The organism is Rhodanobacter sp. C01, assembly GCF_002001045.1.
Classification (GTDB): Bacteria; Pseudomonadota; Gammaproteobacteria; order Xanthomonadales; family Rhodanobacteraceae; genus Rhodanobacter.
The window spans coordinates 57672-112760 of the sequence record NZ_MUNR01000007.1; the positions used below are offsets into that span (position 1 = coordinate 57672).

The window sequence follows — 55089 nt, forward strand, 5'->3', positions numbered from 1 at the left end:
GCTCGAACCCGACTTCCTGGAGCCGGAGCCCGCACTGGCGCATTTCCGCGAAGCGCTGGATCAAGGCGCCAAGGCAGAGGCCGAGTGGAATGGACGTCTGGACGCCTATGCCAAGGCGTTCCCCGATCTTGCGAAAGAATTGCAGGGTCGCCTGCGTGGTGAATTGCCGGCTGGCTGGGACGCGGACATTCCGGTGTTCCCCGCCGATGCCAAGGGCCTTGCCACCCGCGTCGCCAGCGGCAAGGTGATGAATGCGCTCGCGCCGAAACTGCCCGCGCTGTTTGGCGGTTCCGCCGACCTTGACTCCTCGACGCATACCAATCTGAAAGGGTTCGGCGACTTCAATCCGGCTGTCATGCCGGGACAGGACACCCAGGGTTCCGACAGCGCCGGCTGGAGCTATGCCGGCCGCAACCTGCATTTCGGCGTACGCGAGCACGCGATGGGCGCGATCAGCAACGGGCTGGCCGTGCATGGCGGCTTCGTGCCGTACGGCTCGACCTTCCTGATCTTCTCCGACTACATGCGCCCGGCGATCCGCCTCGCCGCGCTGATGGGCGTGCACGTGGTGCACGTGTTCACCCACGACAGCATCGCGGTGGGCGAGGACGGCCCCACGCATGAACCGGTGGAGCAGTTGGCCAGCCTGCGCGCGATCCCCAACCTCACCGTGATCCGCCCCGCCGACGCGAATGAAACCGCAGAGGCGTGGAAGGTGGCGGCGCAATCGGAGAAGCACCCGGTGCTGCTGGCGCTGACCCGACAGGATCTGCCCACGCTCGACCGCACGCGCTATGCCAGCGCCGACGGCGTGCGACAGGGCGCCTATGTGCTGAGCGACGCGAAGGACGGCAAGCCATCCTTGATCCTGCTCGCCAGTGGTTCCGAAGTCGCCCTGATCCTCGCCGCCGCCGACCAGCTGCAGGCCGAGGGCATCGCGGTGCGCTGCGTGTCGATGCCGAGCTGGGAACTGTTCGACGCGCAGCCGCAGAGCTACCGCGATCAGGTGTTGCCGCCGAATGTATCCGCACGACTCGCGGTGGAACTGGGCGTCTCGCAGGGCTGGGATCGCTACGTGGGCGCCAAGGGCGACATGCTCGGCGTCAACCGCTTCGGCGCCTCCGCACCAGCCAGCGTGTTGCTGCGCGAATACGGTTTCACGGTGGACAACGTGGTGGCGCGGGCGAAGGCCCTGCTGGCGCGCTGATTCTTCGCGATCGGCGTTATGGAATCTGCGCCGACGCAGCGATTTCCTCGGCCATGACCGGAACGGCCTTCCTGTGGCGCAGCTGTTCGCGCAGTCGCAGGAACGGTCGTTCGGCGCCGTAGTACAACAAGGCGCCACCCAGCAGCGCCGCCACCGCATAGATCGCGAACGTGAGCACACCCTGCTCCAGCAGCCGTGGTGGCAGCGTGGTTTCGACCAGATGAAACATCGCCTTGTGGATGAGATACAGGCTGTAGGAAGTCAGCGCCAGCCATTCCACGCCAGGTATCCGCAAGCGGCCCAGCCAGCCTTGGGCGCCGGTGGCGGCAGCCACCAGCAGGGCCAGACCTGCCGACAACAGGGGGTAGCCGATCACGCTCGGCAGCAGACCGACCCGGTCGCGGAACAGCCACATCGCCAGCGCCGTGATCAGCAGACCTGCCGGCAACAGCACGCGGTTGGCCCGTTCCTGCATCTGCCGCCACCACGCCGGACGGAAGGCCTGGATCGCCGCCAGCACCACGCCGGCAAGCAGGCCGTCGAGCCGCGTATAGGTCGGGTAATAGATACCCTCGATGAAGCGCTGCCCGAACTCGGCGGTGTTTTGCGCCGGTGCCAGCTCATGCAGCCAGACATAACCACGGATCGCCATGCCCGCCAGCACCGTCGCCACGCATATACCAATGAATTTCGCCAGCGACGGGCGGCGCATCAACCAACAGGCCAGCAAGGGAAACAGCAGGTAAAAATGCTCTTCCACGCATAGTGACCAGACGTGCGAGAACGCCTTGTTGTGCTGATAGTCGATCAGCAGGTTGACCGTATAGGTGAGGAACTGCCACAGCGGCTGGATGCCGTCCGCCTCGCGGAAACCCGGCACGCTGAAATACAGCGCCAGCACCACCAGATACGCCGGCAGCACACGAAGCGAGCGGCGCAGGTAGAAATTGCCGAACGCCAGCGGCTCGCCACGGCTCAGCGGCTTCAGCAATTGCGAGCCGATCAGGTATCCGCTCAGCACGAAGAACAGGTCGACGCCGATCCAGCCGTAACTTTCCAGCAGGGCAAAGCGCTCGCCGATGCCGCCGACGATGTACGAATGGAACAGCATCACCCACACGATCGCGATGGCACGCAACAGATCGAGACCCGGCATCCGACTCATGCTGTTTCTGCTTCCCTGCTTGAATGCGACCCGGCTGGACCGCCGGATGTCGACATGAAGGCCACGGCGCCGACGTTCAGCGGACTCGCGGTTACCGTGGTGATATCGATCAGTTGCGCGACTGCAGCTTCGACAGCAGCCGCAGCAGTTCCAGATACAGCCACACCAGGGTCACCACCAGTGCGAACGCGCCGTACCACTCCATGTATTTCGGTGCACCGGCATTGACGCCGGACTCGATGAAGTCGAAGTCGAGGATCAGATTCAGTGCGGCGATCACCACTACCACCGCGCTGAACGCGATGCCGATGCCGCTGTGGCCGCTGATGAAACCCATCGAGTGGCCGAAGAAGCCCATCGCGAAATTGGCAAGGTACAGCAGCATGATGCCGCCAGTAGCGGCGACGATGCCGAGCTTGAATTTCTCGGTCGCGCGGATCAGTCCGCTGCGATAGGCCAGCAGCAATGCGGCCATGGTGCCGAAGGTCAGCCCCACCGCCTGGATCACGATGCCCGGATAGCGCATCTCGAAGATCGCCGACAGTGCGCCGATGAACACACCCTCCGCCAGCGCATACAGCGGCCCGGTGATCGGCGCCCAGGTCTTCTTGAACGAGGTGATCAGCCCGAGGATCAAACCACCGATCGCACCGACCATCACCAGCGGCAACATCGCCGGCATGCTGGCCGGACCGCTGAACTGGCTCCAGCTGTACATCGCGCCGATCAGCACCAGGATCAGCAGCAGGCCGGTCTTGTTGACCGTGCCGTTGATCGTCATCGCCTCGTCGCCGCGCGAAACGACCGCGCCGCTGGCCGCATCGAGGAAAGTGTTCTTGTTGAGTGCAGGGTTGCCGCTTTGCATGATCTTCTCCTATGCGTTGCCGACCATCGTAGCTGTCCGCCACGGGCTACGCACCCGCCATGCGCCAATACGCCGATGCACCCGTATGCGGAAACTACGCGACAATGCGACCTTGCCAAATGTTGCGGAGTTCCAATGAATCCCTCCACCCTGCGTATCGCCACCCGCAAGAGCGCACTCGCGCTGTGGCAGGCCGAGCATGTCGCCGCCCTGCTGCGCGCAGCGCATCCGGGACTGGCGGTGGAGCTGGTGCCGATGACCACCCGCGGCGATGAGATTCTCGACCAGCCGCTGGCGACGATCGGCGGCAAGGGGCTGTTCCTGAAGGAACTCGAGGTGGCGATGCTGGAAGGTCGTGCCGATCTGGCGGTGCATTCGCTGAAGGACGTGCCGGCGGAACTGGAACCGGGTTTCGTGTTGCCGGCGATCCTGCCGCGCGCGGATGCCGCGGATGCCTTCGTCAGCAACCACTACGCGGATCTCGCCGCGCTGCCACATGGCGCGCGGGTCGGCACCTCGTCGCTGCGGCGACAGGCACAGCTGCGAGCGCTCCGGCCGGATCTGGTGCTGCTCGACCTGCGCGGCAATGTCGGCACCCGGCTGGGCAAGCTCGACGCCGGCGATTACGACGCGATCGTGCTGGCCTGCGCCGGACTGGAGCGGCTGGGTCTGGCCGCACGCATCCGTGCCCGGCTGGCCGCGCCGGACTGGCTGCCGGCACCGGGCCAGGCAGCGATCGCGATCGAGGCACGTGAAGGGCAGACCAGCGTGCTGGCCCTGCTGGCTGCGCTGGACGACGCCGATACCCGGCTCGCCATCACCGCCGAGCGGGCGATGAACCATGCGCTCGGTGGCAGCTGCACGGTGCCGGTTGGCGGCTGGTGCGTGCTCGGCGAGCATGGCCTGCATCTGCGCGGCATGGTCGGTGATGCAACGAGCGGCCGGTTGCTGCATGCCGACGCCAGCAGCGCCGGCGATCAGGCCATTGAACTGGGCCGGCAGGTCGCTGCCGCGCTGCTGAAGCAAGGTGCGGGCGAACTGCTCGGGATTTGACCCGGTTCGGTACCCGATCCGCACAGCACCAATGAAAACGGCCCTCCCGCTTGCGCGGAAGAGCCGTCGATTTGCGGCCGGAAGTCAGGCCGGGCTCAGAAGTTGTAGACCAGGTTGGTGGTCGCCAGCGTATCGGTCTTCTTCAGGCCGACCACCACGCTGCTGTTGTGGCGCACCTGGAAACCGACCTTGATCGCGAGCTTCTTGGTCATGGTGACCGCGAGGCCGGCGTCGTTCTGCAGGTAGGTGTTCTTCGAGCCCGCTTCCATCAGGAACGTGTCCTCGAACGAGGTGTTGTCCGAGATCTTGAGCTTGTAGTTGACCAGGCCACGGGCAACCACTTCATTCTGGGTCGACTGTTGCTGCGGCACCAGCACGCCGTCCACCACGACGTCCACATTGGCCGGACGGTATTCCTTGTAACCGGGGCCGATTTCGAACGACAGCTCGTTGCGCTCGTCCTTCAGGGCGATGTAGCCGTAACCGAGCGAGATCACGCCCTGCCACAGGTTGGCGCCGAACTCGTCGTGGTCGTAGCGGGCGGCGCCGACGATGTAGCTGCGCTGGTCGAACTTGTAGCCCACCGAGGCGCCGCCGTCATAGCGGTTCGCCGTGGTGTTGTAGTCGTTGACGGTGTTGCCGGCGGCGTCGACCACCTTCAGCTGGCTTTTGGCGCGCAGGGCGTCGAGGAAGAAGTTGTTCTTCCACTGGTCGTTTTCCTGGCTCAGGCCCAGCTTGGCGTTGATGTTCTGCGAACGCGTGTTGCCGGTGGCGGAGGCAAAGCCGAATTCGCCCGAGCCGGTCCAGCCGCCCTTGTTGCTGGCTGCGTCGGTGGTGGAGGTGGTGTCCTGGGCCTGCACGGCGAAGCTCGCGAGGGCAGCCAGCAGCAGGCCGGCGATCAGGGTCTTTTTCATGAAGGTCAGTCCATTTGTTAATTATTGGTAAGTATTACCTTAACAAAAGGGGTTGAACTCCCAATGAACGGGACCCCAGCGCGGCACCCCCGGTCCGGCATCATCCTTGCGGGAAGCCGTCGCCGACGGCCGCGAATGCGCCTGCAGGGACAGGGCCGGATCAGCAGATCACCGATGACGCCGGTAACGGTCGCACCATGACTTGCGACGACCTCGGCTCGCCACCATGCTAGGCAACGCCCACTTCCCCAGCTGATGCCGCCCGAACCATGGATCGTTACGAACGCATACTGACCCTGCACCGCCTGCTGAAATCGGCGCATTACCCGGTTCCGCTGTCGCGTCTGCTCGGTGAACTGGAATGCTCGCGCGCCACGCTGTACCGCGACATCGCGTTCCTGCGCGATGCGTTGCGCGCGCCGATTGAAAGCGCCGGCGGCGATCAGGCGGCCTTCCGCTACGAGGTAGGCGAAGGCGAGCGCTTCGAGCTCCCGGGGTTGTGGCTGACCTCCGACGAACTGTCCGCGCTGCTGGCACTGAACGAGCTGATCAGCCGCTCCGGTCCCGGCGTGCTGGCGGGTGCGCTGGCGCCCTTCAAGACACGCATCGAGGCCCTGCTGTCGGACCAGGGCAGCGGCAAGGCACTGCCGATCGAGCGCATCCGGGTGATTCCATGGGGCGAACGCAAGCTGGATCAGCAGGTGTTCCGCACCGTTGCCGGCGCGGTACTGGAGCGCAAGCAGCTGCGCTTCCGCTACCGCGCACGCACCACCAATGCCGACAGCCACCGCACCGTGTCGCCGCAGCGACTGACCCATTACCGCGACAACTGGTATCTGGACGTGTGGGACCACGACCGCGAGGCACTGCGCAGTTTCGCGGTGGACCGTATCGCCGAGGCGCATGCGCTGGATGCCGTCGCGACCGATGTCGGCGAGAATGATCTCAACGAACTGCTCGCCTCCAGCTACGGCATCTTCGCCGGCAAGCCGAAGGCCTGGGCCACGATCCGGTTTTCACAGCATGCCGCGCGCTGGGTCGCCGACGAGCACTGGCATTCACAGCAAAAGGGCGAGTGGCTGCCCGATGGACGCTACGAACTGAAAGTGCCCTACTCCAATTCGAAGGAACTTCTGATGGACGTGCTCAAGTACGGCCCGGACGCGGAAGTCGTGGCGCCGCTGCCGCTGCGCGAGGAAATGAAGATCCTGCTGCAGCTGGCACTCGGCGGCTACCAGCAGTCGCCGCCCTGAGCAGAACACCGCGATGAACCATGCCGACATCGCCGATCCCGGCGCCGTACCGCCCGATGCCGCCGTGCCGCGCAAACCCAGCGTGGCACTGGCGCTCGGTGCCGGCGGCGCGAAAGGGCTGGCGCATATCGGGGTGATCGAGGAGATCGTTGCGCAGGGATTCCGGATCACCGCCATCGCGGGCACCTCGATGGGCGCGCTGATCGGCGGCGTGTATGCAATGGGCAAGCTCGACGTCTATCGCGACTGGGTGACCACGCTGGCCCGGCTCGATGTGTTCAAGCTGCTCGACTGGACGTTTTCCGGCGGCGGCCTGATCAAGGGCGAGCGGATCATCGGCACCTTGCGCGAGATGATCGGCGATGTCTGCATCGAGGAGCTGCCGCTCGCCTTTACCGCCGTCGCCACCGACCTCGATCGCGAACGCGAGGTATGGCTGACCCGTGGCTCGCTGTTTGATGCGATCCGCGCCTCGATCTCGATACCGACGGTGTTCCGCCCGCACACCGTCGATGGCCGCCGACTGCTCGACGGCGCCTTGCTCAACCCGGTACCGGTCACGCCACTGATCCGTGATCCGGCCGACTTTCTGTTCGCCGTCAGCATGGACGGCCCGGCACAGATGGCCGCACCCGAAGCCATCGAACAGGACGATCCGGATGACCGCAGCTACCGCCACCGCCTCGGCGAATTCTTCGGCCGCTTGCTGCCGCACAGCGAAGGCAAGCCGCGCGAGCCCGGCGCATGGGATCTGCTCAACCAGTCGATGGATCTGATGCAGGCGAACCTCTCGCGTCTGCGCCTGGCCGCGTACGAACCGGACCTGTTGATCCAGCTGCCGCGCAACGTGTCGACCATTTACGAGTTCTACCGCGCTCGCGAACTGATCGAACGCGGCCGCCTGCAGACGCGCGAGGCGCTGGCCCACTGGTCGAAATCGGCCTCGCCGGTGCAGCAACCCTGATCAAACCGGCCTGGTCGAAGTCATCAGCGTCCCCGGCATCAGCGCGGACCATGCGTGCGCAGCCAGTTTTCCAGGTACGCCTTCAGCGCCACCGCGTTGTTGTGTTCCTCGTCGCGCGCGCCGTAGAGCAGGGTGACGGTGTGCCGCGCCGCACGCTCGGCCAGCGGCTGCCAGTGTTCGGCCAGCGCATCCAGTTCGCTGGCGTAGCGATGACGAAAGCCGTCCCAGCGCGACGGCTCGTGCCCGAACCACTGGCGCAGCGCGGTGGAGGGCGCCAGCTCCTTCGCCCACTGATCCAGTGACACGGCGTCCTTCTTCAACCCGCGTGGCCACAGCCGGTCGATCAGCACGCGATAGCCATCGGCTTTCGCGGCCGGCTCGTAGACACGTTTGACGACGATGCTCATGGGCACTCTCCCGAACGGAAGATCCCCAGCATACGACGGCCGGATCAGTGCGGCGTGAGGCGGATCAGAGTTCCTCGACCTTGGTCACCTTGCCACGCCGCATCAGCCACGCCACGCCGCGCAGATCGGCCAGGCCCACCCACAGCCGATCGAGCATGCCGTACTTGGACACGCCGGCGGTGCGCGGGCGATGACCGACCGGCACGCTCTGGCAGGCGAAGCCGGCACGCTTGACCAGCGCCGGCAGGTAGCGGTGCATGTGGTCGAAGTAGGGCAGGCGCAGGAACACCTCGCGATCGAACAGCTTCAGGCCGCAGCCGGTGTCCGGCGTGGCGTCCCGAAGCATGCGCGAGCGCACCGCGTTGGCGATCTTCGAGGAGATGCGCTTGTTGAAGCTGTCACGGCGGGTGGTGCGCCAGCCGGCGAACAGCCGCATGTCGGCCGCCGCGCCATCGCGTGCCGCCAGCAGCTTCGGGATATCCGCCGGATCGTTCTGGCCATCGCCATCGAGCGTGGCGATCCACGGCGAGGTCGCCGCGCGCACGCCATTCCACACCGCAGTGCTCTGGCCGCTGCGGGTGACGTGATGCAGAACGCGCAATTCCGGATGGCTGGCCTTTTGCGTCGCCAGCACCGCGCGGCTGTCATCGCTGGAATCGTCATCGATGTAGATGACTTCGTAATCGATCTTGCCGCGCAGGGCAGCGGCGATCTCGGCGAGCAGCGGCGGAATGTTGTCGCGCTCGTTGAAGACGGGGACGACGACGGAGAGTTGCGGCATGGGAGGGCCTTTCAGCAATGACAAATGCTGCGCTTGGCGCAACAGGGGCGCAGTTTACTGCCAAGCGGAGCAACACGTTTTCCGTTGGGGATTCCAGGACCGGCAGTGCCCGCGGGATCTTGCCACGCGAGTGCCGAACGGCAGACAGGCCGCGCATGAGGCGATAGTCGGCGAACCTCAGCGGATCTTGCCGAGAATGCCATCCAGCTCGTCATTGCTGTGGTAGTGGATCACCAGCTTGCCACTGCCACCCCGACCCTGGGCCAGCTCGACCCGCGCAGCGAAGCGCTCGGCCAGCTCGCGTTCCAGCGCGGCGATGTTCGGATCGCGCGCCGGCGCACTCTTTGCCTTGCCCTTCGGTGCGGTCTGCGCGCGGCGTGCCGCTTCCTCCAGTTCGCGCACCGACCAGCCCAGGGTCGAGGCCTGACGCGCCAGTGGCACGGCGATGGCCTCGTCCAGGGTCAGCAGGCAGCGTGCGTGGCCCATCTCCAGCTTGCCGTCGTCCAGCAACCGCTTGATGGAATCCGGCATTTCGGTGAGCCGCAGCATGTTCGACACCGACGCGCGCGAACGACCCACCGCATCGGCGGCCTGCTGGTGGGTGAGATCGAAGTCGTCGATCAGCCGCTTCAGCGCATCGGCTTCTTCCAGCGGGGTGAGATCCTGGCGCTGGATGTTCTCGATCAGTGCCATCGCCGGCACCGCGGCGTCCGGCACGCTCTTCACCAGCGCCGGCAGCTCGCTCAGCTGCGCGCGTTGTGCCGCGCGCCAGCGGCGTTCGCCGGCGATCAGCTCGTAGCTGTTCTTGCCGATCGCACGCACCACCACCGGCTGGATCAGTCCCTGTGCCTTGATCGACGCGGCCAGTTCGTCCAGTGCCTCGTCGTTCCAGTGCCGGCGCGGCTGGTACTTGCCTGGCTGGATCTGCTGGATCGGCAGCATGTGCAGCTCGCCTTCCTGCGCCAGCACCGACGGTGCCGCCTCGCCGGTACCGCCGAGCAGGGCATCGAGCCCGCGTCCCAATCCACGTTTTTTCGCAGCTGCCATGCTTATTCCTGATGGTTGGCGGCGGGCGCCTTGAGCAGTGCGCCGCTGCCGCCATGCACTGGTGGTTCGACGTCGTCGACCTGATCGGCATGCTCGACGCGCGGCGGCAATCCGCGCTCGCGCCGGATCACTTCGCCGGCCAGGCCGATGTAGGCGATCGCGCCACGCGAGCTGCGGTCATATAGATGGATCGGCTGACCGTGGCTGGGCGCCTCGGCCAGCCGCACGTTGCGCGGGATGATCGAGCGCAGCACCTTGTCGCCGAAATGCTGGGTGAGCTGGGCGGACACTTCGTTGCCGAGGTTGTTGCGCACGTCGTACATCGTGCGCAACAGGCCTTCGATCTCGAGCTTCGGATTCAGCCGGTGACGTACTGCCTTGATCGTGTCCAGCAGGCTGGACAGGCCTTCCAGCGCGAAATACTCGCACTGCACCGGAATCAGCACGCCATCGGCGGCGGTCAGCGCATTCAGCGTCAGCAGGTTCAGCGAGGGCGGGCAGTCGATCAGGATGGTGTGGTAGTTCGCCGAGATCTTCGCCAGCAGCTCCTTCAGCCGATGCTCGCGCGCCAGCGCGTCCATCAGCTTCAGTTCCGCGGCGGTGAGATCGCCATTGCCCGGCAGCAGGTCATAGTGACCGTCGGTCGGCACGATCGCGCTGGCGATCTCGGCTTCCTCCAGCAACACTTCGCAGCCGCTTGGTTTGGCGTCGCGCTTGTTGATGCCCGAGGCCATCGTCGCGTTGCCCTGTGGATCCAGGTCGATCAGCAATACCTTGCGCTTCGCGGCAGCCAGCGCGGCAGCGAGATTGACGGCAGTGGTGGTCTTGCCGACGCCGCCCTTCTGGTTGGCGACAGCGATGATGCGGGCCATGGATGGATAGCTACCGTACGCAGGAGAGGGTTAGTGTAATGCCTCATCCCACCGAACGCTGCCCGCCTGCCAGGCCATCCGCAGCGCCGATCCGCACTCCGCTGCCCGCATCGAACAGGTGCAGCCGCTCCGCCACCAGGCCCAGCGCCAGCAGGCTGCCGGGCTCGGGCGAGGTCTGGGGGGCCACCCGTGAAACGAGTGCCTGCGCACCGAAGCGCAGATTGAGGAAGATCTCGTTGCCGACCGGTTCGAGCACTTCCAGCCGCGCACTTAGCGCGGCGCGTTCGGCGGCCTGCGGCTGCAGGTGCTCCGGGCGGATGCCCAGCACCACCTCGCGATCGCGCCATGATTGCCATATCGCGGCCTGCGGCGGCTCGCCGAGCACGATATCCCCATCTGCCGTGGCCAATACCCAGCCGCGATCGCTGCGCAGGGTGCCGCGCAACAGGTTCATCGCCGGGCTGCCGACGAAGCCGGCGACGAACAGGTTGGCCGGGCTTTCGTACAAATTCATCGGCGTGTCGATCTGCTGGATCACCCCGCCGTCCAGCACCACGATGCGCTGGCCCAGGGTCATTGCCTCGATCTGGTCATGGGTGACGTAAATCATGGTGGCCTTCAGCTGCCGGTGCAGACGGGCGATCTCCACCCGCATCGACAGCCGCAGCTTGGCGTCGAGATTGGACAGCGGCTCGTCCAGCAGGAACACCTTCGGATCGCGCACCAGCGCACGACCGAGCGCCACCCGCTGACGCTGGCCACCGGACAGTGCGCCGGGACGCGCGGCCAGCCGCGATTCCAGCTCCAGCGTGCGGGCCGCCTCGGTCACCCGGCGGTCGATCTCGGCTCTGGGCAGACCGCGCAGCTTCAGGCCGAAGCCGAGATTCTCCGCCACCGTCATGTGCGGGTACAGCGCGTAGTTCTGGAACACCATCGCGATGTCGCGATCCTTCGGCGCCATCTCGTTGACCACGCGGCCGTCGATGCTGAGCGTGCCGCCGCTGATCGATTCCAGACCGGCGATCATCCGCAGCAAGGTGGTCTTGCCGCAGCCCGAAGGCCCCACCAGCACCAGCAACTCGCCATCGGCGATGTCGAAACTGGCGCCGGCCACGCCGACATGGCCGTTCGGATAGACCTTGCGCAGTTGATCCAGCTGTACCGCGGCCATCGACATCTCCCGTGCAGTTGGCCACGATGGCCCGCCTTGATCGAAGCATGCACTGCCTGCACATCGACATGGCGTTGGGCTATTCTGCCCGCGTAATCGTTTACATCAAGCACCGAGTTGCAGGGATACGCATGGCACGCCGCAGTTTCCGTTTTCCCGAGGGCTTTCACTGGGGCGCCGCCACCTCGGCCTACCAGATCGAAGGCTCGCCGCTGGCTGACGGCGCCGGCCCCAGCATCTGGCAACGCTTCGCACATACGCCGGGGATGATGGTCAACGGCGACACCGGCGATATCGCCTGCGATCACTATCGTCGCTACAAGGGCGACGTGCAGCTGATGAAGGCACTCGGCCTGCACGGCTACCGCTTCAGCATCAACTGGGCGCGCGTGCTGCCCGAGGGTACCGGCCAGGTCAATGCGAAAGGGCTGGACTTCTATTCGCGGCTGGTCGACGAATTGCTGGAAAACGGCATCGTGCCGAACGCCACCTTGTTCCACTGGGATCTGCCCGCCGCACTGGACGACCGCGGCGGCTGGCTCAATCGCGACATCGCGCACTGGTTTGCCGACTACGCCGAAGTGATGTTCAAGGCGCTGGACGACCGCGTACCACGCTGGTCCACCCTCAACGAACCCTGGGTGGTCACCGATGGCGGCTACCTGCATGGCGCGCTGGCGCCAGGGCATCGCAACAAGTTCGAGGCACCGATCGCCGCGCACAACCTGATGCGCGCCAGCGGCGCCGGCATCCAGGCGTACCGCGCACACGGCGAGCATGAGATCGGCGTGGTGTTCAACATTGAGCCGAAGTATCCGCACTCGGACAGCATGGAGGATCTCGCCGCCACCCGCCGCGCGCATGCCTACATGAACCAGCAGTTCGCCGACCCGGCCCTGCTGGGCAGCTATCCGCCCGAACTGAAGGAGATCTTCGGCGAGGCGTGGCCGGATTTCCCGGCAGACGATTTCAAACTGACACGGCAGAAAGTCGATTTCGTCGGCATCAACTACTACACCCGCGCCGTGGTGAAGCACGACCCGGACGCTTATCCGTTGAAAGCGGTGCCGGTACGCCAATCGAACAAGACCTACACCGAGACTGGCTGGGAAGTATTCGAGCAAGGCCTCACCGATACACTGACCTGGTTCAGGGATCGCTACGGCAATATCCCGCTGTACATCACCGAGAATGGCTCTGCGTTCTACGATCCGCCGGTGGCCGAAAGCGGCGTGCTCGATGATCCGCTACGCACCAGCTATCTGCGCAAGCACCTCCAGGCACTGCACCACGCGATCGAGGCCGGGGTGAACCTGAAGGGTTATTACGCATGGTCGTTGATGGACAACCTGGAGTGGTCGCTGGGTTTCTCCAAGCGCTTCGGGCTGTATCACGTCGACTTCGCCACCCAGCAGCGCACGCCCAAGGCCACCGCGAAACTGTATGCGCAGGTGATCGAAAGCAACGGCAGCGTGCTGGACGAATAAACGCCTTCAGATCAGGCGCGGCCGATCACCAGCAGATGGCGTTCGGCCGGCAACCCCGGCACCGCCAGCTCGTGCGTGCCGTGTACGGCGAAATCCGCCGGCATGCCCGGCAACTCGTCATCCGGGCGCTTGCCCTTCATCGCCAGCCAGATGCCATTTGGCGCAAGCAGATGACCGCCCCAGCCGAGCATGTCGGCGAGACTGGCGAAGGCACGCGCAGTGATGCAGTCGTACTGGCCCTCGACGTCTTCCACGCGCGACTGCAGCGCACGCACGCCATCCAGCTTCAATGCACGGATCGCCTCGCGCAGGAAGCGCACCTTCTTGCCATTGGAATCGACCAGCAGAATCTCGCGCCCCGGCGCGGCGATCGCCAGCGGAATGCCGGGCAGGCCCGGCCCGGTACCGAGATCGGCCAGCGTGGCGCCTTGCACATACGGCAGGATCGCCAGTGAATCGAGCAGATGACGGGTGATCATCTCCGCCGGATCGCGCACGGCGGTGAGGTTATAGGCCGCGTTCCAGCGTTCCAGCAGGGCCTGATAGTCGAGCAGTCGCGCTACTGCATCGCCCGGCAGGACCAGCCCCAGTTCGGCGATGCCCTGTTCGAGCCGGGTCTGCAAGGCGTCACGCGAAGCCATGATGTTTTCCTGTGTGGCGGGGCCGGCAGTATCCGCGCCGGATGGCGACGATGCCAGCATCCTTGAGCAAGCCGACATAAGAAAACCCGCCGTAGCGGGTTCAAGGTTTACCAATCCCCTGTGGCGCGGACGCTCTCGGGCGCCCTGGCGCGATTCAAACCTCAGGCTACATCCAGCTCGACCCGGGTCACCATCATGCCGCGTTCGCGCAGTGCATTGTTCAAGGACTGCTTCAGGCGCACGCCCAGATCGCGCCGGTCGGCGCGCTCCACTTCCGGCTCATCACGCAAGGCTTCCTGCGCACCGCGACGGATCAACTGATCGACCTGCTCGAACACGGCATCGGCACGCTCCGGCTCCAGCACCTGCCAGTACACGGTGCCACGCACGTCATGGGCATCCGCGCGGGGCTGCTCGAAGTGCAGCGTCTGCCCGGCCAGGTTGATCTTGTGCGTTACCCGATCCAGCCATGGCAACACCACGTGCGTTCCCGGCTGCAGCAGGCGCACCGGCTTGCCATGGCGATACAGGCTGTGGACCTGGCCAACCGGCACGCGCTTGATTGCTGCGCCGGCAATCAGCGCGACGGGCAATACGAGCAGCAAGGTCAGCAGAGTCATCATGATGTGTAAAAACAGTAACTTGAGTATTGTTTCTTCAACTATCGCAGCAGCTTGAGGATACAGTCGATTGAGGTGACAAAGATTAACCTACATTTAACAGCAAAAATATCTTTTTAACAAGCGTCCCGAATGTGATGAAAACAACATCTCGGCGTTCATGGTCCAGGTCAATTACGGCCCCATCGGTGTCCATTCCGCCCCATCGCGTCAGTCCGAACCCGCACCAGCGGCCGATTACGTAGCTGTCACCGCCTGCCGGGTTTAGAAAGCATCAACCTTGCCAAGCTGTTTTCAGCAAGGACTGTTACGAGCCGTATCAACAGAGCCAAAGGCAAGCTCGGTTACGCCGGTCCGGCAACAGCGACAGGTCGATCCATGGTTGGTTCCGCACCATCGTTGTTGCGTTGCCATAAGCCCATTCGTCACGCATGACAGCCGGACCGCCGCACGGCTGGCGGCCTGAGTAAAGGCATCAGAATTTCGCAGGCGAAAACCTTTTGCAACGCAGCAAAAATCCTTGTTCACGAGTGCTTTACAACGCTTCATGAAAACGATTACGTTGGCGCCGCGGCAGGGTTTCGACACTTTCGGATTACCCCATGGCGACAACCACCATCAAAGACGTAGCGCGTGCGGCCGGGGTTTCCGTGGCCTCCGTTTCGCGCGCCCTGAATGGAGGCAGCGGGGTCACCATGGAAACCGGCCAGCGCATCCGCGAAGTCGCCAACCGGCTGCACTACGTACCGCACGCCGCGGCACGCAGCCTGATCACCCGGCGCACGCACACCATCGGTGCGCTGTTGCCGGATCTGTATGGCGAGTTCTTTTCCGAACTGATTCGCGGCATTGATCTGGCGGCACGGGCCCGCGGCCTGCACCTGCTGGTTTCCAGTTCGCATGACGGAGCCGAGGATGCCGCCGCCGCCCTGCGCGCAATGCAGGGCCGTGTCGACGGCATGCTGATCCTGTCGACGCGGGTGGACGAGGCCTTCCTGCACGCCAACCTGGCCGCCTCCGTACCGGCCGTGCTGCTCAACAGTGCAGTGAAGAGCAAGACCTATTCGGTCCTCAACATCGACAACTTCGGCGGTGCGCACGCGATGGTGCAGCACCTGCTGGGTGCCGGCCATATCCGCGTAGCCCACATCGCCGGACCGGCCGCCAACTTCGATGCGCAGCAGCGCGAGCAGGGTTACCGCGCGGCGATGGCAGCCGGCGCACCGGGCGAGTCACTGAGTGTCATTGCCGGCGACTTCACCGAGGAATCCGGTTACCTGGCCGGCCAGCAGCTGCTGGCGCAGAAGAAACGCCCGCACGCCGTCTTCGCCGCCAACGACATGATGGCGGTGGGCTGCCTGTACGCCTTCCGCGAAGCCGGCCTGGAGGTACCGCGGGATATCGCGCTGGCCGGGTTCGACGACATTCCCATCGCACGCTACATCACCCCGACGCTCAGCACGGTGCGCGTGCGCATTGCAGAGCTGGGCCAGCGCGCGCTCGAACATCTCGCCGGGCTGCTCGAAGGCCCCAGTCAATCGCCACCATCCGCGCAAACGCTCGGTTGCGAAATTGTCGTTCGCGAAAGCTGCGGCACGAATCTCAGCAAAGTCTCACCCGCACACGGACGTCGCTCATAAAGAAAGCCGCCACCAAATAAAACAGGTCCGTTGTTGTCTCCGGGAGGGGAACCATGAATACGCCCACGAACTTCAAGAAAAAACTGCTCGCGAATCTGATCAAGACATCGATAGCAGCGGTGGCCATCAGCACATCGGCCATCTCGATTGCCGCAAGTTCCGATGCCAACTTGCGCGGTCATGCTGCCGCTGGCGCAGTGGTGACGGCCAAGCAGATTTCCACTGGCGCGGTACGCCGCACCAAGGCCGACACCGATGGCAGCTACGCGCTGGTCGGCCTGCCACCGGGCACCTACCAGGTGGATGCGGGGGCAGGCACCGAACGGACCGTCACGCTCAGCGTGGCCTCCACCGCCACGCTCGACCTGACCGCGGCAGCGGCAGCGGCTGCCAACGCCACCAACCTCAATGCCGTGACAGTCACCGCCTCCGCGGTCGCCCTGCAGGAAGTAAAGACTTCCGAAGTAGGCACCGAGGTATCGCTGCATCAGATCAATACCACGCCGCAAGCTTCACGCAACTTCCTCGAATTCGCCGATACCGTGCCGGGCATGGTGTTCACCCGCAGCGCGGACGGCACCACCAGCCTGCGCTCCGGCGCCCAAGCAAGCAGCGGGATCAATGTCTACATCGACGGCGTCGGCCAGAAAAACTATGTGCTGTCCGGTGGTATCACCGGTCAGAACGCCAGCCAGGGCAACCCGTTCCCGCAGCTGGCGATCGGCGAGTACAAGGTCATCACCTCCAACTACAAGGCAGAGTACGACCAGATCTCCAGCGCCGCGGTGACCGCCGAAACCAAGTCAGGCACCAATGAGTTCCATGGCGATGTATTCGGCAGTTTCACCGATACCGCGATGCGTGCGGAAACACCTGCCGAGCAAGCGGCCGGCACGAAAACCCCCTCGCACGAAAAGGATTATGGCTTCGACCTGGGCGGCCCGATCTTGCAGGACATGGCGCACTTCTTCATCGCCTATGAAGGCAAGGAATTCGACACTCCAAAAACCGTCGTGCCGGGTGTCACCGGCTATGACAGCCTGTTGCCCGCTGACGTACAGTCACAGATTGGACCGGTCGGGCTACCGTTCAAGGAAAACGACTGGTTCGGCAAGATCGACTTCGAACCGTCTGACAAGGACCGTTTCGAGATCAGTGGCCACTATCGCCACGAAACTTCCATCAGTGGCATCGGCGGCGTCGACACGGCGTCGGCCGCGCTCAACACACTCAACACCGACAAGCGCTTTGATATCCGCTGGGATCACAGCACGGACAGCTGGTTCAACCGCCTGCAGGCCACCTATGAGGATGCGTTCTACACGCCAACGCCGGTGCTTGTCGGTGACGGCAATGCCTATACGCTGACCGGGGCGCAGCAGAACACCACGATCCTGCAAACCGGCAATTCGCCGCTGGCGCAGCAGAACAAGGGTCAGAAAGGTCCGGCCTTGCAGGACGACCTGACCTTCAACGACTTCGAGTGGCATGGCGACCATGTGATCAAGATGGGCGTCAAGTACAAGGCTGTGAAGTTGACCGCACAGGATGCTGGCGACTCCAACGCGCTTTACAACTATGCGGTCACTTCCGCCGGCACCGAAGCGATTCCATACCAGGTGCAATTCGGCTCGCCGACACCCGGATTGAGCCCGGTCGCCAACAGCTCGGACAAGCAATTCGGCACCTATATCCAGGACGACTGGGCGGTCGATGACCACCTGACCCTGAACCTCGGCGTGCGCTGGGATTACGAGGAGACCCCGTCGTACCTCAACTATGTCACCCCAGCCAACGTGATCGCAGCATTCAACAGCCAGGACCCGAATGCACCGGTCGGGCAGACCTATGCGCAGACGCTGGCCAAGGGCGGCGTCAACATCAACGACTACATCAGCACCGGCAACAACCGTCATGCGCCGAAGAACGAGTGGCAGCCGCGTTTCGGTTTCTCCTATGACGTCAACGGCGACGAGAACCATGTGGTCTTCGGCGGTATCGGCCGTTCCTACGACCGCGACCTGTACGAGTCGCTGCAGGTCGAACAGACCAAGTCGGTGCTGTCACAGCCCACGCTTCTGTTCAACACGCCCGACGTGCCATGCACGGTCGGTCAGAACTCCTGCTACGCGTGGGATCCGTCCTATCTGAACATTTCGACCTTGCAGGCCCTGGTGGCTGGAACCACGGCAGGCAAGGAAGTCGACATGGTCAACAACAACCTGAAGGCGCCGTACTCCGACCAGTTCAGCATCGGCATGCGCAACAAGATCGGCGACTGGAACACCAGCGTCACGTTCGCCGAAGTGCGCAGCTACGACGGCCTGGTCTATACCCTCGGCAATCGCTATCCGGACGGCAGCTTCTGGCAGAACGGCAGCCAACCGTGGAACAACGGCATCCCGGGTTTCGGCAGCCTGATCATCGGCAACAACGGCCTGAAAACCGACACCACCCAGCTGCTGTTGTACGCCGAAAAACCCTACACCAAGGAATCGCACTGGGGCACGACGATCGCCTATACCTATAGTCAATCGCGTCAGAACAACGACAACAGCGATCCGACCGACCAGTACGCGTTCGACTATGAAAAGATCGGCAACTATCCGTACACCGGCTCTGGCGTTGCCAAGCACCGCCTGGTGGTCACCGGCACACTGGATGGCCCATGGGGCTTCGTGATGGGCGCCAAGCTGACCCTGGCCACGCCGATCCCCGACCTCAACCTGGCCTGCTACGGAGCGCCAGCCACCAACCAGGACAGCAACGGCGTGGCCGGCAGCGGCTGCTACTCGGCCTCGGTCGTACCGCCGGGCGAGGGACGCTTCCTGTTCGGCCCCAAGATCTTCGGTTTCCGCGATCTCGACTTCCAGGCCACCAAGAACTTCACGATCTATGGCGGCCTGAACGCCTACGTGCGTATCGACCTGATCAATGCGTTCAACTGGAACAACTACGTCGACTACCTGGAAACCTGGGGTGCGAACGGCGTGCTGAACAAGACCCAGGTGGTCTTCAACCCGACCGGGGACATCTCCGGTTATCCGCGCACGTTGAAGGTCTCGATGGGCATAAACTTCTAGGCGCGCTTGTGAAGGCTCATGCCGGCAACGGCATACAGGCCCGAAACAAAGCCCGCACATAGCGGGCTTTGTTTTGCGGTATCTCGCCGTGACATCCACTCGCAATTCGCAGGCTTCCCATGACCGATCCTCGCATCAAGAACATCGTCATTGTCGGCGGCGGCACCGCGGGCTGGATGGCAGCGGCGGCATTCGCCAAGGTGCTCGGCCCCACGTATTCGATCCGCCTAGTGGAATCCGAGGAGATCGGCACGGTCGGTGTCGGCGAGAGCACCGTGCCGCACCTCAAGCTGTTCAACGACCTGCTCGGCATCCACGATACCGAGTTCATGAAGAACACGCAGGGCACGTTCAAGCTCGGCATCCAGTTCAACGACTGGGGTCGGGTCGGTGATTCGTATATCCACGGCTTCGGCACGATCGGCCACGACGTGAGCCTGCTGCCATTCCACCAGTTCTGGATCAAGGCCATGCAAAAGGGCATGGCTTCGGATATCGGCGCCTACTCCATCCATACGCTGGCCGCGCCACGGGGCAAATTCATGACCTCGGCCACCGACGTACCTTCCAGTTCGCCGCTGGCAGATATTGCCTACTCCTACCAGTTCGACGCGACCCTGTATGCGAAATTCCTGCGCGGCTACGCCGAGAAGCGTGGCGTACGCCGCACCGAGGGCAAGATCGCGCAAACCGTGCTGCGGCCGGATGACGGCTTCGTCGAAGCGGTGGTGCTGGAGAGTGGGGAACGCATCGAAGGCGAGCTGTTCATCGATTGCTCCGGCTTTCGCGGATTGCTGATCGAACAGGCGCTTCACACCGGCTATATCGATTTCACCCATTGGCTTCCATGCGATCGTGCGCTGGCTGTCGCCTGCGAGAAAGTCGAGCCACCCACGCCGTATACGCGCTCATCCGCACGGCTGGCCGGCTGGCAATGGCGCATCCCGTTGCAGCATCGGACCGGCAACGGCTACGTGTATTCAAGCGCGCATGTCAGCGATGACGAGGCTGCTGCGACGCTGCTCAAGCATCTTGATGGCAAGCCGATGGGCGATCCGCGCCCGCTGCGTTTCACCACCGGCGTGCGCAAGAAATCCTGGAACAAGAACGTGGTTGCGCTGGGCCTCGCCAGCGGTTTCCTTGAGCCGCTCGAATCGACCAGCATCTACATGATCCAGTCGGGCATTGCGCGGCTGCTCAATCTGTTTCCGCAGCGCGATTTCAGCGAAGTGGTGATCGATCGCTACAACGCGCAGGCAAAGTTCGAGTACGAACACATCCGCGATTTTCTGATCCTGCACTATCACGCTACCGAGCGTAACGACACGCCGTTCTGGAATCAGTGCCGCACGATGTCGATCCCGGCGCAACTGCAGGACAACATTCGCCTGTTCCGCGACAGTGGTCGTTTCTTCCGCGATGCCGAGGAAATGTTCGCGACCACGAGCTGGGTGCAGGTGATGCTCGGCCAGCACATCGTGCCGCGGGGCTATCATCCGCTGGTCGACCAGATGCCGGACCAGGAACTGGCCAGGTTCATGGCCAGTGTCAGCCAGGTGGTCGCCAGCTGTGTCGATGCGATGCCGTCGCACCAAGCGTTCATCGATCGCCATTGCGTCGCACCGAGCATGGCGGTCTGAGCGTTTTCCCCGGGCCGTCTGGCGGACAACCGTGATGACGGCACTGCAATCACCCGCCCATCGTGAGACAGAGCGCTGCACCATGCACAACAAGATTTTCCGGATTCTGCATACCACCGTACTCACTGCCCTGCTGGTACTCGGCGCCGCCTGGCAGTCGCCTGCAACAGCGCGGACAGCGGAGCATGGCTACGCCGCGTTGCCCAAGCAGCAACAGCAGCTGGTCGACGACCTGGAGCAACGCACGTTCGAATGGTTCTGGCACAGCGCCGATCCGAAGACCGGACTGGTACCCGACTCTGCGCCCGGCCATTCGTTTTCCAGCATCGCTGCGGTCGGTTTCGGCCTGACCGCCTACGGCGTCGGCGCCGAGCGCGGCTACATCACACGCGCGCAGGCAATCGAGCGCACGCTCGCGACCTTGCGCTTCTTCCGACATGCGCCGCAGAACGACAGCGAGGACGATGCCGCCGGCTATCACGGTTTCTACTACCACTTCCTCGACATGCAGACCGGCAAGCGGGCGATGCGCTCCGTCGAGCTGTCCAGCGTCGACACCACCCTGCTGCTTGGCGGCGTGCTGTTCGCCGAGTCGTACTACGACCGCGACACGCCGCAGGAGAAGGAGATCCGGCAGCTCGCCGACGCGATCTACCGCGACGTCGACTGGACCTGGATGCAGCCACGCAAGCCGCTGATCAGCATGGGCTGGACACCGGGCGGTCAGTTCATCCCGGCCGACTGGAAAGGCTACGACGAAGGCATGCTGGTCTACATCCTCGCACTCGGCTCACCGACCCACCCGGTCGGACCCGAAGCCTGGCAGGCGTGGCTGTCCACCAATCACCTGACCTGGGGCGCGTTCCAGGGCCAGACCTTTCTCAACTTCGCGCCGCTGTTCGGCCACCAGTTCACCGAGGTGTGGGTCGACTTCCGTGGCATCCGCGACGCCTGGAGTCGCAAGCACGACCTCGACTACTTCGAGAACAGCCGTCGCGCCACCTACGCGCAGCGCACGTATGCGATCGCCAATCCCGGTGGCTGGACCGGGTATGGGAAGAACGTCTGGGGCCTCACCGCCAGCAATGGTCCGGGCAGCCTCGTCGTGAAAGACACTACCGGCGAACATCACTTCGACGGGTACACCGCCCGCGGCGCGGGCCTGGATTACATTTCCGACGACGGCACCATCGCGCCAACCGCCGCCGCCGGCTCGATCGCCTTTGCGCCGGAAATCGTGATACCCGCGCTGCAGGAAATGAAACAGCGCTATGGCCAGTGGATCTACAACGAGTACGGCTTCGTCGACGCCTTCAATCCAAGCTTTCACACGAAGACCGAGTCGCGCACCGGCAAAGTGGTCCCCGGCTTCGGCTGGACCGATACCTTGCAGCTTGGTCTCGATCAGGGTCCGATCGTGCTGATGATCGAAAACTGGCGCAGCGATTTCGTGTGGAAAGTGATGAAGAAGAACCCCTACGTGCGCAAGGGACTCGAACGCGCCGGTTTCATCGGCGGCTGGCTGGAGCATCCGATGGCGTCGCCGTGAGATGTCGCCACCGGCGAGCACATACTTCGCGGTGGCGACGTGCGCCGCTGGCGCTGCTGCTCGCTGGCATGTTGGCCGGCGTTACCGGCTGCGGCCGGCACGATGATGCACGCCAGACGCTGACTTTCTGGGGCATGGGCCGCGAAGGCGAGGCGGTGGCGCAGCTGATCCCGGCGTTCGAGCGCGAACATCCGGATATCCACGTGGAGGTGCAGGAACTGCCGTGGAAGGCCGCACACCAGAAATTGCTTACGGCTTTCGCCGGCGATACCACGCCGGACGTCGCCCAGCTCGGCAACACCTGGATTGCCGAGCTGCAGGCACTGGATGCGCTGCAGCCGCTGCAGCCGTTCGTCGAGCGCTCGCGCGTGGTGCAGCCGGCCGATTATTTCGCCGGCATCTGGGCCACCAACCTCATTGATGGCCGGTTGTACGGAATTCCGTGGTACGTCGACACCCGCCTGCTGTTCTATCGCAAGGATCTGCTCAAGGCAGCCGGCTTCGATGCGCCGCCGCACGACTGGGCCGAATGGTCGCGTCAGATGGCGGCGCTGAAGACGCATGCCGGGCCGGATCATTACGCGATCCTGCTGCCGACCAATGAGTTCGAGCAGCTGCTCTCGCTGGCGCTGCAGCAGAACGATCCTCTGCTGCGTGACGGCGGTCGCTACGGCAATTTCGAAAGTACCGGTTTCAAGCAGGCGCTGACGTTCTACGTCGGCATGTTCAAGCGGCATGAAGCGCCGCTGCTGGCCAACACCGAGGTGCCCAATCCGTGGACCGAATTCGGCCGCGGGGTGTTCGCGTTCTATCTCTCCGGGCCCTGGAACATCGGCGAATTCCGCCATCGCCTGTCACCCTCGCAAGAGGACGAATGGGCGACCGCGCCACTGCCCGGGCCAGTTGGTCCGGGTGCCGGCATCGCCAGCGGCTCCAGCCTGGTGATCTTCCGCCGCTCGCTGCATCAGGCACAGGCATGGCTGTTGGTCGAGTACCTGTCGCAGCCACAGGTGCAGCAGCAGTTCTACGAGCTGCTCGGCGACATGCCGCCGCGCCGCTCGGCGTGGCAGGGCGGCAGCTTGCTCGGTGATCCCGCGGTGCAGGCGTTCCGTGATCAGCTGGAACGGGTGCGGCCAACTCCGCCCGTGCCCGAATGGGAGCGCATCGTGACCGAAATGCAACTGGTTGCCGCCCAAGCCGCGCATGGCGAATTGACCGTGGATCAGGCAGCCGCCGAGATCGACCACCGTGCCGACGCGATTCTCGAGAAGCGCCGCTGGATGCTCGATCACCAACGGGATGCGCCGCGATGAATAGCCCGCGCACCGCGTGGCTGTTCCTGGCTCCGGCGTTGCTGGTGCTGGGCGTATTCTTCGTGTTGCCGGTGATCGCTGCGCTGGCGCTCAGCCTCACCGACTACGATCTGTATGCGTTGGCGAATATCCACAATCTTCGCTTCGTCGGCCTGCACAATTACTGGCTGCTGCTGCAGCGCCCGCTGTTCTGGTCGGCGCTGGGCAACACTTTCTACTTCGTCGCGGTTGGCGTGCCGCTGTCGATCAGTGCGTCGCTGGGCACCGCGCTGCTGCTCAATTCGCCGCTTGCGCGAATGAAGCCGTTCTATCGCACCGTGTTGTTCGCTCCGGTGGTCACGACCGCGGTTGCCGTGGCGGTGATCTGGCGCTACCTGTTCAACACCAAGTACGGGCTGGTCAACTACGGTCTCGCGGAACTCGGCCTACACCCGGTCGATTGGCTCGGCGATCCGCACTGGGCGATGCCGACAATCATCGCGTTCGCGGTGTGGAAAAACTTTGGCTACAACATGATCATCTTCCTCGCTGGTCTGCAGGCAATCCCGCCTGAGCTGTACGAGGCGGCCCGCATCGATGGCGCGACGGCACCGCGCCAGTTCTGGCATATCACCCTGCCGATGCTGAAACCAACCATGGTGATGGTGATCGTGCTCACCGTGGCCGGCTACTTCCAGCTGTTTGCCGAACCTTATGTGATGACCGAGGGGGGGCCGCTGCAGAGCACGGTAAGCGTGCTGTACCTGATGTATGAAGACGGCTTCAAATGGTGGAACTTGGGCGTGGCCTCGGCCGTGGCGTTCCTGCTGTTCGGCATCATCTTCGTGATTACCATGCTGTTGTTGCGGCTGTCGCGACGGGGAGCGCCGGCATGACGCCACGGCTCGCACGCTGGCTGGTCAATGGCTCCCTGCTGGGCTGCGCTGCAATCGCACTGTTGCCGCTGCTGTGGATGCTGTCGGTCTCGTTCATGGCGCCGGGTGCCGCCAGCTCGCTGCCACCACCGTTGTTGCCGGCGCATCCCACCCTGGGCAACTACCGCGAACTGTTTGCGCATGCCGGCATGGGCGGTTATCTACTCAACAGCCTGTTGATCTCCAGTGCGATCGCACTGTTTGCGCTGGTGTGCAACCTGATGGCTGGCTACGCCTTCGCCAAATTGCGCTTTACCGGCCGCGAGCGGTTGTTCCAGGGATTGATTGGTGCGCTGGTGATCCCGGCCCAGGTGGCAATGCTGCCGCTATTCCTGCTGCTGAAATATGTCAGGTTGGTCAACAGCTACGCCGGCGTCATCGTCCCGGGCATGGCGACCATCTTCGGCATCTATCTGGTACGTCAGTACGCCCGTGGCGTGCCGGACGAATTGCTGGAAGCGGCGCGCATCGACGGTGCCGGCGAGTGGCGCATCTTCGTGCAGATCGTGCTGCCGTTGCTGAAGCCGATCATGGTCACGCTGACCGTGTTCACCTTTCTCGCTGCGTGGAACGACTTCATGTGGCCGCTGATCGTGCTGACCGGCCAGGAACACAACACCTTGCCGCTGGCGCTGGCCTCGCTGGCGCGCGAGCACAGCGAAGACAGCGAACTGATGATGGCCGGCTCCGTGGTCACCGTGCTGCCGGTGATCGCGCTGTTCCTGGCGATGCAGCGTTATTACCTGGAAGGGTTGCTGCTGGGTAGCGTGAAGGGTTGATGCACTCACCCTCTCCCCGGCGGGGAGAGGGTGGCCGTGATCAGAACTTGCCGGCGCGGAAGTCGGCAATCGCCTCGTGGATCTGCTCGGGGGTGTTCATCACGAACGGCCCGTAGCGCGCCACGCTTTCCTTCAATGGTTTGCCGGCAACGACCAGCACACGCGATGGCTTGTCGCCACCGGCCACTTGCAGTTGCTCGCCTTCGGACAACACGCCGAGCTCGCTGCGTTGCAATGACTCGCCGCCGACCAGCGCCGATTCACCCTCGAACACATAGGCGAAGCCGTGATGCCCGTTCGGCAGATCGAGCGTCAACGACGCGCCCGGTTGCAGGCTGATGTCCAGATACACCGGTGCAGTTACGATGCCTTCGACCGGGCCGGTGGCGCCGGCCAGCTCGCCGGCAATCACCTTCACCTCGACGCCTTCCGCCGGATGCACCACCGGAATCCGCTCCGGGCCGATGTCCTGGTAGCGCGGCGCGGTCATCTTGTCCTTCGCCGGCAGGTTCACCCACAACTGGAAGCCCCACATCAGGCCGTTTTCCTGCTGCGGCATTTCCGAATGCAGGATGCCGCGGCCGGCGGTCATCCACTGCACGCTGCCCGGCGTGAGGTCGCCGCGGTTGCCGTGGTTGTCGCCATGCTGCATGTGGCCGGCCAGCATGTAGGTGACCGTCTCGAAGCCGCGATGCGGATGCTCGGGGAAGCCGGCGATGTAGTCGCCCGCGTCGTCGGAACGGAATTCGTCCAGCAGCAGGAACGGATCGAGCATGTCGAGTCCAGGCTGCCCGATGATGCGCTTCAGCTTCACGCCGGCGCCGTCGGACGTGTCGGTACCGCGGATGCGGCGGGTGATGTGGCGATCGCTCATGGGTGGCTCCAGTCAGAGATGTCTGGCCGCCAAGATGGCGCTGTTGGCGTATTTATCCAAGCGCGACTACCGGAACGGATCGTTCCATCCCGGCAACGCTGCGATGGCCCATCGAACGATCAGTGCACCCAGTGTCCGCTGCGCTGACGCGGCGGCGCGTTGTCGTCATCGTCGCCCGGCCTCTGCTGATGCACCATCGCCTCCACCTCGGCTTCGGTGACGGGCTTGGCCTGCCAGTACTGGTTGACGGCGCCAAGCACGGCCGGCACCTGCGACAGGCACTCGTCGTATTCGTCATCACTGAGTTTCTCGAACTCGGTGTCGGCGCTGAGGATGCCTTCGTCCACCGCCAATGCCATCACCGGGCCGAGCAATTCCATCAGCTGTGGATCGTCAGCCAGGCGGCTTTCCCACAGGCTCGCGCGCAAGTCGATGCCGCGACTGAAACCCTCGCACCAGCCGGCAGCGGACAGCATCGGGCCGGTTTCATGCTCTACCTCGCCGAGAATCGGCTCGTACGCGTCGACGTCAAGTTCGGCACTGATCGAATCGTTGAGCTTGGCCAGCAGCGCCAGCACGCGGTTGCCTTCGTCCTCATCGGCGAACGGCTCGTGCAGCACCTCGTGCAGCCATTCGTCCGGCAACACCAGCAACGGGCCGACCGCCAGCGCACTGAGCAGGCCGTGCACGCCATCGAGCAACAGGTCGCCCTCACCGGTATGCGCACGCAGGTAGCGATCCAGCTCATCCAGTTCGTTGTCGTCCAGCGAGCTGGGCCATTCGGTTTTTGCGGTCATATATCCAGTTCCAGCGTCACCGGCGTGTGGTCGGAAGGACGTTCCCAGCGACGTGGTTCGCGGTCAATAGCGGCTGCGGTGGCGGCCGATTTCAATGCCTCGCCGATCAGGATCAGATCGATGCGCAAGCCCATGTTGCGACGGAACGCAGCTTGTCGGTAGTCCCACCAGCTGTAATGTTCGGCACCAGCTTCGAACAGCCGGAAGCTGTCGTGCAAGCCGAGGTCGATGATCGCCTTGAGTCCGGCGCGTTCCGGCGGCGAACACAGGATGTCTTCGCCCCAGGCGACCGGATCGTAGACGTCGCGCTCGTCCGGGCAGATGTTGAAGTCGCCCAGCACCACCAGGTTGGGATGGCGTTCCAGCTCGCGCGCCAGAAACTCGCGCACCTTGGCCAGCCAGTCCAGCTTGTAGGCGTATTTCTCGTCGCCAACCGCCTTGCCGTTGACCACGTAGAGATCCACCACGCGCAACTTGCCGATGCTGGCGGCAAGAATCCGCCGCTGCGGATCGTCCAGTCCGGGGATGTCGGTGACGACGTCGGTGGGTTGTTCACGGGCCAGGATCGCCACGCCGTTGTAGGTCTTCTGGCCCGAATACACCGCGCGATAACCGGCCGCAGCTAGCTCGTCGACCGGAAACTTGGCATCCTCCAGCTTGGTTTCCTGCAGCGCCACGATGTCCGGCTGCGCGTCGGCCAGCCACTGCGTCAGGTGCGGCAGGCGGACGTTGAGCGAGTTGACATTCCAGGAGGCAATCTTCATCGCGGCATTGTAAGGGATGCGCCCGCACGGACCGCTCAAACGGCTGCGCGCGGGCAAATAGCTCCCGTCGCGAGGCTCGGGAGGTGCCTGCAACCGACATCGCGGCAGCGGTCAAAACGGCGCCACACGGCGGTTCAGACGGGTAGATAGCGTCATCTTGGCGACGCCAGCCGGTGAATATCCATGAATTTCAACGAAAAACCCACCGGAACCTTGTATTCCGATGTATGCTGATGAGGCAAGAGTCCGAGAAAACTCCGAATTCCTGCTCATCTTGCGGTCAAGTGCACTACGCTCCGAGCCGCAAACCATCAATGCTTCAAAGGTAAAGTTACATGTCGGATCGTCAGAGCGGTACAGTCAAGTGGTTCAACGACGCCAAAGGTTTTGGCTTCATCACCCCGGAAAGCGGTGACGACCTGTTCGTGCATTTCCGCGCGATCCAGGGCACGGGCTTCAAGTCCCTGCAGGAAGGCCAGCGCGTCACGTTCGTCGTCACCAAGGGCCAGAAGGGCCTGCAGGCTGAGGAAGTCCAGGTTGCCTAATTCCTTCGGGAATTGAGCGATCTTGAAAAGCCCGCTTCGGCGGGCTTTTTTTCGCCTCGAGGAAACGAGCCACGCCGTCAGCGAGGACGGCGCGGCGCGACACTGAACGCTGATCTCAGGCCAGCCCGTGGCTGCGCAACAGCGCCTCCGGCTCCGGTTTCCTGCCACGGAATGCGATGAAGCTTTCCAGCGCCGGACGGCTGGCGCCGACCGCGAGAAACTCGCGGCGGAAGCGCTCACCGGTAGCGCGGTCGATCACACTGGCGCCCTGCTCGGCGGCTTCCTCGAACGCACCGAACGCATCGGCAGACAGCAGCTCGGCCCACAGGTAGCTGTAGTAACCCGCCGCATAGCCACCCGCAAAGATGTGGCTGAAGCCGTGCGGAAAACGCTGCCATGCAGGTGGATACAGCACCGCCACCTGCTTGCGCACCTGTTCCAGCACTGCAAGCGTGCGTGCGCCATCTGCCGGGTCGTATTCCAGGTGCAGCAGGAAATCGAACAAGGCGAATTCCAGCTGGCGCACCAGGAACAGGCCGGCATGGAAATGCCGTGCGGCAAGCATTCGCTGGAACAATTCATCCGGCAGTTTCTCACCGGTCTGGTAGTGCTTCGCGAACAGATCCAGTGCCTGGCGGTTCCAGCCGAAGTTCTCCATGAACTGGCTGGGCAGTTCCACCGCATCCCACTCGACCCCGTCAATACCGCCGATCGAGGGCAGGGTGATGCCGGTCAGCAGGTGATGCAGGCCGTGGCCGAACTCATGGAACAGGGTGAGCACATCGTCGTGGGTGAGCAGCGCCGGCCGGCCCTCGGTCGGCGGCGCGAAGTTGCAGGTGAGGAACGCGACCGGCAGCTGCATCTGCTCGCCGTCGTCGAAGCGTGCACGGCAGACATCCATCCATGCACCGCCACGCTTGCCGTTGCGCGCATACAGATCGACGTAAGCGCCGGCAAATACCTGGCCATCGGCATCGCGCACATCGTAGTAGCGCACGTCCGGATGCCACACATCGACGCCATCGCGGGCGGCGAGGGTGATGCCATACAGCTTCGTGGTGAGGTCGAACAGGCCGTCGATCACCGCCGGCAGCGGGAAATACGGCTTCAACTGTTCCTCGTCCAACGCGTACTGCTGCTGACGCAATTTCTCGGAGGCGTAGCCCACATCCCATGATTCGAGGTTGTCGAGCTTCAGTTCGGCATGGGCAAATTCGCGCAGCCTGGCCAGTTCCCTTTGTGCCACCGGCTTGGCACGCGCAGCCAGATCACGCAGGAATTCCAGCACCTCGGCCGGCGAGCCGGCCATCTTGGTCGCCAGCGATTCTTCCGCCGCATTGGGAAAACCTAGCAGCTGCGCGGCTTCGTGCCGCAGCGCCATGATCTTCTCGATGCGCGCACTGTTGTCGAACTTGCCCGCGTTCGGACCCTGGTCGGACGCGCGAGTCTGATAGGCCCAGTACACCCGCTCGCGCAGGCCGCGATTGTCGGCGTAGGTCAGCACGGCCTGCACGCTGGGCTGCTTCAGCGTGACCAGATAGCCATCCAGATCCAGATCCTCGGCGTACTGGCGCAGCACGGCACGGCCGGATTCGGGGATGCCGGCGAGATCGCGCTCGTCGGTGACGTGCTCGTGCCACGCCTCGCTGGCATCGAGCACGGCATTGGAGAATTCGGTGGAGAGTCTGGACAACTCCACGCCGATCTCGCGGAAGCGAGAACGCGCCGGCTCCTCCAGTGCCACGCCGGAAAGTCTGAAATCGCGCAGCGCATGTTCGACCAGCGCACGTTCGGGGCGCGGCAGTGTCGCGAAGTCCGATGCGTCCGCCAGCGCCTGCACCGCCGCGTACAGCGCCCGGTTCTGGCCCAGTTCGATTGCATGCTCGGTGAGCTTTTCCTCGGCTGGCCCGTACACTTTTCGCAATGCCTCGCTGTCTGCCACCGAATGCAGATGGGAAACCGGCGCCCATGCGCGCGCCAGCCGCTGCTCCAGCCGCTCCTGGGTCAGCATCACGGTCACGAAATCGCGTGGTGCACCAGGCGCGACCAGCGCATCGATGCCGGCACGATAGTCGGCGAGGATCGCGTCGACCGCTGGTTCGACGTGTTCGGGGCGGATCTGCGAGAACGCCGGCAGGGCCGTGTCGGCCAGCAGCGGATTGTCTTGGTTCATGGGATCTCCTTGAGGCCACCAGCGTGGCGATCGCGCCGGCCGAAATCAAGCACACGGCACGACCGGCATGGGCTCGCGACGGCACCGTGATGCCGTTTTGTCATGGATCGCACCGTAACCTTGCCGCCATGTCGCCATCGGATGTCGCCGAGCTGCTTGCGCACAGCGGAATGTTTGCGCAACTGGATGCACCTGGGCGTGAAGCACTGGCCCGTGAGCTGGTATGGGTTGGCCTGCCCGGCGGGCGGCCGTTGTTCAAACCCGGTGAATCGGCCGATTCGCTGTATCTGCTTAAAAGCGGCAGCCTGGGCGTATTCGACGACCGCTCGCCGGAAGATACCGCCGAGCTGACCCAGCTGATTGCCGCCGGCGAATGCGTCGGCGCGGCCAGCCTGCTCGGCGGCGAGCAGCGCATCCGAACCGTGCGCGCACTGCGCGACTCCGAGCTGTTGCGGCTCGATCGGGATGCCTTCGAGCGGCTGCTCGGACGTCATCCGCAGGCCATGCTGGGTGTGGCGCGAATGGCGATCGAGCGATTGCAGCGGCGTGACCACCGTGCGGATCAACTCGGCGCATCGCGCACGTTCGCCATCCTGCCGATCGATCAATCGGTGCCGGCGCGTGTGCTGGCGATGCAATTGGCGCAGGCGCTGGGAGCTTACGGCAGTTGCGGTGTGATCGATGGCGAGCTGGGCACCGGGCGCAGCGGCGACTGGTTCGCCGACCGCGAGGCGAAGTCGCGCTTCGTGATCTATCTGGATGCGAGCGGCGACCCGCTATGGCGCCAGCGCTGCCTGCGCCAGGCCGACGTGCTGCTGTTGCCGGCGCTGGCTGCGCAACCGGCATGCGCATGGCCGGAAGCCGCCCTGCTGGATCCGAAACGCACCGGCCATCGCACGCGCCATCTGGTGCTGCTGCATGCCGGCCACCAGGTCAGTCTCGGCACGGCGCAACGCTGGCGGGCCCCGTTCACCGGCGAGCTGCGGCATCACCATATCTGCCACGACAGCGACATCACACGACTGGCGCGGCTGGTCAGTGGGCAGGGCCGCGGCCTAGTGCTGGCCGGCGGCGGTGCGCGTGGTGTAGCGCATCTGGGGGTGTTGCGTGCGCTCCACGAAGCAGGCCACAGCTTTGACACGGTCGGCGGCACCAGCATCGGCGCGATCATCGGTGCCGGGCTGGCCTGCGGCTGGGAACTGCAGGCGATGACGGAAACCTTGCGCCGCGCCTTCGTGCAGGGCAAGCCGCTGTCGGACTGGACGTTGCCACTGGTAGCGATGACCCGCGGCCGACGTGCTTCGCTGATGCTGCAGCAGGCTTTCGGCGCGCTGGAGATCGAGGATCTGCCGCTGCCGTATTTCTGCGTCTCCACCCGGCTGTCCGGCGGCGGCATGGCCGTGCACCGGCGCGGTCCGCTGTGGCTGTGGTTGCGTGCCTCCAGCGCGATTCCCGGCGTGCTGCCGCCGGTGCTGCATCAGGGTCGCGTCCATGTCGATGGCGCGCTGGTCAACAATCTGCCGACCGACGTGATGGCCGCTGATGGCATCGCGCACATCACCGCGCTGGACATCCGTGCCGATATCGCGCTGCTCACCACCGCCGAGGAATCCTCGACACCACCGCTGTGGCGTCTGCTGCTGCAACGACGTCAGGACATCCGCCGGCCGGGCCTGGTCTCGACCCTGGTACGCGCCGGCATGGTCAACGGCGAGACGGCGAGCGAACAGCGGCGCGAACGCGCCGATCTGCTGATCACGCCATCGCTGGAGCACATCGGCATGCTCGACTGGAAGGATTGGCAGCGCGCGATCGATGCCGGCTACCGTCACACGATCGAACTGCTCGAAGTCCATGCCCGCGAGGGCACGGCGACGGTTACCATGCGTCCATGAATTCCCCGCGCAGCTACAAGGGCATCACGCCCACCCTCGGCGAACGTGTCTACGTCGATCCCGCCGCCACCCTCATCGGCGACGTGGTGCTCGGCGACGACGTGTCGATCTGGCCCGGCACGGTGCTGCGCGGCGACGTGAACTACATCCGCGTCGGGGCGCGCACCAGCATCCAGGACGGCAGCATCGTGCACGTCGCCCACGCCGGCCCGTACGGTCCCGGCTTTCCCTGCCTGATCGGCGCGGGTGTCACCATCGGCCACGCCGCAGTGGTTCACGCCTGCACGATCGAGGACTACTGCCTGATCGGCATGCACGCCAGCGTGCTCGACGGCGCGGTGGTGAAGAAGCATGGCTTCGTCGGTGCCGGCGCACTGATTCCACCAGGCAAGGTGGTCGGCGAGCGCGAGCTGTGGCTCGGCAATCCCGCGAAGTTCGTGCGCCTGCTCAGCGACCGCCAGATCGAGCAGCTGCATTACTCGGCCGACCACTACGTGCGGCTCAAGGACGAGTACCTCGCATCGGCCCGATGACGTCACGCCGCGTGCTGTTCCTGTGCAGCCGCAACCGGTTGCGCAGCCCCACCGCCGAACAGGTGTTCCGCGCGTGGCCGGGGCTGGAGGTGGATTCTGCCGGCCTGGCCGAGGATGCCGAGGTGGTACTGACTGCCGAACAGCTGGACTGGGCGGAACTCATCATGGTGATGGAAGCCAGCCATCGCCGGCGCCTGCACGCACGCCATCGGACCCGGCTCAAGGGCAAACGGGTGATCTGCCTGGATATCCCCGATATTTACGCCTTCATGCAGCCCGAGCTGGTCGAGCTGCTACTGAAGAAGGCCGGGCCATTGCTGCGTTGAAGACCCGCAGGATCACATTCCCGGCGTCGCGTGTCCCGCATTCGCCTGCTGGATGCGCTCGGCTTCCGCCTCGTGCCGTTTCGTTTCGATGTTGCGTGCCGCCGAGAGCTTGCCGCCGAGCAGGGCCAGCGTGAAGTTGGTGCTGTCGAACTCGCGTAGCAAGTCGATTTCACGGCGAGCCTCGTCCAGGTCATCCTGATTGATAGTGCGCTCGATTTCCTCCGAGGCGCGCGGAAAGGACTCGCGCAGCGCTTCCTGCGCGCCACGGTTCTGCGGCTCCAGTTGCAGCACGCTGAGATAGAACTCGTAGGCGTTGCTTCCGGCCGGCGCCACCAGGCGCCCATCGTGCATCGCATTGCGAGCCAGACCGAGCAGGATCTGGGTACCGCTCTGGGCATCGTTGCCGGATGCGTCGGCGACGTTGCCGGATGAGGTGTCGGCGGTGTTCGGCGAAGCGTTCGCCGTGGCGTAGCTGTACCAGAAGATACCGCCGCCAGCGACAACCACGAGAAGCAATGGAACGAGAACAAGTGCGTGGCGACGCGACGAGATGGAAAGAAATCGAAACATGACACCTGCTGCGTGAACGACAACCGCACGCGGAAGTTGCCGCAGTCGGCGCGCTCCCGGCGGATCCCGGCGGATCCCGGCACGATAGCCACGCCGTGTTTCAACCGTGTGGCGACATGCCATCCGCACGCCGTCGCCGCCTGGGCGGCGACGGCGTGATCCTCACTAGGCAACCGTCACCAGCCCAGCATGGCGTTGCCGGTATCCGGCGAACCATCCGGATGGCTGAACCAGTACACGCGGTTCTGCTGGTCCGGGCAGCCCTTGCCGCTGTCGTAACTGGTTACGACCCCGCTAGTCGCCCCCACATCACTGCGATAGCAGCCGCCCAGCGAATCGTGGAAAGCGAAGGTCTGCGTGCTTTGCTGGCCGGTGTGGCCGGTCACGTTTTCGCTGGCGTCGAAGTCCAGCGTATCGGCGCTGTCCACCGTGTTGTTCACCTTGGCCGAATACAGGCTGATGCCGAACAGCTGATACTCGCTGCGCTTCGCATAATCCTGGTGCGCCACCGTGGCAAGCGTGAAACTGCCGTCGGCAGCGAACTGCTCGTTGATGTCCAGATGCAGCGGATAGCGGACACTCTCGCGGTATTCGCCAGTGACGAAACCACCGACGCTGCTTTGGCTGACGCTGTCGGCCGAAGTCAGCTGGTCGGTTACCTGACGATACGTGGTGGCGTTGATGGTGAAGCCCTGGGTGTCCGCAAAACCTACCGTCTGCTCCACCTTGGTATGCACGCGGCCATGCGAGGTGTCGGCATAGCCCTGGATGATGAAATGCCGGCTCAGGTTGGTGTTGATGTCGCCCGTGATGTCGCCGGCGGCATCCGTGCTCAGGGTGTCGCCGATCGTCGGGGTCGGCGGCTGGCCAACCAGGGTATTGCGTTCGATCTGCCCGCTGACCTGCCTGGCATGCGCATCCAGATACACCAGCAGGGTGGCGGTGGCGGAGAAATAATTGCTGGCACCGGCCACGCTCAACGCAACCTGATGCGGTACGCCGTTGCTGAGCACGCCGGCGAACGGCGTGAGGTCGACCCTGTACGGCATGAAATTCAGCGTCTGCACGCCGGGTGTGGGGCGCCACAGGTAGGGATCGATGCCGCCGGTGTAGATCCATGGATACACCGGTGCCACGCCGGCAGGCTGCCCGTCGATGCTGATCTCGGCCTCGCGGAAATTGCCGCCACCGCATTCCTGCACCTCGGCGGCGTACTGGTCGGGCACGCAGGTGTACCAGAACTCGTCGGCATTCTGGCTCTGCACGAATACGTCGAGATAGGCACGCTCGACATTGCGCGGCAGACTGAATGCCTTTGTCAGCTGGCTACTGGAATTATCCAGCTCGGTGGTGCTGCCCACCGGATCGCTGCCCAGCGGATACACCACATCGGGCGCGACGGCCGCCGGCGTGCGTGCTGAAACCGGGTAGAACAACAGCCGTGCGCTGCCGGCGATCACCCCGGTATAGGTGCTGTTGACCACGTTGCCGATGATCGCCTGACCGTTGCCAGCTTGCCGCAGCAAGGCGCTGTAGTCGGTGAGATCGCGTTCCACATGCCAGCTTGGCGCAACTGCGGACGAAGGTTCCTGGGTCGTGCCGAAATACAGGTTCACGCCACCAAGCCACAGCGTGGCGGTGCGGTCGTACTGGCGCCCGGCGGTGACCGAGAAGTCCGCCTCCAGCACCACCTTGGCCCAGCGCGTGCCGCAGCCGGCAGGCGGCGTGTAGGTATAGGGACGGGTATTGAAATCGGTAAAGGTCACGTTGCTGAACAGCTGAACCACACAGGGTGTGCCTGAGGGCCGCGGCACGGCAGGATCGGCCACCGTGACGTTGGTCGAACCTATCGGACTGCTGGCGGCAATGGCACCAAACGCGCTACAGGCAAACATGCAAGACAGTCCGGCGGCTGCCAGACGACGACGGAAGAGCCCCTTCGGCAACATGCGTGTATCCCCACGTGATGATGCCCCCTGTCCACTTACGCTAGCACAGCGAAGCCACGCGAAAATGGCGTTGCCGTCGGCATTTTTATCCTCGCCGGCAACGATGGCTCAAGCGCAGGAAGTTGCGACCTCAAGCAACATGAGCCATGCCAGCGCGTGCGCACGATCACTACTGCACATCACCGGTTCGGCTTGCAGACTCGCACATACTGCCAGGCATCGCGGATCGCCGAAGATCGTGCAAAGGTTGTCGTCGGTGAGCTGCACGCAACGAATACCTGCCGGCTTGCTATGGGAATGTATCAAACCCTATCGCTGCAGGCCTCTTGCGTCACCAAAATCAGTTGCCGCCAAGACGTCCATAAGGTTCACGAGCAACGATCACCTTCGTTGTGCGGGTTGTGAAGGCATCCGGCGCATCGTTCCAATCAGCTACCAGCGTCGCGACTTTAAGTGGATCGAATATGCCCTGCCGCACCAGTTCGATGACATCCGGCAGGTCGCGCCGAGGGTGCGATATACCCACGTGCATCGTTGTGCTGTTGGCATACATTTGCATCAAGGGCAGACTGGTTCGTTTGGCGAAATAGAAGCCTACCGCTGTACAGCTCCCACCCGGTGCCAGCGAGCGCAGCGCATAGCGCAACCCGGCGGCGGTGGAGCTGGCATCCACGGAAACAAGATAGGGCCCGTTCACGCGCGGTGCGTTGCGAACGAACCAGGAGGCTCCACGCTTGATTTCCATAGCGCTCGCTCCGAGTGCTTCAGCGATGCGCAGCCGCTCGGGATCGTAATCGACGTAATCCACCCGCGATGCGCCAAGCGCAACCGCCATGCCGGCGGCATAAAGCCCGATGCTGCGCGCTCCGCCTCCAACCACCAGCACTGGCGCGCCTGGTCGCTGGGCGAGTGCCGGGCCGACACTGCGCCACGCATCAGGCATGTTGTCACTGGCGCTGGCCAGTTTGAGTGGATCGATGTCGTCGGGTACCGGAACCAGCATGGCGTCGGCGAATGGCACGCGAAGCAGATCGCAGACGGTCCCTCCCTAGGGACCCATCGATGCGCCGAATCCATACCCAGAAAGCAGTGTGCTGCCAGCCTGCATGCAATGGGAGGTATGCCCGACATGGCAGGTTGGACAACTGCCGCACGATATCGACCAGGGCACGATGACCAGCCGGCCCTTCTGGATGTGTTTTACGTCCTCGCCGCATTCAAGCACTTCGGCAATGCATTCGTGGCCGATCGCAAACGGTTTGCCATAGGGATACGGACCCAGCAGTTCGGGTACCAATGGATCGAAGTAATGCAAGGCGATGCCGGCACGCAGGGCGGTAGTCACATGGTTGAAGATCGGCAGACTGTCGCCATCGCAACGCGCGGCGATCACTGGCCGCACCAGCGCCTCACCCGGGCCGCCCAGGATTGGCGGCGCCGCCGAGCGCCACGCCACGCGTCGGGTCTTGATAAACGCCAGTTCGCGCATATTCCTGCGTCCGTTGGATTATTTCAGGCAGTCTAAAGTCGGGGCTCAAGCCCCAGGTCAAGCGGTTTGCGGCGATGGAGGGGCAACGATGAGAACGGGAGCATTGATCCGGCGCGCGGGCATCACACGTGACACGCTGCGGTATTACGAACGAGAAGGTGTGATAACGCCGCCAGCACGCTCAGCCAATGGCTATCGCGACTACCCGGAACGGGTACTGGAGGAAATTCGCTTCATTCGGCTAGGACAGTCTGTGGGTCTGCCGCTGCGAATGATTCGCCGCGCGATTCCATATCTCATCGCGCCGCAACCTGGTTGTCAGGAACTGCGCGCGGTATTGGAAACGCAGATGCAAGCGATCGACGAACAAATGCACAAATTGCGCTCGGCGAAAGCCCGTCTCGGTAAGTGGCTGCTCGCCAATCGCGCTGCGACAGCAGCCGGTTGATTCGCCTAGCGCGTGGCCATTTCCAGCGCATCAAGGTAGGTCAGCGCATGCTGGCGATCCATCCCGCACATCGCCAGCTCCGGCTTCAGCCCGCTGCATACGGCGGGGCGTCGCGGATCGCCGAAGATCGCGCAACGGTTGTCGTCGGTGAGTTGCACGCAACGGACACCGGCCGGCTTGCCGTGCGGCATGCCGGGGATCGGTGAACTGATCGACGGCGCGATGCAGCAGGCGCCGCAGCCGGCCCGGCAGGCCAGTGTGCTCATGCGGTCTGCTGGCGCAGCAGCTGGTATACCGGTTCGGTCTCCGGTCGCTGGCCGTGCCAGAGCTCGAACGCATCGGCGGCGGTTTCCACCAGCATGCCGAGGCCATCGAACGCGTAGCGTGCGCCGGCGGTCTTTGCCCAGCTCAGGAATCCGCTGGCCGCGATGCCATACGACAGGTCGTAGCAGAGTGCACGGGCGCCGACCAGCGAGAATGGCAGCTGCAACGAGGCGCCCAGCACTCCGGCCGAGGTAGCTTGGACGATCAGATCGTAACTGCCGATATCGGCCAGATCCTCCCAGTAACGTGTGTGTGCACGCGCCGGCTCGCCGATCGCATCGGCAAGTGCATCGGCCGCCTCGGGCGAGCGGTTGACGATGGTCAGCGTGTGCACGCCGGCATCCAGCAGGTTCCACGCCACGCCGTGCGCGGCACCGCCGGCACCGAGCAACAAGGCAGTGTGGCCGCGCAGATCGACACCATGTCGTTCGGTGATGTCGCGCACCATGCCATCGCCATCGGTGTTGTGCGCGGCCAATCTGCTGTCCGCCAATCGGGTCAGCACATTCGCGCTACCGGCACGTGCGGCTGCATCGCTGCGCTGCTCGGCCAGCGCGAAGGCCGCTGCCTTGTGCGGCAGCGTGACATTCGCGCCGCGACCACCCGTGGTGAAAAAGTGGCGTACGGCGGCAGCGAAGTCGGCCGGTGCCGCGTCAATCGTGCGGTATTCCAGCGCGATGCCGAACTGTTGCGCGAACGCCTGGTGGATCTGCGGCGACAGGCTGTGGCTGATCGGATGACCGAAGACGGCGAACTGAGCTGGATCCATGGAGTTTCCCGGGTGATGGCTGGTGCCGCGACGGCGTGCTGGCATGCATTCTACAAGCCGCGACTCCCGCGACCTTCGCCTGCCGCGCGGGTCGCAGCCGGTGAGATGGTCGCGCCGCACGATCCAGTCGTCCTTCGCCGAACGGAACATCCCGATGCGCCCGCAGACACGTCACGTCGCACGTCACTCGCACCTTCCCGCCATCGCGTTGCTGTGGCTGCTCGGCGGCAGCGCCCTGCTGCTGACTACCCTGGTTCCGCTGCACACCGCCCTGCTCGGCTGGACGCCGACGTTCTGGTTGCTCGGCGCCCCGCTAGTCGTGTTGCTGGTGCTGGAACCGACGCTGCCGCGCCAGCTGCTGGCGCTGTACCGGGTACGCCGCCATACACTGCATGGCGCAGCCTGGCATTGAGTTTGTGCTGCTCGCGAACCTCGGCAGGGCGTAGCAGCCGCGGTCCCGACTCAGCCGGTGATGCCTTGCCGCTTGCGCTCCATCCGGCGCAGGAATTCCTGCATGATCTGCAGATACAGCCCGTCGCCCAGATGGGCGTCCTCGACTCCGGCATCGATCGACGGATTGTCGTTGACCTCGATCACCACCGGCTTGTTGCCGACCTGCTTGAGGTCGACGCCGTAGAGTCCGTCGCCGATCGGCTGGGTCGCCTTCAACGCCAGCTTGATCACCTCGGCCGGCGCCTCGCTCACCGCGATCGTCTCGAAGCCGCCGGACTTCGCGGTGCCCTTGGCGCCGTGGTTGTAGATCTGCCAGTGACCGCGCGACATGTAGTACTTGCACGCGTACAACGGCTCGCGGTTGAGCACGCCCACGCGCCAGTCGAACTCGGTATAGACGTATTCCTGCGCCAGCAGCAAGGCACTGTGCTGGAACAGTTCGCCGGCGGCCTTCTCAAGCGCCTGCTCGCTTTCCACCTTGACCACGCCGCGCGAGAACGAACCGTCGGGAATCTTCAGCACCAGCGGGAAGCCGAGCTTGGCGACGACTTCCTTCATGCCCTTGCTGTCGTCGCGGTAGAGGATCTCGGTGCGCGGCACGGCGAGCTTGCGCGACACCATCAGGTCGTTGAGGAAGATCTTGTTCGTGCAGCGCAGGATCGAAGTGGGATCGTCGATCACCACCATGCCTTCCTTCTCTGCACGATGGGCGAAGCGGTAGGTGTGGTTGTCGCTGGCGGTGGTTTCGCGGATGAACAGGCCGTCGTATTCCGCGAGACGCTGGTAGTCGTTCTTGCCGATCGGATCGACCTCGATACCGAGCTGCTTGCCGGCGGCGATGAAGGCCTTCAGCGCCTTCTTGTTCGACGGCGGCATCTGCTCGGCCGGATCGACCAGCATCGCGATGTCGTAGCGATACAGCTTGCGCGCGCGCGGCTTGCGCCACAGCTTCTTGGAGAAGCGGTCGAGTTCCTCGGCGAACGCGTCTTCCTGCGCATCGTCCAGCGTCTGCAGACCGACCGGCTTGATCGAGCTGACCTGCCACACGCGATCGCGCTCGAACTCGATGCGCAGCAGCGGGCAGGGGAACGACTCGAACACCTGCCGCGACAGATCCTGCAGCGCCGGATAGGCGGTCTCGCCGAAGTAGACCAGGATGCCGAAGTCCGTGGTGTCGCGGCCGCCGGCCGGCAGGAAATGGGTCAGCTTCTGGTTGAGGTCGTTGATGTCCACGCCGTACAGCGAACGCCGGCGCAGGTCGTTCACCGTGCGCACCGACGGCATCACCTTGTGCCCACGCGCCTCGGCCAGCAGCGACACGTAATAGCCAGTGCCCAGGTATTTGTAGCTGCGGCACAGGTTGATCACGTGGGTGCGTTCGTCGTCGCCACCGACCGGCTCGCGCAGGTAGTCCATCGCGCTCATGACGTCGACGGAGGGGTAGTACGAACTCCAGTCGGAGGCTTTTTCGACAACGATGACCAGACGGGTCATGGCACCACTCAGGTGATCCAGCTATGGCGGGATGCCCCTGCGCGTGGCGCGATGGGACACACAAGGCGCGCAGTTTGGCACAGGGGATGTCCTGCACAAGGGCAAAGCGCTGAAGCCTGAATAAACAGCATCGGCCATGATCCGACGATGCCACAAAACACGGGTATCGCATGGCGTCGGCTGCTAGAGTCCGCGCGTGCCGATCACCCCCACCCACCTGCTGCACCACCCTCGCCGGAAGGAACCCGAAAGCATGCATCCATTGCCTGCCAGCGCCAGCGTGCGCGTACGCCGCGCCGAATTGTCCGACCTGGATGATCTGGTGACGCTGGAGGACAGCAGCTTCGACACCGACCGATTGAGCCGCGCACAATATCGCCGCCATCTGGACAGCGACTCCGCGCTGGTGCTGGTGGCCAGCGCCAATCACCGCAACTTCCTCGGTACTGCGGTGGTGTTTTTCCGCAAGGGCAGCCGCGTGGCGCGACTGTATTCGATCGCCAGCAAGCCCGAGGCACGCGGCAAGGGTGTCGGTGCCGCCCTGCTCGAGGCTGTCGAGATGGCGGCACGCCAGCGGCGCTGCCATGCCGTGCGGCTGGAGGTGCGCGACGACAACGCCGGTGCGGTGCGCCTGTACGAACGCCACGGCTACCGGCATATCGGTCATTACCCGCATTACTACCAGGACGGTACGCATGCGTGGCGCTACGAAAAGTCACTCGATTGAGTCATCTGGTGGCATCGCCCTGACCAGATGCAGCGCAATGCATGGTGCGGGTTTATCATGTCGCTGCGATCGAGGGGATTAAGGGAACGTCGCGACGCCGCACACACGGCGTCTCCAACCGTCCTGCCTCATGAGATTTCCCGATGTCCATGCGTTTCCTGACTCTTGCCACTGCGCTGACCCTGGCGCTCGCTGGCTGCGCGACCAGCCGCGGCCTGCATCCCGACAACCAGCTGACCGATCCGCAACACCTCGCCACCGGGCACACCCTCGCTGACGTGAAGCTCACCCCGGCGGCATGGCCGACGCAGGACTGGTGGGTCGGCTTGGGCGATCCGCAACTGTCGGCGCTGATCGATGAGGCGCTGAAGAACAATCCCGGTCTGGCCGCTGCCGACGCAGCAGCCAGACTGGCGCAGGCCCAGGTGCAGGGTGCCAACGCAGCCCGTGGCCCGCAGGTGGATCTGGACGCGGCGGCGCCAGGCGCGCGTTTTTCCAGCAAGGACTTCGCCTATCCGATAGAAGATCTGGGCACGTTCGCCTGGGCCAAATCGGCCACGCTCGATTTTTCCTGGGGACTGGATCTGTGGGGCGGCAAACGGGCTGCCTGGGAAGCCGCGCTGGGTCGCAGCCGTGCCGCCGAGATCGATGCCCATGCGGCACGCATCCAGCTCTCGGTGAACGTGGCGCGCGCGTATATCCAGCTCGGCTATGCGTTCGCCCAGCAGGATGTCGCCGATGCCGAATTGCAGCGCACCGGCAAGGTGCTCGAACTCGCCCGCCGTTACGTGACCGCCGGCCTGGGTACGCCACAGCAGCTGCATCAGGCCGACTTTGCGGTGGCCAGCGCGCAACAGCAGAAGGCCCAGGTCGAGCATGCCATCGATGCCGTGCGCAGCAGCCTGTCGGTGCTGCTTGGCCAGGGCCCTGACCGCGGCTTGCAGATCGCCCGGCCGCGCGTGTTGAAGCCAGCCGATCTCGCATTGCCGGACAACCTGCCGGTGAACCTGATCGGCCGTCGTGCCGATCTGGTCGCCGCGCGCTGGCGCGTCGAGGCAGCCGGCAGGACGATCAAGGCGGCGAAGACCGAGTTCCTGCCGAACATCAGCATCAGCGCGATGGCCGGCTTCGTCGCGGTGGGCGACAGCAGCGGTCTGTTCCAGCTACCCGCACGCACCTATGGCATCACCCCTGCACTGAGCCTGCCGATCTTCGACGGCGGTCGGCGTCGCGCCAATCTGGCGGCGGCCGATGCCAGCTACGACGGGCTGGTGGCGCAATACAATGCGACCCTGGTGCACGCGGTCAACGAGGTCGCCGACAACTACGCCGCACTCAAATCGATGCGTAGCCAGATCGCCGCCGAACAACGCGCGCAACAGGACGCGCAGCGGGCCTGGGACGATACGATCAAGCTCTACAAGGGCGGTCTGGGCAGCTCGCTCGAAACGCTGATCGCGCGCCAGCAGCTGCTGGCCGCACAGCAGCGCATGGCCGCGCTGGACAGCCAGCAGATGGATCTATCGGTGCAACTGATCCAGGCGCTTGGGGGCGGTTACGACGCAACCGTTCCAGCGAACGGTGCGGATGCCGCCAGGACGAGTTTCAGCAACAGCACCCCGGCTCGCTGAAACTGCCGATTCCGCCCTGACGGGCGGAATCGGCAGCGCATGGTTGCAATCAGTGACGGTTCGCTGTCTCGGCGGCCATCTTGAGTTCACGGCTGGCCTGGTCGAGCAAGTCCTTGGCCTTCGCCGCATGGCCGTCCATGTCCCATTCGTTGGCCTGCTGCGCATCGGTGATGCGCTTGAACGCCTGGTCGGTCAGCCGTTGGGCGGCGGCGATATTCGGATGGCGATGCGCACTGACATCCTGCGCGGGCGGTGCCGCGAATGCCGTGGTGGCGGCCAGTGCAAGACCTGCGGTCAATACGATGAACTGCGTGCGCTTCATGCTGCTCTCCTGGATTGAATTCGGTTGGTTGAAACCACCCCCGTGATCTGCCGGACCCGTACTGCGCGGACTTGTCTCCGGCACAACGGGCAACCGGCAAATGCAGCGCCAATCTAGCAGTGCGGTCCCATGCCACGATGGCTCAAGTTCCTGCGATTCATCTGCAGTTGGGCATCATCGCCACGGGTCATCGACACACCTGCTCAACCGCCGAAGCGGGAACCGATCCGTTGCGCGGTGGCGTCATCCGGTCGCGCCACCAGCGCGCCGGTGCGCATCAGGCTGATGCTGTAGTGGCCCTGGTCGACCAGCGGCAGAAACGCGCCGCTGCCGTAAACGGTGTCCACTTCGGGCAGCCATTGCGGATACTGCCTGCCGAGTGTGAGCAGATCGAAGGCATGGGCATCGACCAGGCTGATGACGCTGCGCGGGGCGCTGGCCTCCTGCGCCGGATCGTCGTAACGGCCGGACAGCCGGTCGAGTCGGTACAGCGGCGGCAACCCGGCCAGCAGCGCGGGCAGTTTCCACTTCAGCACCACCGCCTCGACACGCCAGTCGTCACCGACCAACTGCACCTGCCGGGTACTGCCATCGGGCCAGCTCAAGGTAAGTGCCCAGCGCTGTGGCGACAGGATGCGCGCATCGATGTCGACCACCGGGGTTTCGTCGCCCAGCAGACGATAGCCGCGCAGTGCAATGCCGGTGCCGGCCAGCAGCACGGTGAGCGCGAAGCAAGCCAGGCACAGCAGCGCACGCCAGCTGGCCGCCAGCCGGAAGCCGTTGTGCAGATGCCGGCGCAGAACGACCAGCTGGACCAGCGTGATCAGCATGAAAACGGCCGCCAGCACCAGTAGTACCGTCATCGGCATGCGCAGCAACGTGCTCCAGTCCATCGTCTCGTTCCTCGTCGCCTCGGTGTGCGATCTGGCGTGCATCATAACGGCGATGACCACGCTGCGCGGTTGATTCAGCGGGCCTCGCTATACTGCGTCCGTCCACAGGAAACTTCGCCATGCACCGAACCGCCTTGCTGCTGCTCTGTCTTGTTGTCGCCCTGCTCGCCGGCTGTGGCCAGAAGGGTCCGCTGGTGCTGCCACCGACCAAGCCGGCCACGGCATCGAGCACGGCGAAACCGCCGGTGCCGGCGCCGGTGCCGGCAACCAGCAGTACAGCCCCGACCAACGAGCAGCATTGATCGCAACCTCGCCATGCAGCTGCGCTTCTCGAAAATGCACGGCATCGGCAATGACTTTGTCGTGCTGGATTGCCGGCAACACGAATTCCCGCTGGATGCCGTGCAGATCCGTGCCTTGGGCGATCGGCATACGGGCGTGGGTTTCGACCAGCTGCTGAGTGTGGAACCGGCACGCGATCCGTCCTGTGCGTTCTACTACGGCATCTGGAATGCCGACGGCTCGCCGTCGGGCCAGTGCGGCAACGGCGTGCGCTGCGTGGCGGCCTGGCTGCATCGCGCCGGTGCGCTGGCGATCGGCGAAAACGTCCGGATCGAAAGCCCGTCCGACCCGGTGATCGTGCGCCTGCTTGGCGCGCACGAAGTCACCGTGGACATGGGCGAGCCGATCTTCGAGCCGGCGCGGATTCCGTTCGAGGTCGCAGCGGCAGCGGATCGTTACGACATCCGTGTGGGCAACGAGACACTGGAAATCGGCGTGGTGTCGATGGGCAATCCGCACGCCGTCGTGGTACTGGACGATTTCCACGAGCCGCTGCGGATGCAGTCCGGCCCGCTGCTGTCCACGCACGAACGCTTCGCTCAGGGCGCCAATGCAGGTTTCGTCCAGCCACTCGATCGCACTCGTCTGCGCCTGCGCGTGCACGAACGCGGCGCCGGCTGGACCCTGGCCTGCGGTACCGGGGCCTGCGCGGCCATGGCGGTACTGCACCAGCGCGGCGAGGTCGACGACTCGGTAGCCGTCGAGCTGCCCGGTGGCACGCTGCGGATCGACTGGGCCGGCCCCGGTCACACGCTGTGGATGACCGGCGCGGCCACCTTCGCGTTCGAGGGCGAATGGCCGGTTCCCGCCGCCATGACCTGACCCACGGGTTGATGCGCGCCCGCGTCCATCGCACACTCCAGCGGCACGGCACGCCTTTCCCGCGTGCCCCGGAACGGTTCGAGGATACCCGCGCATGACCGCAACCCTGCTCGACGACGCCACCCAGGCCCGTGTGGTGGCCGCCTATCTGAAACGTCATCCGGAATTTCTCAGCGAATATCCTGAGCTGGCGGCGAAACTGACGATGCCGCGCGAGCAGGGCCCCGTGTCCTCGCTGGCGGTGTACCAGCTGCAGAGCCTGCGCGACAAGAACGCCGAGCTGGAACGCCGGCTGGCCGAACTGATCGAGATCGCCGCCGAGAACGAGAAGCTCATGGAGCGCGTGCATGCACTCACCGTCGCCCTGCTGCGCGCTAACACGATGGAGGTGACTGCGCGCACGGTGATGGCCAAGCTCAGCGCGGATTTCCACACCGAACAGGTGCGCCTGCTGCTGTTCGGCGACGAGCCGCAACTGCCGCGCGCCGAATGGCTGCAGCAGATCCCCGGGGGTGCCGACGCGCTGCCGGAGTTTGCCGACTTCCTGCAGCATGGCGAGCCGGTCTCCGGACGCCTGTCCAGTGAAAAGCTGACCCGGTTGTTCGGCCCCGGCGCCGGACAGATCCGCTCGGTGGCAATGATGCGGCTGGGCGATTCCGGCATCCTGGCGATCGGCAGCCACGACCCGGACCGCTTCCAGCCGGGCATGGGCACGCTGTTCCTGAAGATGATTTCCGCCACCATCACCGCCGCACTGGCGCGTGCGCGGGACATCTCCTGAGCCGCGATGACGCCTGACAGTCAGGTCGAGCACTGGCTGAGCCGCCTCACCGGCGAACGGCACGCCTCGCCGCATACCGTGGCCGGGTACCGTCGTGATCTGGCCAAGCTGCTGCGCTTCATGCAGGCGCAGCAACTGACCTCATTCGATGCGCTCGATGCGAACCGGATGCGCAACTTCATTGCCGGTGAGCACCGCGGCGGCCTGGCACCCAAAAGCCTGCAGCGGCTGCTGTCGTCCTGCCGCAGCCTGTTCCGCCAGCTCACCCGCGAAGGCCAGCTGGCCAGTGATCCGCTGCTTGGTGTGCGCGGCCCGAAAGTGCGTCGCAAGTTGCCGCAGGTACTTGATGTGGACGAAGCGGGCGCGCTGGTCGAGACCGACAGTGGCGGCAAGCTGGCCGTGCGCGATCGCGCCATGCTGGAGCTGTTCTATTCCAGCGGCCTGCGCCTGTCCGAACTGGTCGGGCTGCGCTGGGTCGACCTGGATCTCGATGGCGGCGAAGTGCGCGTACTTGGCAAGGGCAGCAAGACCCGCATCGTGCCGGTCGGTCGTCACGCGGTGGCCGCGCTGCGCGCACTCGGTGCGGAGCAGGGCATGCAGGTGGACAGCGCGGTCTTCCGCGGCCGCGGTGGTGCGCCGATCAATCCGCGCACGGTGCAGCTGCGCATGAAAACCCTCGCGCTGCAGCAAGGCATTCCGAAACACATCCATCCGCACCTGCTGCGACATACCTTCGCCAGCCACATGCTGGAATCCTCCGGCGACCTGCGCGCCGTGCAGGAACTGCTCGGCCACGCCGACATCGCCACCACGCAGATCTACACGCACCTGGATTTCCAGCATTTGGCCAAGGTCTACGACGCCGCACATCCACGCGCGCGACGCAAGTAGGTACGAAACTGCCATCCTCCGCTGAACGAACAAGCCTCGGGCAAGCTGCAATAAGCCGCCAGCAAAAAATCCGCCCGCGACAATGCGGCACGATACCCCTCCAAGTACCAGCGCCCGTGACCCTTCCGGAAATACCACTTTCCGTCACAGTCCCTGCTGTGATCGATCACGACGTGCGGCCGACACATCGGCATCCGCTGGGCATTGGTGAGCTGCCGCCGCGCGATATTTTCCGCATCCTGCTGCTGCGCCCCAATCATCGGCTTGGCAACACGCTGTTGCTGACCCCGCTACTGATCGAGCTGGAGCAGCGCTACCCCGGTGCCGAGATCGACTTGATCACCACTGCGAAGCCGCCGATGAAGTATTCGCCGGATTTCGCCAGGTTCGCCAGTTGACCCGTCGACCAGGCCACCGTCCCGTGCATCTGGTGCGCACCTTGCTGCGGCTGCGGCGCAACCGTTACGACCTGGCCATCGGCAGTACCCGCAGCTCGCGCTCTGGTCGGCTGTTGCTTTTCCTCAGCGGTGCCCGTCATCTGCTCGGGCTGCCCTCCAGCAAACGCGAACTGTGCGATGGCGGCTCAGCCTGGCAAGCCGCGCTGACCCATGCACCCAGCCACTTTTCGCTGGATGGTGTGTACGCGCTGCGTTGCGCGATGGGACTGCCTTTCATGGACCAGGAGCACACCTGGCCACCCATGCTCATTCACCTGCGCCCGGAAGAACAGGCCTGCGGCTGCCGCTTGCTGACCGACCTGCTCGGCCACGAACCGGAAGGTGATCGCCAGGTCATCGCGCTGTTCCCCAATGCCACCGGCAACAAACGCCTTTGCGGCGAATGGTGGCTGGCCCTGGTCGATGCCCTGCAGGCAGCTCACCCGCGGTTGAGCTTCATCGAGATGCTCCCCGCACACGGCCAGTCGCAACTGCAGCTGCCCCGCCTTCTATTCCAGCAACGTGCGCCGGATGGCGGCCTTGCTCGCGCAGTGCAGCGGCTACATCAGCGCCGACTGCGGCGTGATGCATCTGGCTTGCGCCACCGGTGTACCCACGCTGGGACTGTTCACGCCCGCTATCGCCCGCGCGGTCCGCGTGATGAGGCCTTGTGTCTGGCGGACCGCACGCCGGTCGAGGTGGCCACTGCTGCTGCGCCGTTCCTGCACGCCTTGCAACGCCGAGGCCGGCAGGGCATCGCTTGCAATCGGCGCGGCCGATCCATATCTAGTCAGCTCCTTCCCGGAGCAAGACACCACCATGGAATCTTTCCACGCCACCACCATCGTCTGCGTACGCCGCGAAGGCCGCGTCGTGATCGGCAGCGACGGCCAGGTCACGTTGGGCAACACGGTGATGAAGGGCAACGCACGCAAGGTGCGCCGACTGGGCAAAGCCGGTGACGTGGTGGCCGGCTTTGCCGGCGCCACCGCCGATGCATTCACCCTGTTCGAGCTGTTCGAGCAGAAGCTCGAAAAGCACAACAACAACCTCACCCGCGCCGCGGTGGAAATGGCCAAGGAGTGGCGCACCGACCGCCGCTTCGGGCGCCTCGAAGCCATGCTGGCCGTGGCCAACAAGGAGGCTTCGCTGCTGATCTCCGGCAATGGCGATGTGGTGGAGCCCGAGCACGGCCTGATCGCGATCGGTTCCGGCGGCCCGTTTGCTCAGTCCGCGGCGATGGCCTTGCTGGAAAACACCGAACTGGACGCACGCACGATCGTCGAAAAGGCGCTGAAGATCGCCGGCGACATCTGCATCTACACCAATCACAACGTGTCGATCGAAGAACTCTAGGCGCTACGCGCTACGGCTCGATCGCACACGCTTCGCGCACCTCAATGCGCTTCGTTCGCCCCCATCCCCGGTGACTTCATGTCCGAATTGACTCCCCGCGAAATCGTCAATGAACTCGACCGCTACATCATCGGCCAGCATGACGCCAAGCGCGCCGTGGCGGTAGCGCTGCGCAGCCGCTGGCGGCGCATGCAGCTCTCGCCCGAGATGCGCAACGAGATCACCCCGAAGAACATCCTCATGATCGGTCCCACCGGCGTCGGCAAGACCGAAATCGCGCGCCGCCTTGCCACGCTGGCGAATGCGCCATTCGTGAAGGTCGAAGCGACCAAGTTCACCGAGGTCGGTTACGTCGGCAAGGACGTCGAGTCGATCATCCGCGACCTCGCCGACGTGGCCTACAAGCTGACCCGCGAACATGCGATCAAGCGCGTACGCACACAGGCGGAAGACCGCGCCGAGGATCGCATCCTCGACGCCCTACTGCCGCGTCGGCAGGCGCCGGCCGATTGGAGCCATGACGCTGCCACCCCTGCGATTGACAGCGACACCCGCCAGAAGCTGCGCAAGCAGCTGCGCGAGGGCTCGCTGGACGAACGCGAGATCGAGCTGGATTTCGCCATGAACGTGGGCGTGGAGATCATGTCGCCGCCCGGCATGGAGGAAATGGGGTCACAACTGCGCCAGATGTTCCAGAACCTGGGCGGTGCCAAGACCCAGCAGAGGAAACTCGCGATCAAGCTGGCGCGGCCGCTGCTGATCGACGAGGAGGCTGGAAAGCTGCTCAACGACGAGGAAATCCGCGCACAGGCGATGGAGGCGGCCGAACAGAACGGCATCGTGTTCATCGACGAGATCGACAAGGTCGCCCAGCGCAGTGATCACGGCCATGCCGGGGTCAGTCGCGAAGGCGTGCAACGCGACCTGCTGCCACTGGTCGAGGGTTCCACCGTCTCCACCAAATATGGTCCGATCAAGACCGACCACATGCTGTTCATCGCCTCCGGCGCGTTCTCCCTGGCCAAGCCATCGGACCTGATTCCCGAGCTGCAGGGTCGCCTGCCGATCCGCGTCGAGCTGTCCGCACTGAGCGTGGACGACTTCAAGCGCATCCTGCGCGAACCGCACAATGCCCTGACCAAGCAATACGTGGCCCTGCTCGGCACCGAGGGGGTGACGATCGAGTTCACCGACTCGGGCATCGACCGGCTGGCCGAGGTGGCCTTCCAGGTGAACGAGCGCACCGAGAACATCGGCGCACGCCGGCTGCACACCGTGATGGAGCGCCTGCTGGAGAAAATCTCCTACGAAGCCGCAGACAAGTCCGGCGAAAACTACAAGATCGACGCCGAACATGTGGATAAAAGCCTTGGAAGCCTCGTTCAAAACGAAGATCTCAGCCGCTACATTCTCTAGTCTCATGAAGCTCTAACAAGCCGACTACCCCAATCTGTTAAAATAGGCTCGTGAGCAACATCATTGAACTGAAAAACACCGGCCAGCGCGCCCAGCTGCGTGAAGCGCAACAGACCCAGACGCTGGTGCGGCTGTGGCGCGAAGACCTCGAGCACGGCAGCTTCTGCGGTTACGTAGGCGGCGTCGGGCGCGAGTTCTTTCTGCTCTGGGTGGTTGGCGACGGCATCACCTACGACGGCATGTATGTGATGCGCCATCGCGACGTCTCCGAGCTGGAGTCGCCGGACAAGCACCACGTGTTCTTCGAGAAGGCACTCGCGCTGAAACACATTCTGCCGCGACCGCCACGTGGCTTTCCGCTGGACAACATCCGCGAAGTGATCCAGGCCGCCGGTGCGCAGGCACCCGTGATCGGTGTGCATGTGGACAGCGAGGACGAAGCCGAGGTCTGCTACATCGGCCGGCTGGTCAGCGTCGAGGAAGACGGGTTCCACATGCAGGAACTCAGTCCGGACGCCGAGTGGATGCGCGAAGCCTCGTTCTTCAGTTGGGACGAAGTTTCCACTGTCAGCATCGAGGATAGCTACGCACAGTCGCTGCTGGCCGTGGCTGGCCCGGCACCGGCGCTTGAGCCAGGCAGCCAGGAATCGGTCACTCGCATCGAGTAGCCCTTGGCGCGGGTTTCCCACGCCATCCGTGCCTCCATCTATTTCTGTCCGAACAGAATTTTGCGCGCCGCTTCGTCCGTGCGCAGGTCGGTCTGTTCCTTGATTGTCTCGCCCAGGGCATAGGCACGCTGCGTCGCCGGACGCGCGCGAATGTCTTCGAACCAGCGCTTGAGGTGGGGAAACTCCTCCAGCGTCATGCCTTGCGCCTCGTATGGAACTATCCACGGATAGGCCGCCATGTCGGCAATCGTGTAGTCCTTGCCGGCGATGAAGGTACGGCCGTCCAGACGTCTATCCAGTACGCCGTACAGGCGATGCGTCTCGTTGACATAGCGGTCGATCGCATACGGGATCTTCTCCGGCGCATAGCGATTGAAATGGTGATTCTGGCCCAGCATCGGACCGAGCCCACCCACCTGCCAGAACAGCCATTCCAGAACGACGTAGCGCTCGCGTGTAGAAATAGGCATGAACTGGCCGGTCTTGTCCGCCAGGTACTGCAGGATCGCGCCGGACTCGAAAATGCTCAGCGCATCGCCACCACCCAGTGGGTCGGTATCGACGATCGCCGGCATCTTGTTGTTCGGCGAAATCTTCAGATACTCGGGCTTGAACTGGTCGCCCTTGCCGATGTTGACTGGTTTGATCTCGTAGGGCAGGCCGGCTTCCTCGAGGAACATGCTGATCTTGTGGCCGTTGGGCGTGGGCCAGTAATGCAGTTCGATCATCGCTATCTCCTCGGGTGGGCGGCAACGGGTAATGGATCGGGGCGGCACTTCATGATTCAAGCGTCGATAGTCGGACTGCGCCTGGATCTGGCCACGGCACAAGCTCGGATGAGCTTCGTCAACGCTTGTGTCCTGTCTCGCGTTCCGTGTCTTGTTGCCCACTCACTCTGGAGATCTTGCGATGAAACCTGTTCTTCGCCTTGCGTTACTCGGCTTCGCTATCAGTGTCGCCTGCACGAATGCCGTCACGGCACAGCCATTCCAGAACAGCTCCGCTTCTACCGACGCGGCAACCACGAAGCCCTCGCACCAGGCACCTGATCCGCAACGCCAGATCACACGGCTCAGCCGCAAACTCCAGTTGACGCCAGCGCAGGCTGCCAAGATCGAGCCGATCCTGCAAAGCCGGCAACAGCAGATGCAGCAACTGCGCGCGGATAACACGCTGGCCCCACGCGACCGCCGCACGAAGATGCGCTCGATCATGCAGGACAGCGACACCCAGCTGCAGGCGGTGCTCAGCGACAGCCAGAAACAGCAATACCAGCAGATGCAGCAGCAGGCCATGCAACGCCGTCAGGACAAGCAGAGTCCGAGCGACAACGATTCCGGCAACAAACAGTAAGGCGACTCCGCGCACCTCCATCGAAGGGCCGGCTGATTGCCGGCCCTTCGTCTTTACTGCACGACGCAATCGCTTATGCTCGACCCTTTCTCGAAAAGATCGGCTTGGGATGTCATGACCCGTATCGTTGTCGTCGGTAGTATCAACATGGACCTGGTGACCCAGGCAGCGCGCTTTGTCGGTCCTGGCGAGACCATCCTCGGTGAACGCTTTCTCACCGTGCCCGGTGGCAAGGGCGCAAATCAAGCTGTGGCCGCGGCTCGGCTGGGCGCCGAAGTAGCGCTGGTCGGCGCCACCGGCAACGACGCCTTCGGTCGGCAACTGCGCCAGGGCCTGGCCGCCGAAAACATCGACCTCACCCACACCATCGCGCTCGACGATTGCGCCAGCGGTACCGCCTCGATCACCGTCGCCAACGGCGAGAACCAGATCATCGTGGTCCCCGCCGCGAATGCCCACGTGACCACGGCACAGATCGAACAGGCACAGGCACTGATCGCCCGGGCCGACGCGGTGTTGGTGCAAATGGAGATTCCGCTGGAAACCGTGGAAGCCACCTTGCGCCTCGGTCATCGACTCGGCGTGCCGGTGATCCTCAATCCCGCACCCGCACAGAAGCTGCCCACCGAGTGGTTGAAGCTCGCCCGTTACGTCACGCCGAATCAGCACGAACTGGCGATCCTGCTCGGTGCCGATCCGGCCGAAGATTTCCGTTTGTTGATGCAACACACTCCGTGCCCGGTCGTACTCACCCGTGGCGCCGAAGGGGCGTGGTACCGCGAGGAAGGTGATCCGCTGCCTCAGCCAGGCTTCAAGGTCGACGTGGTCGACAGCACCGGCGCCGGCGACACCTTCAACGCCGCGCTCGCCGTTTTTCTGCATGAAGGCCTGCCGCGGTCGGTGCGCAAAGCCTGCGCTGCGGCCGCCTTGTCGGTCGGCAAACTTGGCGCACAGGGCGGTATGCCTGAGTTGCGTGAAGTGGAAGCCTTGCTCACCCGGACCGGCTGACGATTTCCAGCGCCTGATCGCGTGTCATTGTCCATCGATGGACTGCGCACAATAAGATCATCCTATGCTCACTTGCCGATGCAGAACGAGCCGAAGATCGCGCCCAGCAAGTCATCGCTGCTGTAGCTGCCGGTGATTTCGCCGAGCGCGTGCTGCGCGTGGCGCAATTCCTCGGCGGCAAGTTCGCCGGCACGGCTGTGGGCCAGCACGCCGGCGGCATGGTCGAGGTGCGCATGCACCTGTTCGAGCGCCTGCACGTGGCGACGACGCGCACTGAACGCACCCTCGCCACTGCCGGCACCAGCCAGCTGCTTGAGGCGATCGCGCAGAGCATCGAGACCCACGCCGGTTTTCGCAGAGGCCCATAGCCAGTGCATGCCTTCGCACTGCTTGTGGTGAGGCGGCACTCGGTCCAGGTCGATTTTGTTGATCACCACGATACGTTCGACACCTACAGGCACGGTGTCGAACAACGCCAGGTCATCGGCAAAGCCGACCTGAGTGGTGACCAGCAACGCCACATCGGCGCGCTGCAGTTCGCCATGCGCGCGGCGCACGCCTTCGCGCTCGACTTCGTCGTCGGTCTCGCGCAAGCCGGCGGTGTCGGCCAGTTCCAGCGCGATGCCGTCGAGGCTGAGGCTTTCGCGCAGCACGTCGCGAGTGGTGCCGGCGATCGGGGTGACGATCGCGCGGTCGCTGCCAGCGAGGGCATTCAGCAGGCTGGACTTGCCGGCGTTGGGACGGCCGATGATTGCCACGCGCAGGCCGTCGTTGAGGCGCAGGCCGCGTTGGGCCTCGTGCAGCAGCTCGGCCAGTTCCGCACGTACCGCTTCGAGCTGGCGGGTGATCGCCAGGTCGGCAAGGAAGTCGATCTCTTCTTCGGGGAAGTCGATCGCTGCCTCGATATGCACACGCAGTGCGATCAGTGCTTGCAGCAGTGCCTCGACCTTGCGCGAAAACACACCTTCCATCGACTGCAATGCAGCGCGCGCACCGGCCTGCGAGCGCGCGGCGATCAGGTCGGCGATGGCCTCGGCCTGGGCCAGGTCGAGCTTGCCGTTGAGGAAAGCGCGCTCGGTGAATTCGCCCGGCCGCGCCAGTCGTGCACCGAGCTCGCACACGCGACGCAGCAGCAGGTCGAGCAACACGGCGCTGCCGTGGCCCTGCAGTTCCAGCACGTGCTCGCCGGTATACGAGGCAGGGGCAGGGAAGTGCAACAGCAGACCGCGATCGATCAGCGCACCGCTGGTATCACGGAATGCAGCGAAATGTGCATGGCGTGGCTGTGGCAGGCGGCCGAGCAGGGTCTGCGCGATCGCCGGCACCAGCGGGCCGGACACGCGCACCACGCCGACACCAGCCGCGCCAGGCGCGCTGGCAATCGCGGCAATCGTCTCGGTGGTGTGGTCGGACATGATGGGGAAGACTCTAAACGAAGTCAGCCGCGCCGGTGACCCGTGCGCGGCTGATGAGGCGTTGCCAGGACACGCGAAGGCTCAGCCCGCCTTGGCGGTTTCCTCGCGATCGACGTGATGGGTGACCCACCACTGTTGGCCCAGACCAACCAGGCCGTTGACTGCGTAATACAGGCACAGGCCGGCGGGGAAGAATGCGAACATCACCGTGAACAGCAGTGGCATGACCTTCATCATCTTGGCCTGGGCCGGATCCATG

General features: G+C 64.2%; 56 protein-coding genes and 1 pseudogene (2 of these 57 running past the window's edge). 31 read left to right on the top strand and 26 right to left on the bottom strand.

What is annotated here, in order from left to right:
* A protein-coding gene (tkt, locus tag B0E50_RS04270) for a transketolase (RefSeq protein ID WP_077439952.1) crosses the window boundary here: on the top strand, positions 1 to 1207 show its 3' portion. The gene continues 842 nt to the left of window position 1, outside the view; only the last 1207 of its 2049 coding nucleotides appear in the window; the start codon falls outside the window, past its left edge; its stop codon occupies positions 1205 to 1207.
* Positions 1208 to 1223: 16 nt separating this feature from the next.
* On the opposite strand, the gene B0E50_RS04275 is transcribed toward tkt, so the two are convergent.
* Entirely contained in the window at positions 1224 to 2372 is a 1149-nt protein-coding gene (locus tag B0E50_RS04275) for an acyltransferase (RefSeq protein WP_077439953.1), read from the bottom strand.
* A 109-nt stretch (positions 2373 to 2481) separates the two neighbouring features.
* The gene (locus B0E50_RS04280; RefSeq protein WP_077439954.1) at positions 2482 to 3237 is read right to left on the bottom strand and encodes a Bax inhibitor-1/YccA family protein; all 756 of its coding nucleotides are present in this window, start codon (positions 3235 to 3237) and stop codon (positions 2482 to 2484) included.
* Between the two features lie 135 nt (positions 3238 to 3372).
* Here B0E50_RS04280 and hemC point away from each other — a divergent pair, with 135 nt between their 5' ends.
* A complete protein-coding gene (hemC, locus tag B0E50_RS04285; RefSeq protein WP_077439955.1) occupies positions 3373 to 4290 on the top strand; it encodes a hydroxymethylbilane synthase in 918 nt (305 codons plus the stop codon).
* 95 nt (positions 4291 to 4385) lie between these two features.
* Here the strand turns inward: hemC and B0E50_RS04290 are convergent, their stop codons facing one another.
* Entirely contained in the window at positions 4386 to 5204 is an 819-nt protein-coding gene (locus B0E50_RS04290) for a DUF481 domain-containing protein (protein WP_077439956.1), read from the bottom strand.
* A 269-nt stretch (positions 5205 to 5473) separates the two neighbouring features.
* Here B0E50_RS04290 and B0E50_RS04295 point away from each other — a divergent pair, with 269 nt between their 5' ends.
* Positions 5474 to 6457: a YafY family protein gene (locus B0E50_RS04295; protein WP_077439957.1), complete on the top strand. Its 984-nt coding sequence runs from the start codon at positions 5474 to 5476 to the stop codon at positions 6455 to 6457.
* Between the two features lie 13 nt (positions 6458 to 6470).
* Complete coding sequence (locus tag B0E50_RS04300) at positions 6471 to 7421, top strand: patatin-like phospholipase family protein (RefSeq protein WP_077439958.1); 951 nt, start codon at positions 6471 to 6473, stop codon at positions 7419 to 7421.
* A gap of 38 nt (positions 7422 to 7459) precedes the next feature.
* Here the strand turns inward: B0E50_RS04300 and B0E50_RS04305 are convergent, their stop codons facing one another.
* The 5 genes from B0E50_RS04305 to ugpC all read right to left on the bottom strand — a co-directional run bounded on the left by B0E50_RS04305 (position 7460) and on the right by ugpC (position 11699).
* On the bottom strand, positions 7460 to 7828 hold the full coding sequence (locus B0E50_RS04305; protein WP_077439959.1) for a DUF488 domain-containing protein: 369 nt from the start codon (positions 7826 to 7828) through the stop codon (positions 7460 to 7462).
* A 64-nt stretch (positions 7829 to 7892) separates the two neighbouring features.
* A complete protein-coding gene (locus B0E50_RS04310) occupies positions 7893 to 8609 on the bottom strand; it encodes a glycosyltransferase (RefSeq protein WP_077439960.1) in 717 nt (238 codons plus the stop codon).
* Positions 8610 to 8786: 177 nt separating this feature from the next.
* Positions 8787 to 9656, bottom strand: coding sequence for a ParB/RepB/Spo0J family partition protein (locus B0E50_RS04315; RefSeq protein ID WP_174575020.1), 870 nt, complete (start codon positions 9654 to 9656; stop codon positions 8787 to 8789).
* Between the two features lie 2 nt (positions 9657 to 9658).
* Positions 9659 to 10528: a ParA family protein gene (locus tag B0E50_RS04320; protein WP_077439961.1), complete on the bottom strand. Its 870-nt coding sequence runs from the start codon at positions 10526 to 10528 to the stop codon at positions 9659 to 9661.
* Positions 10529 to 10571: 43 nt separating this feature from the next.
* Positions 10572 to 11699 (bottom strand): sn-glycerol-3-phosphate ABC transporter ATP-binding protein UgpC, encoded by a 1128-nt coding sequence (gene ugpC / locus B0E50_RS04325; protein WP_077440013.1) that lies wholly within the window; start codon positions 11697 to 11699, stop codon positions 10572 to 10574.
* A gap of 131 nt (positions 11700 to 11830) precedes the next feature.
* On the opposite strand from ugpC, the gene B0E50_RS04330 reads away from it, so the two are divergent.
* Positions 11831 to 13186 carry a GH1 family beta-glucosidase gene (locus B0E50_RS04330; protein ID WP_077439962.1) on the top strand — a complete coding sequence of 452 codons (1356 nt, stop codon included), beginning with the start codon at positions 11831 to 11833 and terminating at the stop codon, positions 13184 to 13186.
* Between the two features lie 11 nt (positions 13187 to 13197).
* Here the strand turns inward: B0E50_RS04330 and rsmG are convergent, their stop codons facing one another.
* A complete protein-coding gene (gene rsmG, locus B0E50_RS04335) occupies positions 13198 to 13827 on the bottom strand; it encodes a 16S rRNA (guanine(527)-N(7))-methyltransferase RsmG (protein WP_077440014.1) in 630 nt (209 codons plus the stop codon).
* Positions 13828 to 13988: 161 nt separating this feature from the next.
* On the bottom strand, positions 13989 to 14450 hold the full coding sequence (locus B0E50_RS04340; RefSeq protein WP_077439963.1) for an SPFH domain-containing protein: 462 nt from the start codon (positions 14448 to 14450) through the stop codon (positions 13989 to 13991).
* Between the two features lie 599 nt (positions 14451 to 15049).
* Between B0E50_RS04340 and B0E50_RS04345 the strand changes: the two genes are divergently transcribed.
* The 7 genes from B0E50_RS04345 to B0E50_RS04375 all read left to right on the top strand — a co-directional run bounded on the left by B0E50_RS04345 (position 15050) and on the right by B0E50_RS04375 (position 25365).
* The gene (locus tag B0E50_RS04345) at positions 15050 to 16087 is read left to right on the top strand and encodes a LacI family DNA-binding transcriptional regulator (RefSeq protein WP_077439964.1); all 1038 of its coding nucleotides are present in this window, start codon (positions 15050 to 15052) and stop codon (positions 16085 to 16087) included.
* A 53-nt stretch (positions 16088 to 16140) separates the two neighbouring features.
* A complete protein-coding gene (locus tag B0E50_RS04350) occupies positions 16141 to 19170 on the top strand; it encodes a TonB-dependent receptor (protein WP_077439965.1) in 3030 nt (1009 codons plus the stop codon).
* Between the two features lie 119 nt (positions 19171 to 19289).
* Positions 19290 to 20810, top strand: coding sequence for a tryptophan halogenase family protein (locus tag B0E50_RS04355; protein WP_077439966.1), 1521 nt, complete (start codon positions 19290 to 19292; stop codon positions 20808 to 20810).
* A gap of 82 nt (positions 20811 to 20892) precedes the next feature.
* Positions 20893 to 22359 carry a glucoamylase family protein gene (locus B0E50_RS04360; RefSeq protein ID WP_077439967.1) on the top strand — a complete coding sequence of 489 codons (1467 nt, stop codon included), beginning with the start codon at positions 20893 to 20895 and terminating at the stop codon, positions 22357 to 22359.
* A gap of 68 nt (positions 22360 to 22427) precedes the next feature.
* Positions 22428 to 23672, top strand: a complete 1245-nt coding sequence (locus B0E50_RS04365) for a sugar ABC transporter substrate-binding protein (RefSeq protein WP_077440015.1) — start codon at positions 22428 to 22430, stop codon at positions 23670 to 23672.
* A complete protein-coding gene (locus B0E50_RS04370) occupies positions 23669 to 24547 on the top strand; it encodes a sugar ABC transporter permease (RefSeq protein ID WP_077439968.1) in 879 nt (292 codons plus the stop codon). Before B0E50_RS04365 ends, B0E50_RS04370 begins: the two co-directional genes overlap by 4 nt.
* Positions 24544 to 25365, top strand: coding sequence for a carbohydrate ABC transporter permease (locus B0E50_RS04375; RefSeq protein ID WP_077439969.1), 822 nt, complete (start codon positions 24544 to 24546; stop codon positions 25363 to 25365). Before B0E50_RS04370 ends, B0E50_RS04375 begins: the two co-directional genes overlap by 4 nt.
* 40 nt (positions 25366 to 25405) lie before the next feature.
* Here the strand turns inward: B0E50_RS04375 and B0E50_RS04380 are convergent, their stop codons facing one another.
* The 3 genes from B0E50_RS04380 to xth all read right to left on the bottom strand — a co-directional run bounded on the left by B0E50_RS04380 (position 25406) and on the right by xth (position 27800).
* On the bottom strand, positions 25406 to 26239 hold the full coding sequence (locus B0E50_RS04380) for a pirin family protein (protein WP_077439970.1): 834 nt from the start codon (positions 26237 to 26239) through the stop codon (positions 25406 to 25408).
* A 119-nt stretch (positions 26240 to 26358) separates the two neighbouring features.
* Positions 26359 to 27036 carry a YecA family protein gene (locus tag B0E50_RS04385; RefSeq protein WP_077439971.1) on the bottom strand — a complete coding sequence of 226 codons (678 nt, stop codon included), beginning with the start codon at positions 27034 to 27036 and terminating at the stop codon, positions 26359 to 26361.
* Entirely contained in the window at positions 27033 to 27800 is a 768-nt protein-coding gene (gene xth / locus B0E50_RS04390) for an exodeoxyribonuclease III (protein ID WP_077439972.1), read from the bottom strand. Before xth ends, B0E50_RS04385 begins: the two co-directional genes overlap by 4 nt.
* Positions 27801 to 28135: 335 nt before the next feature.
* Between xth and B0E50_RS04395 the strand changes: the two genes are divergently transcribed.
* Positions 28136 to 28345, top strand: coding sequence for a cold-shock protein (locus tag B0E50_RS04395; protein ID WP_007809889.1), 210 nt, complete (start codon positions 28136 to 28138; stop codon positions 28343 to 28345).
* A gap of 115 nt (positions 28346 to 28460) precedes the next feature.
* On the opposite strand, the gene B0E50_RS04400 is transcribed toward B0E50_RS04395, so the two are convergent.
* Positions 28461 to 30518, bottom strand: a complete 2058-nt coding sequence (locus B0E50_RS04400; protein ID WP_077439973.1) for a M3 family metallopeptidase — start codon at positions 30516 to 30518, stop codon at positions 28461 to 28463.
* A gap of 128 nt (positions 30519 to 30646) precedes the next feature.
* On the opposite strand from B0E50_RS04400, the gene B0E50_RS04405 reads away from it, so the two are divergent.
* Genes B0E50_RS04405 through B0E50_RS04415 form a run of 3 tightly spaced genes read left to right on the top strand, consistent with a single transcriptional unit; the run spans position 30647 to position 33272 of the window.
* The gene (locus B0E50_RS04405) at positions 30647 to 32413 is read left to right on the top strand and encodes a patatin-like phospholipase family protein (RefSeq protein WP_077440016.1); all 1767 of its coding nucleotides are present in this window, start codon (positions 30647 to 30649) and stop codon (positions 32411 to 32413) included.
* Entirely contained in the window at positions 32410 to 32946 is a 537-nt protein-coding gene (locus B0E50_RS04410; RefSeq protein ID WP_077439974.1) for a gamma carbonic anhydrase family protein, read from the top strand. The genes B0E50_RS04405 and B0E50_RS04410 overlap by 4 nt, the downstream gene beginning before the upstream one ends.
* Positions 32943 to 33272: a phosphotyrosine protein phosphatase gene (locus B0E50_RS04415; RefSeq protein WP_077439975.1), complete on the top strand. Its 330-nt coding sequence runs from the start codon at positions 32943 to 32945 to the stop codon at positions 33270 to 33272. The genes B0E50_RS04410 and B0E50_RS04415 overlap by 4 nt, the downstream gene beginning before the upstream one ends.
* A gap of 12 nt (positions 33273 to 33284) precedes the next feature.
* On the opposite strand, the gene B0E50_RS04420 is transcribed toward B0E50_RS04415, so the two are convergent.
* The 4 genes from B0E50_RS04420 to B0E50_RS18250 all read right to left on the bottom strand — a co-directional run bounded on the left by B0E50_RS04420 (position 33285) and on the right by B0E50_RS18250 (position 37280).
* Positions 33285 to 33842: an energy transducer TonB gene (locus B0E50_RS04420; protein ID WP_077439976.1), complete on the bottom strand. Its 558-nt coding sequence runs from the start codon at positions 33840 to 33842 to the stop codon at positions 33285 to 33287.
* A 176-nt stretch (positions 33843 to 34018) separates the two neighbouring features.
* Positions 34019 to 35737 (bottom strand): peptide-N4-asparagine amidase, encoded by a 1719-nt coding sequence (locus B0E50_RS04425; protein ID WP_254427178.1) that lies wholly within the window; start codon positions 35735 to 35737, stop codon positions 34019 to 34021.
* A gap of 394 nt (positions 35738 to 36131) precedes the next feature.
* The gene (locus B0E50_RS18245) at positions 36132 to 36812 is read right to left on the bottom strand and encodes a zinc-binding dehydrogenase (protein ID WP_217343201.1); all 681 of its coding nucleotides are present in this window, start codon (positions 36810 to 36812) and stop codon (positions 36132 to 36134) included.
* Between the two features lie 27 nt (positions 36813 to 36839).
* Complete coding sequence (locus tag B0E50_RS18250; RefSeq protein WP_217343202.1) at positions 36840 to 37280, bottom strand: alcohol dehydrogenase catalytic domain-containing protein; 441 nt, start codon at positions 37278 to 37280, stop codon at positions 36840 to 36842.
* Positions 37281 to 37368: 88 nt separating this feature from the next.
* Here B0E50_RS18250 and B0E50_RS04440 point away from each other — a divergent pair, with 88 nt between their 5' ends.
* On the top strand, positions 37369 to 37728 hold the full coding sequence (locus B0E50_RS04440; RefSeq protein ID WP_077439978.1) for a MerR family transcriptional regulator: 360 nt from the start codon (positions 37369 to 37371) through the stop codon (positions 37726 to 37728).
* Between the two features lie 5 nt (positions 37729 to 37733).
* Here B0E50_RS04440 and B0E50_RS04445 read toward each other — a convergent pair whose 3' ends face one another.
* Positions 37734 to 37994: a YkgJ family cysteine cluster protein gene (locus tag B0E50_RS04445; RefSeq protein ID WP_077439979.1), complete on the bottom strand. Its 261-nt coding sequence runs from the start codon at positions 37992 to 37994 to the stop codon at positions 37734 to 37736.
* Positions 37991 to 38821 (bottom strand): shikimate dehydrogenase, encoded by an 831-nt coding sequence (gene aroE / locus B0E50_RS04450; protein ID WP_077439980.1) that lies wholly within the window; start codon positions 38819 to 38821, stop codon positions 37991 to 37993. The genes B0E50_RS04445 and aroE overlap by 4 nt, the downstream gene beginning before the upstream one ends.
* 154 nt (positions 38822 to 38975) lie before the next feature.
* Between aroE and B0E50_RS04455 the strand changes: the two genes are divergently transcribed.
* Entirely contained in the window at positions 38976 to 39233 is a 258-nt protein-coding gene (locus B0E50_RS04455; protein ID WP_077439981.1) for a hypothetical protein, read from the top strand.
* A gap of 50 nt (positions 39234 to 39283) precedes the next feature.
* Here B0E50_RS04455 and B0E50_RS04460 read toward each other — a convergent pair whose 3' ends face one another.
* Positions 39284 to 40768, bottom strand: coding sequence for a RimK family protein (locus tag B0E50_RS04460; protein ID WP_077439982.1), 1485 nt, complete (start codon positions 40766 to 40768; stop codon positions 39284 to 39286).
* A gap of 253 nt (positions 40769 to 41021) precedes the next feature.
* Here B0E50_RS04460 and B0E50_RS04465 point away from each other — a divergent pair, with 253 nt between their 5' ends.
* Both B0E50_RS04465 and B0E50_RS04470 read left to right on the top strand, forming a co-directional pair.
* Positions 41022 to 41495, top strand: coding sequence for a GNAT family N-acetyltransferase (locus B0E50_RS04465; protein WP_077440018.1), 474 nt, complete (start codon positions 41022 to 41024; stop codon positions 41493 to 41495).
* Between the two features lie 143 nt (positions 41496 to 41638).
* On the top strand, positions 41639 to 43126 hold the full coding sequence (locus B0E50_RS04470; RefSeq protein WP_077439983.1) for an efflux transporter outer membrane subunit: 1488 nt from the start codon (positions 41639 to 41641) through the stop codon (positions 43124 to 43126).
* Positions 43127 to 43175: 49 nt separating this feature from the next.
* Here the strand turns inward: B0E50_RS04470 and B0E50_RS04475 are convergent, their stop codons facing one another.
* Positions 43176 to 43448, bottom strand: a complete 273-nt coding sequence (locus tag B0E50_RS04475) for a hypothetical protein (protein ID WP_077439984.1) — start codon at positions 43446 to 43448, stop codon at positions 43176 to 43178.
* Between the two features lie 203 nt (positions 43449 to 43651).
* Positions 43652 to 44341 carry a hypothetical protein gene (locus B0E50_RS04480; RefSeq protein WP_077439985.1) on the bottom strand — a complete coding sequence of 230 codons (690 nt, stop codon included), beginning with the start codon at positions 44339 to 44341 and terminating at the stop codon, positions 43652 to 43654.
* Between the two features lie 119 nt (positions 44342 to 44460).
* Here B0E50_RS04480 and B0E50_RS04485 point away from each other — a divergent pair, with 119 nt between their 5' ends.
* From B0E50_RS04485 to B0E50_RS04520, 9 genes and pseudogenes are all read left to right on the top strand, one after another.
* A complete protein-coding gene (locus B0E50_RS04485; protein ID WP_077439986.1) occupies positions 44461 to 44643 on the top strand; it encodes a lipoprotein in 183 nt (60 codons plus the stop codon).
* Positions 44644 to 44656: 13 nt separating this feature from the next.
* A complete protein-coding gene (dapF, locus tag B0E50_RS04490) occupies positions 44657 to 45505 on the top strand; it encodes a diaminopimelate epimerase (RefSeq protein WP_077439987.1) in 849 nt (282 codons plus the stop codon).
* Positions 45506 to 45599: 94 nt separating this feature from the next.
* Positions 45600 to 46286 carry a DUF484 family protein gene (locus B0E50_RS04495; protein ID WP_077439988.1) on the top strand — a complete coding sequence of 229 codons (687 nt, stop codon included), beginning with the start codon at positions 45600 to 45602 and terminating at the stop codon, positions 46284 to 46286.
* A 6-nt stretch (positions 46287 to 46292) separates the two neighbouring features.
* Positions 46293 to 47177, top strand: coding sequence for a tyrosine recombinase XerC (gene xerC, locus B0E50_RS04500; protein ID WP_077439989.1), 885 nt, complete (start codon positions 46293 to 46295; stop codon positions 47175 to 47177).
* A gap of 173 nt (positions 47178 to 47350) precedes the next feature.
* Complete coding sequence (locus B0E50_RS18350; RefSeq protein WP_254427179.1) at positions 47351 to 47575, top strand: hypothetical protein; 225 nt, start codon at positions 47351 to 47353, stop codon at positions 47573 to 47575.
* Positions 47576 to 48145: 570 nt separating this feature from the next.
* Positions 48146 to 48199 (top strand): annotated as a pseudogene (locus B0E50_RS18355) (hypothetical protein); the annotation flags it as partial.
* Between the two features lie 234 nt (positions 48200 to 48433).
* Entirely contained in the window at positions 48434 to 48970 is a 537-nt protein-coding gene (hslV, locus tag B0E50_RS04510) for an ATP-dependent protease subunit HslV (RefSeq protein WP_077439990.1), read from the top strand.
* 78 nt (positions 48971 to 49048) lie between these two features.
* Entirely contained in the window at positions 49049 to 50386 is a 1338-nt protein-coding gene (gene hslU / locus B0E50_RS04515; protein ID WP_077439991.1) for an ATP-dependent protease ATPase subunit HslU, read from the top strand.
* 50 nt (positions 50387 to 50436) lie between these two features.
* Positions 50437 to 51054: a hypothetical protein gene (locus B0E50_RS04520; RefSeq protein WP_077439992.1), complete on the top strand. Its 618-nt coding sequence runs from the start codon at positions 50437 to 50439 to the stop codon at positions 51052 to 51054.
* Between the two features lie 38 nt (positions 51055 to 51092).
* Here the strand turns inward: B0E50_RS04520 and B0E50_RS04525 are convergent, their stop codons facing one another.
* The gene (locus tag B0E50_RS04525; protein ID WP_077439993.1) at positions 51093 to 51782 is read right to left on the bottom strand and encodes a glutathione S-transferase N-terminal domain-containing protein; all 690 of its coding nucleotides are present in this window, start codon (positions 51780 to 51782) and stop codon (positions 51093 to 51095) included.
* Between the two features lie 181 nt (positions 51783 to 51963).
* Here B0E50_RS04525 and B0E50_RS04530 point away from each other — a divergent pair, with 181 nt between their 5' ends.
* Complete coding sequence (locus tag B0E50_RS04530; RefSeq protein WP_077439994.1) at positions 51964 to 52407, top strand: hypothetical protein; 444 nt, start codon at positions 51964 to 51966, stop codon at positions 52405 to 52407.
* Between the two features lie 114 nt (positions 52408 to 52521).
* Positions 52522 to 53415 (top strand): ribokinase, encoded by an 894-nt coding sequence (gene rbsK, locus B0E50_RS04535; protein ID WP_077439995.1) that lies wholly within the window; start codon positions 52522 to 52524, stop codon positions 53413 to 53415.
* A gap of 68 nt (positions 53416 to 53483) precedes the next feature.
* On the opposite strand, the gene mnmE is transcribed toward rbsK, so the two are convergent.
* Positions 53484 to 54830, bottom strand: coding sequence for a tRNA uridine-5-carboxymethylaminomethyl(34) synthesis GTPase MnmE (gene mnmE / locus B0E50_RS04540; RefSeq protein WP_077439996.1), 1347 nt, complete (start codon positions 54828 to 54830; stop codon positions 53484 to 53486).
* An 81-nt stretch (positions 54831 to 54911) separates the two neighbouring features.
* On the bottom strand, positions 54912 to 55089 hold the final stretch of the coding sequence (yidC, locus tag B0E50_RS04545) for a membrane protein insertase YidC (RefSeq protein ID WP_077439997.1). It continues 1556 nt past the right edge of the window; the window shows 178 of its 1734 coding nt (coding positions 1557–1734); its start codon lies off the right edge, out of view; its stop codon occupies positions 54912 to 54914.

What these genes read in the sequence shown, in the direction of transcription:
- B0E50_RS04275 (WP_077439953.1), bottom strand. Translation starts at nt 2,372, where the DNA reads ATGAGTCGGATGCCGGGTCTCGATCTGTTGCGTGCCATCGCGATCGTG.
- B0E50_RS04280 (WP_077439954.1), bottom strand. Translation starts at nt 3,237, where the DNA reads ATGCAAAGCGGCAACCCTGCACTCAACAAGAACACTTTCCTCGATGCG.
- hemC (WP_077439955.1), top strand. Translation starts at nt 3,373, where the DNA reads ATGAATCCCTCCACCCTGCGTATCGCCACCCGCAAGAGCGCACTCGCG.
- B0E50_RS04290 (WP_077439956.1), bottom strand. Translation starts at nt 5,204, where the DNA reads ATGAAAAAGACCCTGATCGCCGGCCTGCTGCTGGCTGCCCTCGCGAGC.
- B0E50_RS04295 (WP_077439957.1), top strand. Translation starts at nt 5,474, where the DNA reads ATGGATCGTTACGAACGCATACTGACCCTGCACCGCCTGCTGAAATCG.
- B0E50_RS04300 (WP_077439958.1), top strand. Translation starts at nt 6,471, where the DNA reads ATGAACCATGCCGACATCGCCGATCCCGGCGCCGTACCGCCCGATGCC.
- B0E50_RS04305 (WP_077439959.1), bottom strand. Translation starts at nt 7,828, where the DNA reads ATGAGCATCGTCGTCAAACGTGTCTACGAGCCGGCCGCGAAAGCCGAT.
- B0E50_RS04310 (WP_077439960.1), bottom strand. Translation starts at nt 8,609, where the DNA reads ATGCCGCAACTCTCCGTCGTCGTCCCCGTCTTCAACGAGCGCGACAAC.
- B0E50_RS04315 (WP_174575020.1), bottom strand. Translation starts at nt 9,656, where the DNA reads ATGGCAGCTGCGAAAAAACGTGGATTGGGACGCGGGCTCGATGCCCTG.
- B0E50_RS04320 (WP_077439961.1), bottom strand. Translation starts at nt 10,528, where the DNA reads ATGGCCCGCATCATCGCTGTCGCCAACCAGAAGGGCGGCGTCGGCAAG.
- ugpC (WP_077440013.1), bottom strand. Translation starts at nt 11,699, where the DNA reads ATGGCCGCGGTACAGCTGGATCAACTGCGCAAGGTCTATCCGAACGGC.
- B0E50_RS04330 (WP_077439962.1), top strand. Translation starts at nt 11,831, where the DNA reads ATGGCACGCCGCAGTTTCCGTTTTCCCGAGGGCTTTCACTGGGGCGCC.
- rsmG (WP_077440014.1), bottom strand. Translation starts at nt 13,827, where the DNA reads ATGGCTTCGCGTGACGCCTTGCAGACCCGGCTCGAACAGGGCATCGCC.
- B0E50_RS04340 (WP_077439963.1), bottom strand. Translation starts at nt 14,450, where the DNA reads ATGATGACTCTGCTGACCTTGCTGCTCGTATTGCCCGTCGCGCTGATT.
- B0E50_RS04345 (WP_077439964.1), top strand. Translation starts at nt 15,050, where the DNA reads ATGGCGACAACCACCATCAAAGACGTAGCGCGTGCGGCCGGGGTTTCC.
- B0E50_RS04350 (WP_077439965.1), top strand. Translation starts at nt 16,141, where the DNA reads ATGAATACGCCCACGAACTTCAAGAAAAAACTGCTCGCGAATCTGATC.
- B0E50_RS04355 (WP_077439966.1), top strand. Translation starts at nt 19,290, where the DNA reads ATGACCGATCCTCGCATCAAGAACATCGTCATTGTCGGCGGCGGCACC.
- B0E50_RS04360 (WP_077439967.1), top strand. Translation starts at nt 20,893, where the DNA reads ATGCACAACAAGATTTTCCGGATTCTGCATACCACCGTACTCACTGCC.
- B0E50_RS04365 (WP_077440015.1), top strand. Translation starts at nt 22,428, where the DNA reads ATGTTGGCCGGCGTTACCGGCTGCGGCCGGCACGATGATGCACGCCAG.
- B0E50_RS04370 (WP_077439968.1), top strand. Translation starts at nt 23,669, where the DNA reads ATGAATAGCCCGCGCACCGCGTGGCTGTTCCTGGCTCCGGCGTTGCTG.
- B0E50_RS04375 (WP_077439969.1), top strand. Translation starts at nt 24,544, where the DNA reads ATGACGCCACGGCTCGCACGCTGGCTGGTCAATGGCTCCCTGCTGGGC.
- B0E50_RS04380 (WP_077439970.1), bottom strand. Translation starts at nt 26,239, where the DNA reads ATGAGCGATCGCCACATCACCCGCCGCATCCGCGGTACCGACACGTCC.
- B0E50_RS04385 (WP_077439971.1), bottom strand. Translation starts at nt 27,036, where the DNA reads ATGACCGCAAAAACCGAATGGCCCAGCTCGCTGGACGACAACGAACTG.
- xth (WP_077439972.1), bottom strand. Translation starts at nt 27,800, where the DNA reads ATGAAGATTGCCTCCTGGAATGTCAACTCGCTCAACGTCCGCCTGCCG.
- B0E50_RS04395 (WP_007809889.1), top strand. Translation starts at nt 28,136, where the DNA reads ATGTCGGATCGTCAGAGCGGTACAGTCAAGTGGTTCAACGACGCCAAA.
- B0E50_RS04400 (WP_077439973.1), bottom strand. Translation starts at nt 30,518, where the DNA reads ATGAACCAAGACAATCCGCTGCTGGCCGACACGGCCCTGCCGGCGTTC.
- B0E50_RS04405 (WP_077440016.1), top strand. Translation starts at nt 30,647, where the DNA reads ATGTCGCCATCGGATGTCGCCGAGCTGCTTGCGCACAGCGGAATGTTT.
- B0E50_RS04410 (WP_077439974.1), top strand. Translation starts at nt 32,410, where the DNA reads ATGAATTCCCCGCGCAGCTACAAGGGCATCACGCCCACCCTCGGCGAA.
- B0E50_RS04415 (WP_077439975.1), top strand. Translation starts at nt 32,943, where the DNA reads ATGACGTCACGCCGCGTGCTGTTCCTGTGCAGCCGCAACCGGTTGCGC.
- B0E50_RS04420 (WP_077439976.1), bottom strand. Translation starts at nt 33,842, where the DNA reads ATGTTTCGATTTCTTTCCATCTCGTCGCGTCGCCACGCACTTGTTCTC.
- B0E50_RS04425 (WP_254427178.1), bottom strand. Translation starts at nt 35,737, where the DNA reads ATGTTTGCCTGTAGCGCGTTTGGTGCCATTGCCGCCAGCAGTCCGATA.
- B0E50_RS18250 (WP_217343202.1), bottom strand. Translation starts at nt 37,280, where the DNA reads ATGCGCGAACTGGCGTTTATCAAGACCCGACGCGTGGCGTGGCGCTCG.
- B0E50_RS04440 (WP_077439978.1), top strand. Translation starts at nt 37,369, where the DNA reads ATGAGAACGGGAGCATTGATCCGGCGCGCGGGCATCACACGTGACACG.
- B0E50_RS04445 (WP_077439979.1), bottom strand. Translation starts at nt 37,994, where the DNA reads ATGAGCACACTGGCCTGCCGGGCCGGCTGCGGCGCCTGCTGCATCGCG.
- aroE (WP_077439980.1), bottom strand. Translation starts at nt 38,821, where the DNA reads ATGGATCCAGCTCAGTTCGCCGTCTTCGGTCATCCGATCAGCCACAGC.
- B0E50_RS04455 (WP_077439981.1), top strand. Translation starts at nt 38,976, where the DNA reads ATGCGCCCGCAGACACGTCACGTCGCACGTCACTCGCACCTTCCCGCC.
- B0E50_RS04460 (WP_077439982.1), bottom strand. Translation starts at nt 40,768, where the DNA reads ATGACCCGTCTGGTCATCGTTGTCGAAAAAGCCTCCGACTGGAGTTCG.
- B0E50_RS04465 (WP_077440018.1), top strand. Translation starts at nt 41,022, where the DNA reads ATGCATCCATTGCCTGCCAGCGCCAGCGTGCGCGTACGCCGCGCCGAA.
- B0E50_RS04470 (WP_077439983.1), top strand. Translation starts at nt 41,639, where the DNA reads ATGTCCATGCGTTTCCTGACTCTTGCCACTGCGCTGACCCTGGCGCTC.
- B0E50_RS04475 (WP_077439984.1), bottom strand. Translation starts at nt 43,448, where the DNA reads ATGAAGCGCACGCAGTTCATCGTATTGACCGCAGGTCTTGCACTGGCC.
- B0E50_RS04480 (WP_077439985.1), bottom strand. Translation starts at nt 44,341, where the DNA reads ATGGACTGGAGCACGTTGCTGCGCATGCCGATGACGGTACTACTGGTG.
- B0E50_RS04485 (WP_077439986.1), top strand. Translation starts at nt 44,461, where the DNA reads ATGCACCGAACCGCCTTGCTGCTGCTCTGTCTTGTTGTCGCCCTGCTC.
- dapF (WP_077439987.1), top strand. Translation starts at nt 44,657, where the DNA reads ATGCAGCTGCGCTTCTCGAAAATGCACGGCATCGGCAATGACTTTGTC.
- B0E50_RS04495 (WP_077439988.1), top strand. Translation starts at nt 45,600, where the DNA reads ATGACCGCAACCCTGCTCGACGACGCCACCCAGGCCCGTGTGGTGGCC.
- xerC (WP_077439989.1), top strand. Translation starts at nt 46,293, where the DNA reads ATGACGCCTGACAGTCAGGTCGAGCACTGGCTGAGCCGCCTCACCGGC.
- hslV (WP_077439990.1), top strand. Translation starts at nt 48,434, where the DNA reads ATGGAATCTTTCCACGCCACCACCATCGTCTGCGTACGCCGCGAAGGC.
- hslU (WP_077439991.1), top strand. Translation starts at nt 49,049, where the DNA reads ATGTCCGAATTGACTCCCCGCGAAATCGTCAATGAACTCGACCGCTAC.
- B0E50_RS04525 (WP_077439993.1), bottom strand. Translation starts at nt 51,782, where the DNA reads ATGATCGAACTGCATTACTGGCCCACGCCCAACGGCCACAAGATCAGC.
- B0E50_RS04530 (WP_077439994.1), top strand. Translation starts at nt 51,964, where the DNA reads ATGAAACCTGTTCTTCGCCTTGCGTTACTCGGCTTCGCTATCAGTGTC.
- rbsK (WP_077439995.1), top strand. Translation starts at nt 52,522, where the DNA reads ATGACCCGTATCGTTGTCGTCGGTAGTATCAACATGGACCTGGTGACC.
- mnmE (WP_077439996.1), bottom strand. Translation starts at nt 54,830, where the DNA reads ATGTCCGACCACACCACCGAGACGATTGCCGCGATTGCCAGCGCGCCT.